This is a genomic window from Desulfovibrio gilichinskyi (assembly GCF_900177375.1).
GTDB classification, from domain to species: Bacteria; Desulfobacterota; Desulfovibrionia; order Desulfovibrionales; family Desulfovibrionaceae; genus Maridesulfovibrio; species Maridesulfovibrio gilichinskyi.
Genome location: NZ_FWZU01000003.1, coordinates 230,686 through 288,356, shown reverse-complemented (window position 1 = coordinate 288,356; position 57,671 = coordinate 230,686). Strand labels below are relative to the sequence as shown.

The window sequence follows — 57,671 nt, the reverse complement described above, 5'->3', positions numbered from 1 at the left end:
ACGGCATGGAATCGATTATGTTTGAAAGGTAATTACGTGTTTTTGCCAGTTCAGCTTTTGTTTTTTTGAGATCGTTGATAAAGCGGGCCTGCTGAATGTTCTTATATGCGATGTCCGAAAGTTGGGTGGCTAGAGTAAACAATACGTTGGAAACCTTGCTAAACTGCTCATGCGACATAGCTGAAGACTTTGCGAAAGCCGCAGCTACATCATCTTCATCCGCTCCGATATCACGCGCATAAGCTCGCATATTGACTTCGTCCTGCCCCGCATCACGCACCTGACCTATAAGCCAATTAGCCACATGGTGACCGCCGACAGAAATTCCTGCACCGGCGTCCCACAATCCACCGCTCATACATTTGCGAATTGTCGGTCCGTCACTCTTTAACAGCCCGAGCATTGCATCAGACCTATAACAGTTTGCCAGACCTTTTTTTGTCTTACGGATAATTTCACACAGTTTACAGAAATTGCTTGTCTGCGTTATCGGCGAACCGTCCGGACGGGTAATGAGTGATGCAACACCTGTTGCATCTGAAAACTCATTTTGAAGACGCTGAATATCTTTAAGGTCGAATAAATCTTCAAATACGATCCCGTCAGGTGAATCAAGGGGACTGGTTAAAGCGGTAATACGTTTTTCTAAAAGATCTTCGCCCTTTTTGCGATCAGTAATATCACGGGCAATTCCTAAAACTCCGATAAGATTTCCAGAGCTGCTTTTTATGGTACTCCTGATGATTTCTACGAATTTGCTTTTGCTTGTGCCAGCACTGGTAAGCCGTTCTTCAGTTACGCTGGGGCAGCCATCAGCCATTGCCATCTTATCCTGCATACGCGAAAAATCAGCCACCTCTTTAGCAGCAAAGTCATAATACGTTTTACCGACAATATCTTTCTTCGGTAATCCCCAAAAAGATTCAAATGCATCGTTGCAAGATAGATAAACTCCATCTGGATCTTTAATCCATACTAAACCGGGAATAGCATTCAGCAGACAACTAAATCCATCCTCAGACATACCACTGAAAGGATTATCCGAAGGTAACTCCGGCATACAATGGGACGCAATCCGCAGTGTATTAAACTCACTTAAAAGTTTACTTTTCTCATTGTCGTCATTTGACATATTGCCAGTCCCGATTTTGTATTCGTATACATTTGATTCAACTTTACGTGCATATTACTTCATGATTCACATCTTTTCAATTTATAACATACGAATAAAAGAACTGCATTATGATCACGAAATCACATTTTTAGAGCCTCTCAATTTTAGCAGCAGATTAATTCTTAAGCAAACTATGCTTGTTCACATTCCATACACATAGCACGGCATAAACAACACTGATAATATACAGCTAACTTCATTAAAAACAGAAAAATCCGAAATGCTAACCTGCTACAAAATAACGGCTCTATAATGCGTAATAATTAAAATAATGATCAAATTTTAATTATATATTTATTTACAAGTAAAAAGTTGACAAATTTGTAATTTTAAGACTACAGATATGAGACTTAAAGCATGAATGATTTTTTAAAATTTAGGGGGAAACTATGAATCAAATACTAGGTGTCTTAAAAAGAATTTCATCAGGCAGCCTTGTACTGCAAATTGTTATAGGTATTCTGGCGGGAGTTGCTATTGCTATTATAGCTCCTGAATCGGCCAAGTCCGTCGGTCTGTTCGGCAATCTGTTTGTAACAGCACTTAAAGCTGTGGCTCCAATCCTCGTATTTGTTCTCGTAGCCTCTTCTATCGCAAATCAAAAAAAAGGGACGCATACCAATATGCGCTCCATTATATCACTCTATCTGATAGGAACCTTTATGGCTGCTCTGGTCGCTGTAACTATGAGCTTCCTGCTTCCGACTACATTAACTTTATCAGCTACTGAAACAGCCATAGCTCCTCCCAGTGGAATAGGCGAAGTTCTCCACACCTTGCTCTTTAAGGTTGTAGATAACCCTGTTCATGCGCTAGCAACCGGAAACTTTATAGGCATCCTTGCTTGGGCTATCGCTCTTGGATTCTTTTTTCAACATGGCTCTGAAAGCACTAAAACTGTACTGCATGACGTTGCTCAAGGCGTATCCGGACTTGTTAAGCTGGTTATCCGCTTCGCACCACTCGGAATTTTCGGTTTAGTCTCCATGACTATTGCAACGACAGGCTTTGACGCATTAGCCGGATACAGCCACCTGATTATGGTACTGCTTACTTCAATGGGAATTATTGCATTGATAGTTAATCCGATCATTGTCTGGATGAAAACCAAACAGAATCCTTACCCTCTTGTTTTTACCTGTTTAAAATATAGCGGAATAACAGCATTCTTCACCCGCAGCTCTGCAGCCAATATTCCTGTAAATATGGATCTGTGTAAAAAGCTGAACCTCCACGAAGACACCTACTCTGTCTCTATTCCTCTCGGAGCCACCATTAACATGGGCGGAGCTGCCATCACTATCACAGTTATGACTCTGGCGGCTGTTCACACTTTAGGTATAAGTGTAGATGTGGCCACAGCTCTGCTACTGAGCTGTATAGCTGCAATTTCCGCTTGTGGAGCTTCTGGAGTCGCCGGCGGCTCACTGCTTCTCATCCCTCTTGCCTGTAGCCTCTTCGGCATACCTAATGAGATCTCCATGCAGGTCGTAGCGACCGGTTTCATTGTAGGAGTTATTCAGGACTCTGCTGAAACAGCTTTAAACAGCTCAACTGACGTGCTGTTTACTGCAGCAGCAGATATTGCAGGCATACGCACTGAAAGCGCAGCAGATGACGTTGAAGAACCTGAAGAAACTGCTGAATCTTTTTAAATCCTCATATCAGTCAGATCTGACTGATACTTAAAATTATCACTGCAAAGCCCCGCACAAAATTGTGCGGGGCTTTGTTATTTATGCATCCCACCTGCTAGGTTACGGTCCAAGAACTTTTCATTTTTAAAAATTAGCACCCATCTTAACTAATAAATATTCTTCATCAAACAGTAAAATTAAGCGTAGCGAGTACTAAGTAATAACTATTGGCATAGTACATGTATGATTATCCTTATATGGAAAATATTTCCTAATTCTGGAGGGATATATGCAAATTCAGTCAACAGGCTATACTCAAGCGGTCAATACTCAATATTCATCAAGCGCAAGGCAAAAAGAAGCTGCGCAAGCTGTCTCTTCAAGCTCCGGCGACAAGGTAAGCATTTCTCCAGAAGCAAAAGAAAAAGCTCAAAAAATGAATTCGGAGAAAACTCAGGAAGAACTGGGGCTAGAAGAGTATCAAATAGCACCATGGGCTGTCGGTTATGAAGCACCGTGCAATTTCATTGAAGTTAAGATTGGTGGTAAAATGGACATGCAAAAAGAAGCATTTAGGAGTCAGCATCAACAAGAACTGCTTGAATATGGAAACATAAAACAAGAAGCCTATAAAACAGTATGCAAAAAATATAATATTACAAAATATTCTGACTATAAAAATCAGTCCATCTCGGACATTGAAAATGACTTCCGTAGTATTCTTGCAGAAAATCCACGAGCTAAGGAATTAATGGAGATACTTGATGTGCCAAAGAAATTATAAAATAATATTCCAACAACACCAATCATTACTATAATACTATTCTGAAAAATAAATTACAGATCAATTATTCATTCTGCTATTTGTTGAGGCAATTACTTCCATTTTACGTATTGCGATAACTAAGTAGAACTCACAAATTGTGCCCAGCACCTCAAAAAAACCTTATCAAAATCGCTTATACACATAATTATATATTACAATAAATATCTAATTTAAATGGTATTATAAATATTTATTAACATCTATTTACCATAAAATATAATAAACAATATAAATATAGCAGATAATATTTCATTCTCCGACGCAATATAATTATTGGCACAATAAGTGCAAACTTATTCTTATACGGAAACAATTTCCTAATTCTGGAGGATATATGCAAATTCAATCAACAGGCTATGCTCAAGCGGTCAATACTCAATATTCATCAAGTGCAAAGCAGGAAAAATCAGTTTCTACAACATCTTCAAGTTCTGGAGACAAGATAAGCATTTCTCCAGAAGCAAAAGAAAAAGCGCAAAAAATGAACTCTGAGAAAACTCAGGAAGAAATGGGTCGTGATCTCATAGAAGCATGTGCGATACCGGATTGGGCTGTAGGTTATTTGGCTCCTAGTATGATCATTAACCCAACTCTAGATGGATCTATTACCAAATCAGAAGAGATATTTAGAACCCAGCATCGAAGTCAAACAAGTGAATATTCAGGTATGATGTTTGAAGCTTACACAGATTTACGCGAAAAATATAATATTGAGAAATCTTCAGATTTTGCGAAGTACTCAGCCACCGACATGGAAAACGATTTCCGTACTCTTCTTGCAGAAAATCCTCGTTCGAAGGAATTGATGGAAATTCTTGATGTGCCTAAAAAATTATAAATAGAAGTGCCCCTAAATGCATTTTCAGCACTGAGGGGCACTATACTATATACATAGGCTAGGTTGTTTTAAGCTACCAGCTGAATGTGGTCATTGGCCGATTCCAGTTGGATACTCTAAACGCCCATTGTGAGGGTTGTCCAAGTGCATACATCGCTTGCAAATGATACTCGACCATATTCGCATTTGCAGCACTCCATGAATTAGGATCGCTCTTAGTATCTCTCTTCCAAACATCGCCAGCTACGGCAATAATCTGACCATTGTAGTCAAAACCTGCTAGACCTGGAGTAAAGCCTGAGCCAACATAATTATATGAATGATAGTCGTCGTAACTACCCCAACCAAGATAAGTCACATGATGTTCTCTAATCCCGCTAAGAGTTGAAGGCATGGATTGTCCAGTAATAAGAGAAGTACCACGCACTTCATTCAAAGCGGCATTATCCATTTTTTCCGCGTTAACACCTTGACTTTGGAGGGAATCCAAAATCGGATTACCTGCCATTGCAACAGCTGAGATACTCAGAAGTGCAATAGTCAAGACAAGTAAGAATACTTTCTTCATAAGCTTAATCTCCTTAAATAAGTTAATGTTTCAGCCTAGCCTAAATATTTTAACGCATGCATTAATTCACTCGAATAGTCTGCAATGCACGTGTTGTTCTTTCTTCCGGAGCCACATTTCGTCCTTTAGGAGTAGACAGTTTATGCTTTTGCGGCAGCCCGAAACCATCACGTCCAACAATCAATGTTTCACCGGACCATTCATCAAACAGGTCGTATAGCGGAACTCTTAAATTCCCACGCGTAGGATCAGCAATAAAAGCTCTGCCTTGCGAAGCTCCTTTGAGTACAACGAAGTGATTTGTTTTTACTCTGCGCAAAAGGATTATAACGGGACCTTTTAAAGCAGTAATACTTTCATGCGGCAGCATCACTCCATCAGCTGTGTATCCAAGACCTTCTGCTGTCTTCTTTAAATCAAGCATTGAAAATCCTTCGACAATTCGCTCTTTAATTTCCTCGTCGGAAAGATGAAATACAATATTATCTAATACCGTTATTTCATCGATCTCGTCTTCGAAATAATCTGTAAGAAGAATAGAAAGAGCCGCGGCACCACATGAGTAGTCTAAAGTTTGCTTCTTTATATTTTCCATCTTTATCTCTTGCATTGATTTAAGAGAAAAATACGGCTTTTGAGCATAAACTCGCAGAGGGGAAAACAGCCCTAGGCAAATGATGAACAAACATATGAGCTTGCTCTTTATCATTAGAAACTCCTAGTTAGTCTTAACGAAAGATTCGCTGCTCCTGCATCATCGTTCAGCCCGAAGGTAACTTCAGGAGTAACTACCCAATCTTCAAAGGCGCGGTATGAGGCAGAAAATGATAGGTCTATAGGTTCAGAATCAGAACCGGCAATCTTTACGTTATCGACTTCCATTTCGGAGTAATATCCGTAGCTAACGCGACTACCGACTGATAACTTTTCATTAAGAGCAAAGCCGAGCCCTAAATAGCCTGAAACTCCAAATCCCGGAGTAACTTCATACCCATTTATTTTATCAGTTAGTGAATACTGACAGGCGATTCCTCCGAAAAGCATCGCTGGATCAAGTGTACGCACAAAACTTAGACCGGGTGAAAAAGCCCAATGTCCATTCCCGTTATTAAGTGCATCTTTCCAGACACTTGATATTGCATAGTAAGTTTTTTGACCTGTGGGAGCCGTTATCCCGAGAGTGGCAGAAATAGCAGGAAGGTTGTCCGTTTCTTTAAAGAGCAGATACTGACCGCCGAATGAAATATCACCTAGGTCAAAAGAATTTGTGTTTCTGACAAATTCATTTGTCGAAACATCTTCAATCGTAGCATATGTCCCCGGAACAGTGACCCAACCCTCAAGTCTATCCATTATCCCGGCTCTAAATGTTAGGCTGGCTTCAAACATTCTGGCTGTGTAAGCTGCGCGGTCAAAATATCCGACATTCATCATTGAATATGCTGTTCTGCTCTGTTTGTAGCGCAACCCCAACTCAAGCTCCATTTGCCCGGGGTTTAAAAGGACTGTAGATCCTGTCAAAAAATCAAGCGGTGGAGCCTTTTCTTTTTCTTTACCAAAGGTCTCTTTTTTGTCTTGTGCAGCAACTTCCGGGTCAACAACTTTCTTTAGAGAAATTATTGAATTGCAATTTACCGGAACTTTTCCAAACTGTTCACTCTCTATAAAACTTTTGTTGCTGCCACCTAATGTCAGTTTACCAATGATCCTCTCACCACTTTCCAAAACTATTTCGTACTTATTGTCTGTTTCAACATTTAAAATATCTTTAGACATAAGCTTTATATTAGCCCCGTACTTAGTTTTAAATACGCATATCCCGTCATAAAACGTTATTATTTCACCTGAAATCTTATCACTATTACTCATTACAATAGTATCAGCTATTGAATAACATGGCAGCGATAACAGATATAAACTAGCTATAAATAATAATTTTAATAAGACTTTAAACACTTTAACACCTCATTTTACAATATAATAGGATAACTTGTTTTTAGGTACGTATGATTATATTATTATAGTGTCAACAAGTGTTAATATTTTATATACAATATATCATGACCTATAGGTTTATTTAATACATCATTATAAAACTTAAGACTTGTATTTAAGAAACAACCATGGGGAAATATATCCAATTAAAAAAAGGGGAGTTATTTAGCTCTGACGAAATTTGCGGGACTACTTAAAAGAAGAGTTTTAAAAGAAGCAGGAATGTAGGAGAAAACTATCGGTGATAACGTTATTACGAATAGTAATAAGATTCTTCAAACAGACCTATAATTATCAGCTATGACAATTTACAAATACTGCATGATAAGCATTAAGATCAAAAAATAACCCCGACCTCTCATAACGAGAAGCCGGGGCATATTGGGAACGGAATAGTTTTAACTAATCAGCTTATTTGAAAGCCATAGTTGCTTTAACAGCTTTCTGCCAGCCTTCGTACAGCTTATCGGATTCAACCTTTCCAAGTTTAGGACCAAACTCACGGTCAACACCGAAGTTTTTAACGATGTCGCTCTTATCTGCCCAGAATCCTACAGCAAGACCTGCAAGATATGCAGCGCCAAGAGCGGTAGTTTCAATGCACAGCGGACGTTCTACAGGAACGCCGAGCACATCAGCCTGAACTTGTAAGATAAGATCGTTAGCTACAGCACCACCGTCAACACGAAGTTTTGCCAGTTTGATACCGGAGTCAGCTTCCATGGCGGAGAGAACGTCTTTGGTCTGGTAACACAAAGAGTCCAGAGTAGCGCGAATGAAGTGCTCTTTAGTTGTAGCACGGGTCAGGCCGAAAACAGCACCGCGAACTTCAGAATCCCAGTAAGGAGCACCAAGACCGACGAAAGCCGGAACCATGTAAACACCATCGGAATTAGGTACGCGGGTTGCGTAAAGTTCACTGTCTCTTGCTTCTCTGAACATGCGCAGACCGTCACGCAGCCACTGAACAGCTGAACCGGCTACGAAGATGGAACCTTCAAGAGCATATTCAACTTTACCGTCAACACCCCATGCAATTGTGGTGAGCAGGCCGTTCTTAGATGGAACAGCTTTTTCGCCGGTATTCATCAGCATGAAACAACCGGTTCCGTATGTGTTTTTCGCCATACCTTCGCTGAAGCAAGCCTGTCCGAAAAGTGCTGCCTGCTGGTCGCCTGCCATACCGGAGATAGGAACTTCAAGTCCCTGGAATTTTTCTTTAAGAGTATATCCGTAAACTTCTGAAGAAGGTTTTACTTCTGGAAGCATACAAGCTGGAACGGTGAGATGTTTCAGCAACTCTTCGTCCCATTTAAGTTCATGAATATTGTACATAAGAGTTCTGGAAGCGTTAGTGTAATCAGTTACATGAACTTTACCACCTGTCAGTTTCCAGAGAAGCCATGTGTCGATGGTTCCGAAAAGGAGGTCGCCCTTTTCAGCTTTTGCACGAGCTCCTGCTACGTTATCCAGAATCCATTTAACTTTGGTGCCGGAGAAATATGCATCTATAAGTAATCCGGTCTTTTCCCTGAACATGGGATCAAGACCTTTTTCTTTAAGCTCATTACATATATCCATAGTCTGGCGAGACTGCCACACAATAGCGTTATAAACAGGTTTACCGGTTGTTTTGTCCCAAACAACAGTGGTTTCACGCTGGTTAGTGATACCGATAGTTGCAATCTCAGAGCCGGAAATATCAGGATGGGCTAAAGCTTCTGCTACTACAGACTGAACCGAGGACCAGATTTCCATTGCATCATGTTCAACCCAACCTGATTTAGGAAAAATCTGGGTGAACTCTTTCTGAGTTACATTAACAATGTCGCCCTTCTTGTTGAAGATAATGGCGCGAGAACTGGTGGTACCCTGATCAATCGAAAGAACGTACTTCTTACTCATATTCTAATTTCCCCTTGGTAATTAGGGTGAAGAAATCTTCACCCCCAGTTACTAATATTGCCTTCTGTTAAGCAAATTCTGTAAATTAACCGACAAGAACTTTGTAGAGCATAGCCCCGGCAACACCACCGCAAATTGGTGCTACTACAGGAATCCAAGCGTATCCCCAATCGCAGCCGCCTTTGCCAGATATAGGCAATATCATGTGTGCAATTCTAGGTGCAAGGTCACGAGCAGGGTTAATAGCATAACCGGTAGGTCCACCCAAAGAGAGACCTATAGCCATGATGAAGAAACCGACGATAAGAGGGTTAAGACCTTCTGCAAAATTATTTGCGCCGATTCCCAAGAGAATGAACAGTAAGCAGGCAGTTCCTATAAATTCGCAAATGAAGTTATTAACTGCGTTACGGATAGCAGGTCCGGTTGAGAAAACAGCTAATTTGAGATCTGGATCTTCAGTAGCTTCCCAGTGTCCACGATAAGCGAAATAACACAAAACAGCTCCGATGAAACCACCTGTCATCTGTCCTGCAATGTAAACAGGGACATTAGCCCAAGGAAACGCTCCGATGGAAGCAAGTCCGATAGTAACCGCAGGGTTGATATGAGCTCCTGAATGCTTGCCTGCAACATAAACCGCAAATGCTACAGCAAATCCCCAACCCATGGAAATGACAATCCAGCCGCCGTTCTGTCCTTTTGATTTTGACAAAACGACGTTCGCAACAACCCCACACCCGAAAAGTGTCAAAATCAAGGTTCCGACCATTTCACTTAAAAAGAAATTCATAATCCACTCCCACATTCCTTAAAACAAGTTAAGTCCAAAGCGCTTCCTTTCGGAAACGAATGCCTCTACAAGCACTATTCACTTTTGACGTTAGTCACCCTCCCTTCTTTGTTATTTTGTGAAAAGAAAAAAATCAACAACAAAATGTTCGAAATTGAAAGAAAATTACATTAATCGTTTTCGGTTTAGCAAAAATATACATTTTCAAGCCTGCTCAACCATATTCATAAATTCAAAAAACCTAAGTTTTAAAATAATTTTATAAAGCCCAGCTAAACAGCTTAAACTGACAAGCAACAAAAAAGCCGCTGATCAAGATGACCAGCGGCATAAACAAATATAAAACATACAGCAACCATTTCAAAAATTGAAAGATTACCATCATTTAAGCTATAATGAAAACGATAGACAAGGTTCATATCTTTTTTGACCTTATTCCGCATTCAAGGTTTATTAAGACATTTAGCTCACAATATAATTTTTCGAATACTCTCTGAATGATTCTGTCTGTTCTTTAATCCACGCATCATCTTTACCAAGCTCTTTAGCGATAATTTCAGCTGCCTTAGGAGCAACCTCTGCAGCCGCTTTAGCGTCCAGAATCAAAGCTCTGGTCCTGCGGGCAAGGGCATCGGCAACAGTCTGAACCCACTCATGACGAGCTGCCCATACAACTTCAAGCCAGGAGTAAGGAAGATCAGGATGCATACGAGTATCAAGTTCAGGAAATTCAGAAGCAAGAGCTTTAATTTCGGCAGCTTCGCTTCCGTAAACATGCATATGATCGGTATGATCAAATTCTTCAGTGTAACCATGCAGTTTCAAATGCTTAGTAGGGGAAGGACGGAAAGCATGTCCGCCCATCGTGATAGCATTATCAATACAATCTTCAGCCATGTGTCTGTAAGTAGTCCACTTACCGCCTGCAATGGTCAGCAGCTTATTCGGAGAAACCGTCAGGTAATGATCTCTGGATAATGCTGAAGTTTTAGCAGAATCTCCTGCGGCGACCAAAGGTCTGATACCGACAAATACACTACGGACATCTGAACGTTTCAGAGGCTTAGCAAGATATCTGGCTGAGTGATCAACTAAAAAGTCGATTTCTTCTTCAAGTGGTTTAGGGTCCATGGAAACAGAAGAAAGCGGTGTGTCAGTTGTTCCGACAACCACTTTGCCATGCCATGGAACAAAGAAAATAACGCGGCCGTCATCAGTTTTAGGCACCATAATACCGGTATCGCCGCCGAGAAATTCGCGGTCAATAACGATATGGATACCCTGACTCGGGGCGATAAGTTTTTTATGATTGGAGTTGTCCATATTCATAATGTCGTCAGTGAATATACCGGTGGCGTTTATAACTGCCTTACCTTTTAATTCATATGACTTACCGCTGATCTTATCTTGTGCCTGAACACCGCATACATATCCGCTGGCATTTTTAACCAGTCCGGTAACGCGGGTATAGTTCATGGGACAACCGCCCATATCTGCCATTGTACGGGCAAGAGTCAGGGCAAGACGGGCATCGTCAAATTGTCCGTCGTGATAGGTCACGCCGCCTTTAAGCTTACGGGTCAGAACACCGGGGATCTCTTTAATAGTTTTAGACTTGGAAAAAATCTGGGAAGGACCGAAACTGTATTTCCGGGCAAGCATGTCGTAAGCTTTCAGACCGATTCCGTAGTAAGGGAGTCCCCACCATTTGTAATCAGGCACTAAAAATTTCTGATTGTAGCACATATGCGGGGCGTTCTGTTGCAGAATTCCACGTTCCTTCAAGGCACCCATAACTAAAGGAATGTTACCCTGCGCAAGATACCTTACGCCGCCATGCACCATTTTAGTACTACGGCTGGAAGTAGCTTCAGCGAAATCACCCTGTTCAAGAACGAGAACAGAATATCCTCTGGCTGCGGCGTCCAAACCGGAACCAAGGCCGGTGGCCCCACCCCCGATAATAATGAAATCCCATACCTTGGAACTGTCTTCCATCTGTTGAATAAAATCTGAACGTTTCATACAACACCCATTTTTTTGGTCCGGACAATCGTCTCCGGATAAAAGTTTAATATTTTTACTCTGAATTCGAATCAAAGAGAATCACGCTGACACAGACTCGAACTCTCTCCACTTCAGTAGACAAAGCTTTTGCAACAAATTGGAAACGGTTAATGTTCATTTCTGAACAAAATGTGACATATTGAAAACAAATATACAAGAAAATGTTTATATTTTATAAATTTTTATAAAAAACAAATAATCCGAACTGTTATCTGACATAAATATTAAAGAGGATTATATTATAAACCAAAAAGTCATTTAAAGAAACCTAAATCATCACAAACAACCACTGCCGGAGAAAATATCATGCTTCAGCCGACCAGAAATGAATAAATACGCGTTATATAGCCGTCAAAAATTAAAATTTACCTTGCCTGAAAACAAATCTATTGCTAATAATCATGGAAATTTTATATATTTTATGTAATAATAATGTTCTAAAAACATCACTTTTCTTACGCATTATAAACGCTATGTTCATTCTTGACAAAGAAGAGGATTGTGATCTTGACTGACAAACTTAAAACCAAAAAGCGTAACAACTTGAAATTAAATTTAAGCTCACTATCAAAAAGACAGCGTGAAATATTAGATATTGTTAATGACAAAGGGTTCGCACCCATTGAATCGTTGGCTCAACAATTTGAAGTAACGCCTCAGACTATCCGGCGTGATATAAACAAACTTTGCGACCTCCAGCTCCTGCAGCGTTTTCATGGCGGAGCAGGACGGTCATCAAGTGTTGAAAACGTTGATTATAACGATAGAAGAAATATCTTATATCAAGAAAAAAGACTCATCGCGGAAATGGTAGCCACACACATTCCTGACCGCGCCTCCCTCTTCATAAACATAGGGACAACCACTGAAGAAGTAGCCAAAGCTCTTTCAAGCCACAAAGGTCTCAGAGTTATTACCAACAACCTCAATGTTGCCCTGATAATGAGCAATACTGACTGTGAAGTCATTGTTGCCGGAGGAATGGTACGACAGCGGGACAAAGGGATTACTGGCGAAGCAACAGTCGAATTCATCAAGCAGTTTAAGGTGGACTACGGTATAATCGGAGTTTCCGGCATTGATGAAGACGGGACCCTGCTCGACTATGACTACCATGAAGTAAGTGTTGCCCGTGAAATTATCAACAATGCCAGAAATACTTTTCTTGTCACAGACCACACTAAATTCAACAGGAATGCCATGGTCCGCATCGCTGATTTATCCGAAATTGATGCCATTTTTACAGACAAAAAGCCCTCAGTAGCTTTTAGAGATCTGATGAAAAGCAAAGAAGTTGAACTATATGTGACAGCTCCGGGACAAAAAAGCGAATAAGACGGCAAAGGATAAATATTTCAGATTTCACATTTCCATCGATTAAAACATCTATTCCAGCTCACCTCTCAGGAGTATGCTTATATACTATAAGAAATTTGCATAGCCATAGAACCGCAACTATGCGATAATATGATTATGCACTGTGCAGATTATGGCATCTTTAACGGACCAACACCGGAAGAGACATGATTACAAAAAGCAAGAAACGTATATCAGCAGAGCCGCGGATCAATAATCTTTGGCTTCCTATTCTTATAGGTTCTCTCCTTTTTTCTTTAGTTTTAATTTTCTGGTGGTCCCTTAGACAAGAAGACCGAGCTGACCATCGAGATTTGGTTATAGAACACGCAAAAAAACTCTCAGAAGATATTCAAGCGGACATGCGCTCCAGAATTCCTGCGCTCAAACGTATTGTCAGCCGCTGGGAATTTGACGATGGGACCACAGAATCAAGCTTTAAAAATGATGCTGGGCATTACGTTATTGATCTCCCCGGCTTTCAAGCCATTACATGGATAGACAAAGCTTTGCATGTCAAATGGATTGTTCCATTAGCTGGAAATGAAAAGGCTGTGAACCTTAATCTAGGATTCGAAGAAAATAGAAGGGTTTCTCTTGAGCAGGCAAAAAACACAAAAATGCCGATCATGTCTAAACCAATTGATTTAGTACAAGGCGGCAAAGGCTTTATAATTTATTTTCCTATCTACACTAAGCAAGGTTACGACGGATTAATTTCAGCAGTTTTTCGTATTAAACCATGGCTTAACCATGTTTTCCGTACTGATGATATTCCCAATGACATTGACGAATTCAAAATATCCGTAACCTTAGACGGAATTCCCGTATATACGCAGACTGGCTGGGAACTGCTACAACAAAGCTCTTTTGATGCAAACGCGGCAGCAATAATCATGGGGCATAAGATCATAATTTCTTGCCGCCCGACAAAATTTTTCTTCGCCCACCATCAAAATAATCATGCATCAATAGCTTTATTGATCGGCTCTATTTTAACAATCTTGATTGCGTTCATTGTCCATCTTTTTCAAAAGACGTCCGCGGAAGCATGGCGTACCTACTCCACACAAAATACACTCGAATTCGAAATTGAAAATCATGATAAAACTACAAAAGACCTTAAACAAACATCAGCCCAACTTATGCTTGCTGCAAAAGCCGGAAAAATTGGAATTTGGAGCTTGGAAATAGCAACAAATTTATTGAAGTGGAATGAAAGAATGTTTGAGCTATACGATGTGCCGTCAGATATTAACCCCAATTATGAAACATGGGCCACCGCTCTGCATCCTGAAGACGCAGAAGACGCCAAGGGTAAACTTTCTGCTGCGGTTGAAGGAAAAGGTACATTTGATACTGAATTCAGAATCATTACTGCAAGCGGTGAAATAAAATACATTCATGCCGCAGCTAAAGTCGAGCGAGACGTAAAAAATAATCCCCTCCGCATGACCGGAGTAAACTGGGATGTAACAGAGCAGAAAAACATCGAAGAACAGATCCGCCACATGGCAACACATGATACGCTTACAGGTCTGCCGACTCTCAAACTTGCCAAGGACCGCGTGAGACTTGCCTTTGCTATAGCTACCCGCAAAGAACTGATGACAGCTGTAATGTTCGTAGACTTGGACGGCTTTAAAAATGTAAACGATACACTCGGCCATGATGCAGGTGATATTGTTTTAAAAGAGACAGCGAAAAGATTACTTTCCTGCGTAAGAAAAGTAGATACGGTTGCGAGAATCGGCGGCGATGAATTTTTAATTGTTTTAAATGAGATAAACTCAAAAGAAGACTTAAACAAAATTGCAGCTAATATAGTTAAATCAATCGCAATTCCATTTATTCATGAAAACAATCAGGTCACTGTCGGGGCAAGCGTAGGTATCGCGGTTTGCACTGCTTCCTGTGCCCAGCATGATGTTGAAAGACTCATTAAAGAAGCTGATGACGCTATGTACTCAATTAAAAAAACGGGCAAAAACGGTTATGCCTTCGCAGAAAATGATTTTGCAAAAAACAACTTTTAACAATTAACTGAATCTTTCAGTCACCTTTAAGCAGCGGAAAAACTTCGATAAGTTCACGCTTTCCTTTTGCCTGAATAAATCTGCTTTGCTCCGCTTTAAACCAGCTGTTTAAACCACTTTGCAATGAGGCAAGCACTTCCCTAGAAACAAGTATTTCACCTGGTTCTGCATGGTCACACAATCTTTTAGCAGTATTTACGGTATCACCGATTACATCATAAGCCTTAACCTTAGAGCTGCCCAAAGCCCCTTCCATAAGCGGTCCGTAATGAACACCTATACCGACGGACAGATATATTTCTGAAAGCAGCTTTCCCACCACGGCTGTAAACACAAGAGCAGCTTTAATAGCCTGCTCACCATCAGAAAACACCGCCATAACTTCATCACCTGTGTATTTGGCTTTTACCGCTTGGAAACGTTGCCAGACATCTTCGGATAACGAGAAATACCTGTTCAGCATACCTACGACAACTTCAGGGGAATGAAGCTCGCTCCAAGCAGTGAATCCGCGTATGTCCATAAAAAGTACATACCTTTCCCGCCGTCGTAACCCTAGAGAAGTTTCAGGATCAGATAAAGCGCGGCTGAGCAGCTCTCGGCCAAGTAACCATTCTGAATATTCGCCCAGACGGTCGGTCAGTTCAACCACCTTTTCCATATGCATCATGGAATTAACCCGTTCCAAGCCAATAATGATGCCGAGCATCACTACTACTGAGGCAAAAAAAACGTGACTTCCGTCTGTAAAGAAGACCGAAGGTGAAATATTAACCGGTTTGGAAAGAATTTCAAAAATCCAATACATCCCCAGCATTATTAAAGTGCGCACTAAATTTTCAAGGACTATAAATAACTCCCCGGTCTTGCCGTCAAACTTTGTTCCGAGGAATGAAAATAATCCGATCAAAATTGAAAATCCCCAATAGGCCCAGTGATTAAAACCTTCGAAAAACGCCATTCCGTCAAACATAAATTCAATAACAGTATACACAGCAGGACCGATGAGATTGCCTATAAATTTACGATTCTTCCCTTTAAATTCCCATAAACCTAAAAACCATGCCTGAATCAGACTTCCACACAATAAAGCGTATAGATCCGGTTCAAAAAGAATTTCCTGCCCATGCAGCAAAGCTTCAAGCAAAATATTCGCCAGCGGAAAATGCGCGCTGTTGGAAAAAAATTCATGCGCAACATGATGAAGAAGAGAGCCTCTGAATGCGACAGAGGAGGTCTGAGGGACTAAGGTCAGTGATGAGGTTTTATCAATTGAAGATTCTGTCATGCTTATTCATACCCTATCATTGGATATTTTTACAAACATTTATATTTAAATCACATGTAAAAAAAATGCGGTACGCCAGAAATTCTGGCAAACCGCATTTTGTAGTATAACTAACTACAAATTATACTGTTATCTCCTTCAAAGATTATGCAAAGCCACCGTTAACACGTAGCACCTGCGCATTGACCCATTTGCCATCAGGTCCAGCCAAAAACGAAACCGCAGCTGCTATTTCTTCCGGTGTGCCAAGACGTGGTTCCAGCGGAGCCATACTACCGATTTTAGCAATCTGTTCCTCGGTTTTACCTGCATAGAATAATTCCGTTCCAATAGGTCCGGGGGCAATAGCATTAACAGAAATACCCTGACCGCGAAGTTCATTAGCCAGCACTCGCACTAAACCTTCAACCCCAGCTTTGGCTGCGATATATGGTCCGTACCCAGGGAAAGCCGGCCCGATAACGCTTGATGACAAGGCAATTATTCTCCCGCCACTTTGCAGATATTCCGCAGCTTGCCCTAAAACGATGAAAGCCCCTCGAAGATTCGCATTTATTACTTTGTCGAAGATATCCATATCCGCACCCTTAATGTGCATAAGCGGCATTATCCCGGCACTATTCACCACAACATCAACACTACCAAAAGTCTCCATTGCCGTAACAAACATTCTAGAGACATCTTCAACTCGTCCAACATCACCCTTTATAGCTTTTGCTTTCCCGCCATTATTGATTATATCTGAAACGGTTCTTTCTGCTTCTTTTTCATTGCCAAGATAATTGACAACAACAGAAAAACCATCTTCAGCTAAACGCATAGAAATCGCTCTGCCAATACCGCGCGAACCGCCAGTAACAATAGCTGTTTTGCTTAACTCGCTCATTACATTCCTCCTTTTTCAGCAGCATACCCTTGATTTTAAGAGTAGCTTATTACAAATTACATTTATATCTCACCAGCAGCAACTAAACTTTCATCTCCGCTTTTTTAAAAAAACAAAGTGTATCACACCCCACGCACGCCCAAGCTTGTTAATCAACATCAAAAATTATAGTACAGCAATCTAAACTCTAAGACTTAAAATGATAACTATCCAAGGAAAAACGCTGTGCTCGAATATATTTATTCTTTACCTGTTGAACCGTTTCTGTTTTTAGCCGGATTAATTGTCGGCATCATCGGTGCTTTAGTCTTCCATTTTAACAGAATGACTCTGGCGAATCTGAACGCGCGAAACCGGCTAACGCAGTTAGAAGAGCGCCTTACACGTATCCCAGAACTGAGTCAGGAATTAGCACACGCTCAAGATGAAGTATCTGCCCTCAACCATGATCTTGCCGACCTGCGTGAAAAAAACGGTTCAAGTGAATCCACAATCAATTCACAATCGGAGCAACTTAATAAGGCCGATGAATTAATTAAAACACTTCAAAAAGAGCAAAGCGGATTTTTAGAAACCCAACAAAAGCTAGTGAGAAGCAGAGCAAGATTACAGACAGAACTCGAGAATGAACGCCAACAAAGCATTGAAAAAATTGCTCTGCTGAGCAGTGCAAGGGAAGAACTTTCCAACCAGTTTAAAGCCCTTGCAAATGATATTCTCGAAGAAAAAACAAAAAAATTTACTGAACAGAATCAAACAAATTTAAATCAGCTTCTCACACCATTGAAAGCAAAAATCGGTGATTTTCAGGGAAAAGTTGAAGAAGTTTATTTGCAGGAGAGTAAAGATCGAAGTGCTCTTTCTGAACAGGTTAAACAATTAATGGAGCTTAATCAGCAGCTTTCAGCGGATGCTCATAATTTAACTAAGGCTCTCAAAGGACAGACTAAAACTCAGGGTAACTGGGGTGAACTTATTTTAGAACGGGTTCTCGAAATGTCCGGCCTGCGCAAAGGGCAGGAATATGATGTTCAGGAAAACCATACCAGAAATGACGGATCACGCGCAATGCCTGACGTAGTTGTACATCTGCCGGACAGCAGGCATCTGATTGTCGACGCAAAAGTATCACTCAACGGTTATAATGATTACGTTAACGCAGAAGATGACAACAGCCGGAACAATGCACTTAAACGCCATCTTGATTCAATGCGGACACACATCAAAGGACTGTCAGGAAAGAATTATCAGTTGCTGTACGGTTTGGAATCGCTGGACTTCGTAATCATGTTTGTACCTATTGAATCAGCTTTCATACTCGGCAGTACCCAAGATGCTACCATGTGGCAGGACGCGTGGAATAAAAATGTATTGATTGTAAGTCCAAGCACTCTGCTCTTCGTTATCCGCACAGTTGCACACTTATGGAGGCAGGAACAGCAAAGCCGGAACGCACAGGAAATAGCCCACAGGGGCGCTGAATTATATAATAAATTTGTGGGATTTGTCGAAGATCTCACAAGGGTGGGAGAACGTCTGGGCCAAGCGCAAAGCGCATACGATAACGCCTATGGCAAGCTGACATCCGGTAAAGGGAACATTGTTAGACAGACAGAACTTTTGAAAGAGCTGGGAGTAAAACCTAAAAAAACTTTATCAGCAGATATAGTCAGCCTCAGTTTAGAAAATCCAAACTATAATGAAGCTGATGAACTTATTTAAAATTATTCTCTGCTGCAAAAAAAAGTGACCGAAATTGCTTTCGGTCACTTTTCAATAAGTATTTAGAATCAGCCTACTTCTCGGCCTTCATATCTGCAATGATTGTGATCAGTTCATCAGCCTGTCTGGACATATCTTCAGCGGCTGAACTGGCTTCTGCCGCGGCTTCTGCGGTCTGCATTGCGATTTGATTAATTTCATCAATCGAACGGTTAATTTCTTCAGAGGTAGCTGACTGCTCTTCTGCGGCAGTAGCAATGCTTCGAATCCTTTCAGATGAAAGTTCAACGCCCTGAACAATCTGATCAAAGACGCTACCTGAATTTCGGGAAAGCTCTGTAGCTGTCGAGATGTTATCTACAACGGAATCCATATTCTTAATATTCGCCTGCGCTACCTTCTGTATGCCTCCGATAGAATCACCGACTTCCTTAGTCGCTCCCATCGTTTTTTCAGCGAGCTTTCTAACTTCATCAGCTACAACTGCAAATCCTCTTCCGGCTTCGCCGGCACGGGCTGCTTCAATAGCGGCGTTCAGAGCAAGCAGATTGGTCTGGTCTGCAATATCTTCAATTACATTCATAATGGTTCCGATGTCATGCGCCTGCTGTCCCAGTTTCCCCATATCCACTTTCAGATTTTCTGCCTGTTTCTGGATTGCGTCCATCGATCTGACTGTTTCGGTGATTACTTTTGAACCTTCAAGTGCACTGTTCTTAGATTGATTAACCTGCTCGGCAGTATCTCCGGCATTTCTGGCAACTTCGAGAACTGTTGCATTCATTTCTTCCATAGCGGTAGCTGTTGAATGAATTCTTTCACGTTGCAGTTGGCTGCCGTTCTCAATTTCCTGCGACTGAGAAAGCATATCTTTTGACCCGGCTGAATTGCGCTCAGCAATACTTTCAAGCCTGTCAGCAGCCATATGCATTCCTTCAACTTTTGCACATTCAGCTCTTGCCTGTGCTTCAGTCGCCTGCGCAACAGCTTTTTCAGCTATCAGAGTTTTTTCCTCGGCCATGGCCTGCTTTTCCTTGATTTCAGTAATGCCCTGTTCAAGTTTTTCAGTCATGCCGTTAACCGAACCCTGCATTCTCCCGATCTCATCGGTAGATTTTGCAGGAAGGCGAACAGTAAAGTCACCGTCAGCTATCGCTTCAAGCGCACCAACCGTCGCATGCAGCGGTTTCGTAATTGAATTAGAAATCAAAAATATCGCGATTATCACTAAAATTATCCCGGCAAGCCCCAAGCCAAGCATCATATTGCTTAAATCTTTGGCCTCAGCGAGGACATGATTCATCGGGATACTTAATCCCAAAATCAGTGGGCTATGAGACCTCCCTAAAATAATCGGAACGAATACATAATAAGTAGCCCCGTTGTCCGATGTTTCGTACTGTGCATAAACCTTTCCTTTGAGGACCTGATCTTTTACCTCTGCTCTGATAGATGCACTTATATTTTCATCTGTGAAGAAATTCTTTTCCCCTTCAACATATTCTTTGCTTTGGGGATGAGCCATATACCGTCCGCTGTTGGACAGCAAAAAGGCATATCCTGTCCCGAAAACGTCAAGACTGTTTATAAATTTATCAATGGTATTCATCGGGAAATCAACCCCGGCAACACCTATGAATTTACCGTCAAGATTTATGGGAGAAATCATGTCGACCATTAACACATTTTTGTCGCCGATTGCATATGCGTAAGGTTCCATGACAATCTCACCATCATTCTTTTTAGGTAGAAAGTACCATGCACCATCGGCATTATCCTTATCATAACCTACGCTGGGTATTACTTTGAGCTGACCGGAATCACGGTATACCCATGGAACGAATCTTCCGTCAGGATTATGAAATTCAGCTCCTTTAAAATCATCATCTCTTCCGTCGAGAGCATTCGGCTCTAAAGCAATATAGGTACCAAGAAATTCTTCATGGTCCTTAAGAAAATTTTTGACTGATCCCAGTAAAACTTCTCTGGAATCGTGACCTTTCTTCGCGGCCATTCCTTCAACTATGAGGGCAATAGTACGCGCGGAGGTCATAGCTCCAGTCATATCAGTATCTATCTTATTCGCATAACTTTGCGCCATTTCAATGCCTTGTTTTTCGGCACCGTCACGCATTTTATTAATAAAGATATTTTCCTGAATCAATGTAAGACCTATAATTACAGGTACAACGATTGCCAGAATTATCATTATTTTCCAACGAAGATTTAAATTTCTCAAAGTAATTCCTCCAAATAAATTAAATACAATAAAATCTAAGGCGGTTATTCATAATAATAATACACTAACTAATTATAATAACAATCTATGTCCTTTAAAAAGAGCCAAATAGACACTCTCTTGTAACAACTAAAATAATATTAAAAAAGGTAAAAATTGCGGTCATAAGTAAAACCCTAAAAATAACGGTGATCAATTACTTACATATCAAAATAGATAAAAAAGTTGACTTATAAAAAACAATTCAATATCAAACCCCTCCGAGTCGGGATGTAGCGCAGCCTGGTAGCGCACTTGAATGGGGTTCAAGGGGCCGGAGGTTCAAATCCTCTCATCCCGACCAAAAAGGCTCGATATAAAGGCTGGTTAACATAATGTTAACCAGCCTTTTTTTATGGAATTTGACAAAAAAATTACGCAATTACGACTATAAGTTGAGTCTCCCAAATGCGGATTTTGTTACTCAACTCGATAGCTTGATAAGACTTTTTTCTGCCATTCGTCTCTTAAACTAAAACTGCAAAACACTCTTATACACTCTCCAATAATATAAAAATTACTATTTTATAATTATTGACACGATATATTAATACAAATAAACAGATATTTTTGTACGAAATAAACTTATAATTTATTGAGGTAAAATTGTTATGAAGTTAAAAGCTATATTTTTATTATTGTTATTAGGAATGTCATTAAGCGTTAGCGGATGTTCAGTTTATATGGCGGCTAATCAGCCGGACGGCAAAGAAATGTCTATGATCATTGAGGGGCAACCCAGATCAGTAATGCTCGGAGAATTCGGACAGCCTGTCAGCACAGTTAAGCGAGCTGACGGCTCAGTAGAATATGATGTTTTTTCATTTGTTGACGGCTACTCAGGCGGAGCGAAAGCAGGACGAGCCTTATTTCATGGCGTTGCTGATGTTTTTACATGCGGTTTATGGGAAGTGGTAGGAACTCCCGTAGAATCAGTCGCTGACGGAAATAAAATGTCTTACAAAATTTTATATAATGAACATGAAGAAGTACAAACGATTATACCTCTTTCGAAAGATGCTCAGAAATATGAAAAAAAGCGAAATAATGGTTTAGCCGGCATTTCAAACACTTCACAAAGCTCAATCCAAAAAACTGCTGAGTCAAAATATAGATCACCAAAATAGACTTCAACTTCCGGACGAAATGCCTTATTTAATATTACTCACTCCTATCGAAATTTTACGATCCTGTGATTCCTTTCACAGGATCTTTTTTTTATGTTTAAATTTTTTTTCAGACATCAATTCTTCTAAATCACATCTAATTATTTAATCAATATATTAAATAGTTATTCAATAGAAACTTGCATTGCACCAAAGAAAAGACTCCTAAAATCGCATAAAATAACTGTCCGCATGTTTATTTTTAAAAAGGCTTAAAAACCCTATTGTTACAGCAAATACTTTTTTTAACTGTAACTTGAAATCAGACGGTTTAAGTCGGTTATTTACAAGAAAAGAGAAGCGTTTTTTATCACGCCCCCCCTTGACGAGACTATAAATATTAACATACCTATCGAGCAGGTAAAAATACCTATCTAAAGAGGAGGTATTAATACCTCCTGCATTGATAGGGAATGAGGCGCGTCGAATCGGTGTGTCCGGATTTTTTTATATCGGCTGCTCCCTATGAGGGATTATGAGTCGGAAAATCCGGAAATTCACGAGGAGAGGCAACAAAGGACGCTAAGTATAAAGCTGCAACGTCCAATGCTTTGAGAGAGGGGATCGATATCATGGCAAACGGAAAAAAATTATTGCGATTGTCCAGTCTTCTGATCATCCTTGTCGGGGTGCTCGGCTTCCATTTGGAAGCGATGAGTATGGTAGGAACCCCGCAAGATGAAAGCAATGAGCGTCCGGATCTAATTATGATCGACACTATTGCTGCTCAGCAGAAACTGGAATTGCCTGCGGTTGTGTTTCTACATGATGCACACACAAAGGCATTAGCAGAACAGGGTAAGGACTGTACTGCTTGTCACCAGAAAAAGAAGGACGGCAAAACCTCGCTCAAATTTATGAGAGTCGAGAACGGCAATCCTGACCAGCTTAAGGAAATTTACCACAACGGCTGTATCAGCTGTCATACCAAAGAAGCAGCAGCAGGCAAAAAAACCGGACCTCAGGTCGGTGAATGTCGCAGTTGCCATCAGGTTGACCCCGAAGTTAAAGCGGAACACGCAGCAGCACGCATGGATAACACCTTGCATTTCCGCCACTGGGACTCAAAAATCATTAAAAATGATAAGGGCCAGGACACTAACTGCGGAAGCTGTCACCACGAATACGATAAAGCAACACAGAAGCTCGTATACGTAAAAGGACAGGAAGAAGGGTGCGTGACCTGTCATACTGCCAAACCTGAAGGTGATGTAAAAACAAACACTTCAGAAGCTTTCCATGAGCAGTGTATAACCTGCCACAAAGACCTTGCAGCAGCCAAAGCCCAAAAATACGGCCCTGTTCAGTGTGCCGGATGTCATGGTCTTGCTGAAGCCGCAGACATTAAAGCTGACGACGCCAAGTTGCTGAAAAAAATGGGCGGAACATTACCGCGTCTCCCGAGAAAGCAGCCTGACGCAGTACTTCTGACTGCTCCGGCTCCAAAAGGAACCGTCGGCAACGAAGCTGCCAAAGGCGAAATGATTCCTGTTGCTTTCAACCACAAAGCTCATGAAAACGTTACAGATTCATGTGCATCATGCCACCACAAAACTTTAAAGAAATCATGTTCGGAATGTCACACCGACCGCGGTTCCAAAGAAGGTGGATTCGTTTCTCTGGATCAGGCTATGCACAATCCTGACAGCGCACGCAGCTGCGTAGGTTGTCATGCCATCAAGCAGAAAGATCCCAATTGTGCAGGTTGCCATGAGTTGATGCCTAAAGCAGCTCTAAAATCCAAAGAATCCTGCGTTGTCTGCCACAACGGTCCTAAAGGTGATACAAATCCGGCAACTCTTGACGCCTCCGCCAAGGCTGAGCTTGCTGCAGACCTCATCTCCGAAAGACCTACTTCTCCGACAATGCTCGATACTGCTGATATCCCTGAATTCGTTACCATCAACGCTCTGGAAAACGAATATAAGGCAAGCAAACTTCCCCACCGTAAGATAATTCTCACTTTGGTGAAGAACATAAAAAGCAGTCCACTAGCGAACTCGTTCCACAACTCTCCTCTGACTGTCTGTGCAAGCTGTCATCACAACAGCCCTGCATCCAAGACACCTCCGAGTTGTGCAAGCTGTCATGCTAATGCGTCAGTTAAAGAAATAGACGGACGTCCGGCTCTCAAGGCAGCCTATCATGGCCAGTGTATGACCTGTCACAAAAGCATGAAACTCACGAAGCCTGCTTCTACCGACTGTTCATCCTGTCACGAACCGAAAAAGAACGGCTAGCCCGAAGGAGAACGGATAAATGTTACGCAGAACATTCCTCGGAATGCTTGGCACAGCCTGTGTGGGAGCCTCAATTCCAAGTGTAGCGTCAGCTAGCAAAGAATTCAAAGGCTACCCCGGCAGCAAGGGCGTCCTTTTCGACGCAACCCGCTGCATAGGTTGTCGCAAATGTGAATCAGCATGTAACAAAGTCAATAATTTGCCCGCTCCGGACAAAAAATTTGATGATCTGTCAGTGCTGGACACAAAACGCAGAACCGACGCAAAGACTCTTACTGTTGTTAATAAATATGAGAGCGGCAAAGGCCCTCTTTTCCGCAAGTCACAGTGTAACCACTGTATGGAGCCGGCCTGTGCTTCAGCTTGCTTTGTAAAAGCATTTAAAAAACTGCCTAACGGAGCTGTCGTCTATGACGAATCAGTGTGCGTAGGCTGTCGCTACTGCATGGTAGCATGCCCTTTCGAAATTCCGACTTATGAATATGACGAACCTCTGCACCCGAGAGTTATGAAGTGTACTATGTGCGCTCCTAGGCAAGCTGAAGGCAAATTGCCCGGCTGCGTAGAAGAATGCCCTAAAGAAGCTTTGGTTTTCGGCGAAAGAGATGAACTCATCAAAATCGCACGCGATCGCATTAAGCGCAATCCGGACCGTTACATAGATCACATTTACGGTGAAACTGAAATGGGCGGAACAAGCTGGCTCTACCTCTCCGGAGTTCCTTTCTCCGAACTGGGAATGCGTGAAGATTTAGGAACAAAATCTGCTCCTGAACTTACTGCAGGCGCGCTTGCATCCGTACCGATGGTAGCTGGTCTCTGGCCGGCACTTCTCGGCGGCATTTATGCAATAAGCAAACGCAAAGATAAAGTTGCTGAAGAAGAAAAGAAAGAAGCCGTTGAAAATGCTATCGCCAAAGCCAGCGCGCAAGCCGAAAAGACTCTTTCTGAAGCACTCACAAAAGCAGATGTCGCTAACAAGCGTCAGATCGAAGTTGAAGTCAAGAAAGCTGTAGAAGAAGCCCTTGCTCCTAAAGATGAGCAGGAAGAAAACAGCGAGGAGGAATCCTAATGTCCAATCCCGGCAACGCAGGATCAAAATCTGCAATCACTCCGTTTAATGTGATTGCAGGTGCCATCATTGTTATGGGGCTGGTCATAACTGTTCTCAGATTCACCAAAGGGCTGGGTGCTGTCACCAATCTTGACGACAACAACCCTTGGGGAATTTGGATCGGATTTGACCTTCTCTGCGGCGTAGCACTTGCGGCCGGTGGATATACCACCTCTGCAGCATGTTACATCTTCGGACTTAAACGGTTTCACTCCGCAGTACGTCCGGCAATTCTAACAGCATTCCTCGGATACGCTCTGGTGGTTTTTGCACTGATGTACGACCTCGGTCGTCCTTGGAGACTGCCGTTCCCTATATTCTATCAGCAAGGAACAACCTCCCTGCTTTTCGAAGTAGGTCTGTGCGTTATGATATATCTGACAGTACTGTTTATAGAATTCACTCCTGCCGTTTTCGAATGGCTGGGCATGAAGAAACTCAGAAACGTCGTAGTCAAACTGACTCTGGCTCTGACTATATTCGGAGTAGTACTTTCAACACTTCATCAGTCCTCTCTCGGAGCACTGTATACAATTGCACCGTCTAAGCTGCACCCACTGTGGTACTCGCCTTATCTGCCGGTGTTCTTCTTTGTATCCAGTATCGCAGCAGGGCTCTCAATGGTAATTTTCGAAGGAACCCTTTCCCATAAAAAACTGCACCGCATGATGGATGAGGAATACCTCAAACACCATGACGGCGTAGTTCTCGGATTCGGTAAGGCAGCATCTCTGGTGCTCTTCGCATACTTCGCCATCAAGATGATCGGACTGGCATACGGCAACAACTGGCATTACCTGACAACAGGCTACGGTGTGTGGTTCATGGTTGAAATGATCGGTTTTGTTGCACTGCCTTGTTTCCTCTACGCTCTCGGTGTCCGTGAAAAGAATCTGTCAATTATCAGGAATGCAGCGATTATCACTGTTCTCGGTATCATTCTCAATAGATTCAACATTTCACTGATAGCGTTTAACTACCACCTGCCTTCGTCAGAAAGGTACTTCCCCACTATGATGGAGATAGGAATTTCCATCTTCGTGGTCACCTTAGGTGTGGTTATATTCCGTTTCATTACCACTCGGATGCCGATTTTCTTCGAACATCCGGACTACAAAGGCAAACACTAGTCGCCTAGGAGAAATCAAATGGAACTACACAACCTGCAAGAGTACTACACTTTCACCAAAGGTATCGTGTACTTGATCATGGGCGGAGCTCTTATCGGAGTAACTCTGTTCTGGCAGTACCTGATGGGTGGAAACAACAACGACGATTAAATCTACAATGATTTAACCGATACTTGAGGAGATAAAAAATGTACGATTTTCTAACAGGGCCTATGCTCTGGCTGACATTCATAGTCAGCTTCGGTGGCCTGTTGGTGCGCGTCGTGCTCTACATAAAGGGCCTCAGCCAGCAGCTTGACCGAGTAGCTTACCGCGCTCACATGTCCTATGGACTTAAAGGTGCGTTCAATTCAATCATCAGCTTCCTGAACCCCGTAGGCGCCCGTCTCTGGAGAATTCGTCCAGGGTTCACGCTTATGTTCTTTGCATTTCATATTGGGATAGTGATCACTCCTATTTTCCTGATCGCTCACAATGTAATGCTACAGGAAAACCTTGGAATCAGCCTTCCGGCTCTTCCAAGCGGCGTAGCTGATTTTATGACATGGATGGCAATTGTTGCAGGTCTGTTATTAGCTCTGCGCCGCGTTGCTTTCCCTGAAGTAAGAATTGTTACCACAGCATATGATTATCTGATGATAGTGATAACCTTAGCTCCTTTTGTTACCGGGCTTATCTCCAGATATGCAATCGGTGACAATCAGTTCTGGCTTATCGCCCACATCATCACGGGTGAAATCTGGTTGTTGAGCCTGCCCTTCACAAAGCTCAGCCACGTTGTTCTGTTCTTCATGTCCCGTGCACAGCTCGGAATGGATTACGGCATCAAACGCGGCGGCATGAAGGGTTCCTCCATGTCCTGGTAACAGGAACCGATTCATTCAGACTCATAGAGGAGAAGCACAATGCCTGAAGGAAAGTTATGTAATAGAAACCCGATTAAGACAGATGAACAGCTTAAGCTGACTCTGTCCGACAGTCGCGGTAAGCAATACTACGAAGAAATGAAAGAACTGGACGTCGATTCTGACGCCCTCTGGGGAGCAATCCAAAAGACACTGAAATCCAGAACCAAAACATGGCTGGAAATCTGTGCTCATTGCGGACTCTGCGCCGAAAGTTGCTTTCTATATCAAGTTAACGGTCGCGTACCTACTCAGGTACCGTCTTATAAGATTCAGTCCACACTTGGACAGATTATAAAAAAGAAAGGTAAAGTAACCAACGAATTCATGCGTCACTGCATGGATGTCGCATGGTCACAATGCACATGCTGTAACCGTTGCGGAATGTACTGTCCCCACGGCATAGACATGGGTGTTATGTTCTCTTACCTCAGAGGCCTTCTTTACTCTCAGGGATTCGTTCCGTGGGAGCTTAAAATCGGTTCCGGCATGCATCGCGTTTACCGCGCCCAGATGGACGTAACCACCGAAGACTGGGTTGAAACCTGCGAATGGATGGCTGAAGAAACCGCTGAAGAATGGCCGGGTCTTGAAATCCCCGTGGACAAGCAGGATGCAGACATCATGTATACCTGCAACGCACGTGAACCTAAGCATTATCCTGAAGATGTAGCTGAAGCAGCAATTCTATTCCACGTAGCCGGTGAAAACTGGACCGTACCTTCAGAAGGGTGGGAACAGACTTCCCTCTCCATGTTTGCAGGGGACTGGGAATGCTGTAAAGACAACGTCCTTAATGTATACAGTGCCATTGAACGTTTGAACCCTAAACGTGCAATCGGAACCGAATGCGGACACGCTCATCGCGCAACAGTTATTGAAGGACCATACTGGGCCGGCCGGCCTGACGGTTTACCTCCTCGTCCTTACATCCACTACGTAGAATGGCTGGCTGAAGCATTACGCACCGGCAAGCTTAAAATTGATCCTGCAAAAAGAATCAAAGAGCCTGTCACCCTGCAGGATTCCTGCAACTACGTTCGTAATCAGGGCCTTAAAGATATCACCAGAGAAATCATCAGCTATATAGTTGAACCTGGATACTTTGTTGAGATGTCTCCTAACAAAGAGCACAACTACTGCTGCGGCGGTGGTGGTGGATTCAACGGAATAGGCATGTACCGTGAGCAGCGTAACGTTGCTCTGCGCAAGAAAATGGATCAGATCCTCGCTACCGGCTGCAAGCTGGTTATCGCTCCATGCCATAACTGCTGGGATGCTATCCGGGACCTTGAGGAAGAGTATAAAATCGGCATCCGCTGGTCATTCCTCAAGCCGCTGATTATCGGTATGCTGGATGTGCCCGAACATCTGTTGCCACAAGACGAAGAGTAACTACGACCTTTATCGGCAAGAGAGTAGCATCAACAGTCCGCAACGAACGAGGTGTCACATGTTTAAAAAAATTCTTTTGGCCACCACCGGATCTCCGGCAAGCTTCGGAGCTGCCCGCGTAGCCTTCGATATGGCCAAACGCTACGGCTCGGAAGTAACAATCTTCCATGTTCTGGGAGTGCCTACCAAGGCTTTCTCTAATTTTGTTAATGATGTTCGTACCGGCGAAGAAGTTGAAGTGGATGAAGAGTATATCTCATGGGTTGAAGAAGAACTTAAGACCACTTACGCAAAACAATTCGCAGGTGCCGAGAATGCCAGAATCGTGATTACTACCGGTGCTCCACACCGGGAAATTCTACGCGAAGCACGTGCGCAGGATGCTGACCTTATCGTTATGGGCGCAAGCTCAGGCGATAACGCCATATACCGTAAAGGTTATCCCGGCAGCACATTGCAAAAGGTAGCTAAAGCAGCCCGCTGTCCAGTGCTGACTGTGCATCGTGAATCCGCATCATACTGGGGCGGTTTCTCAAGCATCTTATTTGGAACAGACTTCTCCAAACAGGCTGTAAGCGCATTTAAATTTGCTCTTAACACAGCCCGTGAGCTTGATTGTACTCTGACCATCTTCCACGCGCTGGACATCAGCGGCAAGGTTCTGGATCAGACTCAGATTGAAGATGACCTTATCGTCGCCCGCAAGCGCATCCGTGAAACATACGTTCCGCTGATGGGTGACTTTAAGAACTTTGATATCGAAGTGTGGGAAGGAGCTCCTTACGTGGAGATAGTTAAACTTGCCCGTGAAAAACAGGTGGACCTTATTGTTATGGCTCACCACACTCACGAGCTTGACGCAGAAAAGGCAAAGATCGGTTCCACTGTGGAACAGGTCATTATCCGGGCAAACTGCCCGGTTGTCAGTGTCAGCAAGCCGGATAAAGTTTAACTGCCTACAAATGGCCGCAGCCGATCAATCTCGGTCGGCTGCGGGTTTTAAAATTTGCCGGTTAATTCTAGCTTCATCAGGAGGATTGTTATGTCTAAGAAAATTTTAATCGTAGATGATGATCAAGAGATTCGTTCTTACTTAACCGAACTGTTCGGTGACAACGGCTATGAAACAGTGACCGCCGAAGACGGAAAGGCCGCTATAGAAGTTGCTGAGAAAGAAATCCCTGATCTGATCACACTTGATCTGGAAATGCCTAATGAATGGGGTCCACGCTTTTATCGTAAGCTGACCCAGAACGAGGATCTTAAACGAATCCCTGTCATCGTAATCAGCGGTCTTAATGCTAACCAGTATGCAATTACTAAAGCAGTTGCCACACTGACCAAGCCTTTCGATGCGGATCAGTTAATCGGAATCGTTAAAGCGACAATCGGCTAAGTGCTTATAAAATCTGATACGGCCGATCTGCAACCTGGTTACAGATCGGCCTAATTTACATTGGCAGGGCAGACTGGTATGGTGCCGCTTTTCTCCATAGCGGGAATTATTTCCCGTCAAATAACACCATAGGTGATAAGCATGCCCAAAAAGATAATGGTTGTTGATGATGATCCGGATATTGTTGAATATCTGGTCAACGTGTTTGAAGACCACGGTTACCTGACCTGCCGGGCCTTTGATGGAATCACAGCTTTCGATGTTGCCTTGGAAGAAAAGCCGGATTTAATAACACTTGATCTTGAAATGCCGCATGAATGGGGCCCGCGTTTTTACCGCAGGCTAACTCAGGAAGACCAATTTTCAGATATACCTGTTATCGTAATCAGCGGTTTATCGGGCATTCATCTTGCCATCAAACGTGCAGTCGCAACAATAAAAAAGCCTTTTGACCCTACGGATGTAATAGAAATCGTCAGAAAAGCTCTCAGTGATACTGAGGACTAGCTTTCTGACAAGATAGCTGTAAATTGCGCCGCAACTTTTACAGCAACAACATATTCCCGGGAAAAAAGCCGGAACAGTTTTATGTTTTTGGAGGAACGGGATGAGCAATGAAAAGTTAATGCTTGTAGATGACGAGGAAGGCATAAGACGCTTTCTCGGGCTCACTCTTGTAGATCTTGGATATACTGTCCAGACTGCTGAAAACGGTCAAGCAGCACTGGAATTGCTTAAATCCTTTCGGCCTTCCATCATTCTTACAGATATTAAAATGCCTCAGATGGACGGCATTGAACTGCTTAAAACTGTAAAGCGGGAATTTCCTGAAATTGAAGTCATCATGCTGACAGGGCATGGCGATTTAGATCTTGCAATTGAATCACTTAAATTTGACGCTGCGGACTTTATCACAAAACCTATAAATGATGAAGTTCTTGAAATTTCTCTGGTCCGGATTCTGGAAAAAATCCAGATGAAAAACAAACTCCGTGAATACACCGAGAATCTGGAACGTTTAGTCGATGAAAAAACTCAAAGAATAATCGATCTTGAACGTCAAACTGCGGCCTGTCAGGTAATTGAGGGACTCAGTACGGCCCTATCAAATGCATCTAATGAGATGGAAGACGACTCCGGACTTTTCAATGAACTGCCCTGCCTTGTTTCAATACACACCAGATATCTGGAAATAGTTGCCGCCAATAAGCTCCTTAAAGAACGCCTTGGGGATGTTATAGGTAAAAACAGTTTCGACATTTATTCAGACCGGACATCCGGGGCAAATGCCTGTCCTGTTCAAAAAACATTTTCCACTGGTAAAGGGCAACGCAGCAAAGAAACATTCCTTGGAAAGGACGGAGAAGAAATTCCTGTCACAGTATACACCGCCCCCATTGCGAATAAAGAAGGCGAAATAGAACTCGTTCTCGATATTTCAGTGGATATGACTGAACTGAAACGCCTCAAAGACGAACTCCTGACTACTCAGCATAAATTCGAGCGATTATTCGATGAAGCTCCCTGCTATATTTCTGTACAAAATAAAGATTTCAGTATTGCCGAAGTTAATCGCCGTTTTAAAGAAGATTTCCATGACGCCCCCGGTTCACTGTGTTTTAGAACCTACAAGCAGAGTCTTGAGCCATGCGCGGAATGCCCTGTTCAGCTAACATTTCAAGATGGCGAATCCCATCAAATGGAAACAGTTGTAACAACTAAAAAAGGTGAGCAGAAAAATATGCTGGTATGGTCTGCTCCGATTCGTGATCTTTATGGAGAAATTACGCAGGTAATGGAAATGTCCACCGACATTACAGAAATACGGCGACTGCAAGACCATTTAACCTCACTGGGATTTATGCTCGGCTCCATGTCGCATGGAGTTAAGGGAATGCTTACCGCACTGGACGGCGGGATTTACAGACTTGAATCAGGACTGCGCAAAAATGATCAGGAACGGATAGATGCGGCTACGGCGGTACTTAAAAACACTGTCGGGCGGGTTAAAAAAATGGTTCTGGATATTCTCTATTACGCAAAATCACGCGAGCTTGAGCTTGAATCCGTAGAAGCTTCAACCTTCCTTAACGAAACAGTGATGCTGGTAGAGCCAAAAGCCAAGAACGCCGGACTTGAAATTAATATAAACATACCGGAAAAACTCGGCACAATTAAAATCGATTCGAGTGCTATGTCTGCAACTCTTGTAAATTTTCTCGAAAATGCAGTAGATGCCTGTGATAAACCGATTGAAGGCAGAAAACACTCCATAGGGTTCTCTGCATCTTTAAAAGAAAAGAACCTGATAATTGTAATATCCGACACCGGGATTGGTATGGATCAAGACACCAAAAATAAAATTTTCACTCTTTTCTTTTCATCTAAAGGTAAGAAAGGAACCGGAATCGGTCTTTTCATTTCCAACCAAACGATTGAACAGCACGGCGGAAAAATAGAGGTGGAATCCGAACTTGGCAATGGAACGGTTTTCACAATTACCCTGCCATGCACAGTTTAAACGACACCTTTAAACAAGCCGCAAGGGATTCTGGATTCTTAACTCTACTCTGTTTAAAGCCGTTTTTAGCCTCTTTCAAAATTCTCTCCATCCTGTTATCTACTCAATGTAAACAACGCTCTTTGCGTTAATCTAAATAACAGAGCAGAGATATATTCTATGAAATTAACCACCCGAAGCAGATACGGAGCACGCTTGCTGCTCGATATAGCTCTCCACTCCCAAAATGGTCCTGTCCCGAGCAAAGACTCAGCCAGGCGGGAAGGTATTTCTCTTAAATACCTTGAAAAAATATTAAAAATGCTAAAACAGGGCGGATATATCAAAGGTAAACGCGGCCCGAACGGCGGAAACGTACTTCTCCACGCTCCAGAAGACATCTCCATCGGAGCTATTGCCCAGATTTTAGACGGTCAGGAAAAAATTCTGGACTGTGTCGGAGATGAAACCTCCTGCCCACGCTCTGCCGTCTGTTTGCGTCGTTCTATATGGGAAGATGCAAATCAGGCCATGTATAAAATGCTCGACTCATATTCTTTGGCGGACCTGATGAAAGACTCTTATCTCTGCCCTGCGGAAAGGCTTAAATAACTTACAATCGACCTTGTATTTAATGCCTGATGGAGCAAATTCCGTGTTCAAACGATTACGCGAAAGTTTAATCATGAAAATGATTCTGTCAGGCGGCATCACTCTTTTGCTAAGTGTTCTGCTCTGGACAAGCTTCAACGTTCTATTTTTCAAAAAAAATATCACTGAAAATGTTATGTCGGACATCGCAATGCTGTCCGACACCATTTTGCAGAGCCTCCATTACGCCATGATGCTCGACTCCAAAGAAGACATCAAAGAAGTAATCCACAACATCAGTAAGCAACGCGAAATCAAAAGCATCCGCATCTATAACAAAAAAGGGCGGATTGTCTTTTCCAATAAACCATCCGAAATCAACATGGTCATTGATCTGAAAACTGTATCCTGTTGGACCTGCCATCAATACGATCCTGTCCCGGCGACCATGACCCTGACAGAACGCAGCCGCATGCAAACAGTCAACGGCGAAAAGACCATAAGTATTATGACTCCCATTGCCAACTCGCAAGGGTGCGCCCCCGGTCCATGCCATGTTCACGCAACTGAAGAGCGTCTTCTGGGACTGTTGGATATGGAAGTCTCAATGGAAAAGAAAAGTTCCATGATTGCGACATTTGAACGCGCAAATATAACAATTGCCTTGATTGTTTTTATGGCGACATTTGCCGCTCTTTTTGTCTATGCCTATAATTTTATTTTCAAGCCTATTCGACAGTTGATTACTGCTACTAAAAATATTGGTTCGGACAAAGAATTTGTCGGAATAGAACTTGATCAGGCAGATGAAATAGGCGCGCTGTCCGACGCCTTTAATATGATGGGCCGGCAGGTTATGGAAAAGCACAGGGAGCTTACTGAACAGAAAGAAGAATATCGGGAACTGTTCCATAACGTGCCTTGTCTTGTAAGTGTTGTAGACCTCAACTTCCGAGTTATACGCCACAACAAGGTTTATGAAGAACATTTCGGAAAGCCGGACGGAAGACATTGTTACCAGATCAATAAGGACCGTGACAAAAAATGCGTCGAGTGTCCGGTTGAAAGGACTTTTTTTGATCTGTCCCCGCACATGAGTGAAGAATCCGGTCTTTCCAAAACAGGCAAGCCCATCCATTGGATTGTATACACGTCTCCTATCAGAGATCATTCCGGTAAAGTTGTTGCCGCAATGGAAATGATGATCGACATCACTCCGCGTAAAGAACTCGAAGAACGGCTGGCAGCTTCCGAACAACGGTACCACGCTATTTTTGATTCTATCCCCGGAGCAGTCTTTGTCGTCGATGCTGAAACTTTGGTCATTCTTAACTGCAACGAGCCTGTCAGCACCATTTACGGATATTCTGCTGAAGAAATACTGGGCAAAAATTTCACGGAATTATTCAGGGAAGACGAACGTCCTGATTATGGGCATCTGGTTAAAATCAAAAAAGAAATCGGTCCTTGCACCCAGGTCACCAAGTACAACAAGAACATTTACGCAATCATGCGCATGTCTCCTGCAAGATTTCGTAGCAATAAGGCTCTGATTATCACCTGTAGCGATGTGACTAAAAAGCTTGAGGCCGAGCAGCAACTCATTCAGGCAAGCAAAATGACCACTCTCGGCGAAATGGCTTCAGGTGTCGCGCATGAGCTTAACCAACCACTGGCAATTTTAAAAACAATCAGCAATCTGCTTATGCGCAAAGTTTCCCGCGGGCAAGTTATCGACCCTGAAATTCTGCGCGAAATGGCAGAAGGAGTTGATACTCATGTGGACCGTGCAAGCAAAATTATTGAACACATGCGCGAGTTCGGGCGCAAAGGTGATCTCAAAACCATGCCCGTGCAGGTTAACGATGTACTAAAACGCGGCTTTGAATTTTTCAGCCAGCAGTTGCGGGTGCGCAATATAGACGTAGTATGGGAACTTGATGAAAATCTTCCTTTCATAATGGCTGATTCAAACCGTCTGGAACAGGTCGTTATCAACCTGCTGATCAATGCCAGAGATGCGATTGAAGAACGCTGGGCCGAAAGTTGCCCGCTTTCAGAGGACAAAAAAGTTTTCATCAGTACGTACTTTACCAATACCAGAGTAATCATGGAAATTTGCGACACAGGACACGGCATCCCCGAAGCAATCCAAGACAGGCTGTTCGAACCGTTCTTCACCACCAAAGATGTAGGGAAGGGAACGGGGCTCGGGCTTTCAATATCCTACGGAATCGTACAAGATTACAAAGGAGCAATACAGTCCTCCACCCGCGAAGGCAGAGGAGCCTGCTTCACCATTGCATTCCCGCGCATGGAGGTTGGAGGTTGATGGAAATATGATTTCTGAGTAGGTTCCCCACTCAAACGCCAAGCGCGATTTATACTCAGGAGTTTTTACATGCTTGACTTAGCAATGATACCGATAAATTTCGTTTTAGCTTTCATTAATTCTATGGGCGTCGGTGAGCAGATATCCATTGCCTCCGGACTTATTTATATTGTGCTGAGCGTTCGGCAGAATGCTTTATGCTGGCCTTTCGGGATTGTGAGTGTTGCCATTTGGATGGTAGTTGTCTTTAAGGGTAAGCTTTACTCTGATGCATTCCTGCAATTCATATACGTAGTGCTGGGTTTTTACGGCTGGTATCAATGGCTCCGCGGCGGCGCAGATAACGCCCCCCTTCAAATACAGAAAGTTGATCGCAAATTAGCCCTGCGCCTTACGGCAATCGGGCTTATCACATTTTTGCCGCTCGGCTATGTCACAGAAAACTACCTCGGCGCATCTTTTCCGTGGTGGGACGCCCTCACAACAGTCCTAAGCCTTATTGCCCAGTATCTGCTGGCTAAAAAATACCTCGAGAACTGGATTCTGTGGATTACAGCCGACGCGATGTATATCGTCATTTATTACCTTAAAGGCTGGACCGGATACAGCGGACTGATGACCGTTTATACGATTATGGCTATTATCGGATTTATCGGATGGCTCAAATCTTACAAGGCTGACCATGAACAGCAATGCCAATGCGCATAGTTATTCTCGGCTCCGAATGTACGGGCAAAACCACACTTGCCGCAAAGCTTGCTGAATATTTTAAAGTAGATTTCGTGCCGGAATATCTTCGGGAATACTTTGAAAGGAAAAACGGAATCCTCGCAATAGAGGATGCTATTCCCATTGCAAAGGGACAACTGGCAAAAGAACAAGACCTTGAAAACAATGGCAACGTTCCGCTCATCTGCGACACCGATATAATCGCCTCAATCGTCTACTCCAAATATTACTTCGGAAAATGTCCTGAATGGATAGAAAAACAGGCACAAAAGAGGAAAAACATCCATTACCTGTTATGCGACATAGATGTTCCGTGGGTTGCAGATGGACAGCGTGACAGGCCGGAAGAACGGGAATACATGCAGAACCTTTTTCTGACCGAACTACGCACCAGAAATCTTCCGTTCAACATAATCTCCGGCAACGTGCAAAGCAGATTTGAAAAATCTGTCGCAATCATTAATAAGCTATCAAAATAAAAAAAGGGAACCTTACAACAGGTTCCCTTTTCCAGTTCTAGCCGTTTTTTACTATCTGAATTCAACTTTTACAGGATTCACAAGTTTAAGAACGGAATCCTGTTTGAACTTATTCTACAAGAATAATCCTAAAAACTAACTTACAAATATTTCAGGTTCTTTGCGCTCTTTGCAAGTATCAGCCAGAAATTGTGATACTTTTAAAATCCGCGGAGCTTCCATCTTGCGAGCTCCGGGAGTACAAACTTTAACGCAAGCACAGCACAGTATACATTTTTCAGCATCGGTTGTGATGTGCGATCCAACAGTTATGGCTTCAGTAGGACAAACACGCGCACAGGCTCCGCACAGTTCACAATTTTCCTGTGAAAACGGCGACATGGGTTCACCGGCCACACGCTCTTTATATGGTGTGTTGCCCGGGACTCTAAGTTTTGAAGATGTATCAAAAGATTTCGCTGCGAGCTTTTCAGCCAACTTTATGCCGAAACTTTTCGCTTTATCAATATCGGCAAAATCAGGTCTACCGACTGAAAGCGGAATTTCCGAAGTGGAAAAAGAATGTTCTCCGATGAACGCCGCTCCAGCTACTGTTTTAAAACCTGCTGCTTCGGCAAAATCTGTCAGCTCAAGCAAAGCATCTTCGTATGCTCTGTTGCCATAGACAACAACTGACACAACAGGCACGCCGTTTCCTTTTAAAGATGCAATTCTTTCCAGCATAACGGACGGCAGACGCCCGGAATAAACAGGCGATCCGATTATGACCAGATCATCCTTAGAACAGTCGAAATCATCAGGGATCCCTTCCTGTCTGGTCACATCAAAAACAGTAAGTTCATCTGCCTGAAGACCTTCCGCAATAGCGTACAAAACCTGCTTTGTCGTTCTGGTAGGTGAAAAACAAATCAATTTAAGCTTAGAACAGGACATAACCACTCCATAAGATTACAAAATTTAATTTTTTAATGTTTACTTGGTTAAACGGTCCCAGTCGGCCTTAAATGTAGCAAGGCCTTGATCAGTAAGAGGATGTTTGACAAAATCACTTATAATTTTAAACGGAATAGTTGCCACGTCTGCGCCTATCAACGCAGAGTCAAGAACATGCAAAGGGGTGCGGACACTTGCCACAAGAATTTTAGTCGGGAATTCATAATTATCAAAAATTGTCCGTATCTGAGAAATAAGTTCCATCCCATCGTGAGAAATACCGTCAAGCCGTCCCACAAAAGGGCTTACGTAAGTTGCTCCTGCCTTTGCGGCCAAAAGAGCCTGAAGCGGAGAAAACACGAGAGTCACATTTGTTTTCATTCCCTTTTTATGAAGAGCTTTAGTGGCAATCAACCCTTCGGTTGTCATAGGTATCTTAATAACAACATTTTTTCCGAAATTAGAAAGATCTTCCGCTTCATTTATCATTTCTTCGGCGGTTTCGCCCATAACTTCTAGGCTGACAGGCCCTTCGACTTCATTGCAAATTATCTGCGCCTGCTTACGCCAGTCCCCGCCTTCGCGGGCTAAAAGCGTAGGATTTGTGGTGACTCCGTCAAGAAGCCCTTGGCTCTGCGCTTTCCTTATTTCATCAATGTTGGCTGTATCTAAAAAAAATTCCATTAAAATATCTCCTTAATCTTGATCATGTATATTATGACTGGAATATTTAATTGAGCTCTGTTTCAAGCCCACTACATGTGCTGTTTTCATATCGCAAATAAATCGCGAGCAAAAGCACTATCTTTTAATATTTACAGAAGTTTAATTTATCATCAGCTAACTATATTTACATTTAAAATTGAGACCTTAAACATCCTTTATATTAGATAGAATAAAAATTTAACACTATATTGACAACTTTTGCGTTGGCGGGTAATTACCAATCATTATGAACATTTCTTCATCTAACTTTACCCTTTGTAATTGGTGGTGGCGCATGTAATGCGTCGCGGGTTAGGTTACGTTCATTAGAAAGTGACTGGCAAATAAAGAATTATAAAACCGCGACAGTGAAAACTGGTCGCGGTTTTTTATTATCAGCGGCCCACTGTCTAAAATGAGATTCAGGAGAGAAAAAATGGCTGACAATTCAACAATTACTGCAGACGGTTTTTTCGGTGAATACGGTGGACAATTCGTTCCGGAACAACTCATCCCTATCCTTAACGAACTTGCCGACACTTACAATAAGTATAAAGACGATGAAGAATTCAAACGGGAATTGGAATATTATCTATCCAAGTATTCCGGCCGCCCTACTCCTCTTTACCTCTGTTCCAACCTGACAAATGAACTGGGCGGAGCAAAAATATATCTGAAACGCGAAGATTTAAACCACCTCGGCGCGCACAAAGTTAACAACACCATCGGTCAGATCCTGCTTGCAAAACGCATGGGCAAAAAGAAAATCATCGCCGAGACAGGTGCCGGACAGCACGGGGTTGCCACAGCTGCAACCGCGGCTCTCATGGGAATGGAATGCACTGTATACATGGGCGCAGTTGACGTTGAAAGACAAAAACTTAATGTTTTCCGTATGCAGATGATGGGCGCAAAAGTTGTCTCTGCGCAGTCCGGGCAGCGCACCCTTAAAGAAGCCGTTGACGAAGCTCTCGGTGCATGGATTAAGGACGCAGACGACTCTTTTTACCTGCTGGGATCAGCAGTAGGACCGCATCCATATCCGTCTATGGTCCGCGACTTTCAGTCAGTTATCGGTAAGGAAGCACGGGAACAATGCCTTGAAGATGAAGGACGCTTGCCTGACTATTGCATTGCCTGCGTAGGCGGCGGCTCAAATGCTATCGGCCTTTTCTCTGATTTTGTAAAAGACGAAACAGTAAAACTTGTCGGCGTAGAACCGGCCGGTCGCAGCCTGAATCCCGGCGACCACGCAGCGACACTCTGCCTCGGTAAGCCCGGCATAATGCACGGATTCAATTCCTATATGCTTAAAGATGAAAAAGGCGAACCCGCTCCGGTTTATTCAATATCTGCCGGACTCGACTACCCAAGCGTCGGTCCTGAACATTCACACCTTAAAGATTTAGGCAGAGCAACGTACGTACACGCTTCCGACAAAGAAGCGGTTGATGCTTTCTTCACACTTTCTCAAAAAGAGGGAATCATTCCAGCACTGGAATCATCACACGCGCTGGCCCATGCCATAAGGCTTGCTCCGACACTTCACAAAGATAATATCATCATCGTCAACTTATCCGGTCGCGGTGATAAAGACGTAGCTGAAATCGAAAGTCTGATCAGCAAAGGTGAATTTTGCATGCCGTAAATCAAGCAAATTCCGCTTTTCGTGTGATATAAAAGTAAAAATCCTGTCAGCTTTATTTATAAAGCTGACAGGATTTTTGTTATCTGTCCATTTGCCCCGGCAAAGTTTCCCCTGCAAGCCATCTGGCGTATGTGCCTTCGTAGTCCAATAAAATTTGCTGCATCAAAGGCAATAATGATGCGATATGCCCGTTAATTCCTAAATTTGCCAGATAAGTATGCTGACCGGCAAAGATCAGATCTTTTTGAATCATGATCATGGCATTTTGAGGAACGGCGATGCTGTTCTCTGATTTAAAACTTGCACTGCAAGCTTTCAGGTCATGCGATATCCAGTTGCGGCAGGCAATAGGACGCACTTCATATATTAAACATTTATTATCTTTCAAAAACGGACACTTGCCAAAATATTTTTTTGAAAATTCCTGCAATCCTGCGCAATGGAAATTTTCTGATTCTTTCGCGCATGCTGCAACAATTTCCTCAAGCACGCCAGCATCAAAATTCTCGGCTAAATGTAATGCAATACTGAAAGCTTCCTGCGGTGACACTGTTATGTGCGAATAACAACAATATGAACAACCGCTAACGCATGCTATCTTAAACGAAGGGTCAAGCTTACTGATCTGACTTGTAATAACATCAAAATTTCCTTCAAAACAATGTCTTCCTTTATCAGCAAGTATACGTGCAAAAAGGTTGTGATCCGGAGTAATGCCCTTTAAATCCGCGCACACAGCAAGGGCCATATCATTAAACCACTTCTGCATTTCAGCATGTCCTTCAAACATTGCGTAAACATGAGCAAGTTCCTTGCTTATCACCGCGTCAGAGCTAAAATTCATCCTTTCCTCCATCTTACGAATGAATTTATTTACCCTGCACTCAAAAAACATGCAAACGCTGACAGCTCTAATCTATGGCTTAGAGTCATCCATAACCCAAACATCAATAGGAAGTTTGGCATATGTGATTGCTTCGTTTAAGCGGCGTAAAAAACGAATGTCTTTTTCCTTATTCATGATAAGAACAACACCGGCCCGTTTTCCGGTACATGAAGCGTAATATAAAGACTGCCCTATGGCTTCGGCCCATTTTTTCCCGAAATCCATTTCAACAGCATGAGTTTTAGTCAAGCAGTCCACGCGCGTAGCATCAGGAAGTACATATTCCATTTGCCCGTGGTTCTGAGTGCACCATAACTCTTGATAATCTCTTTCTGCACCAACGGCAGCAGGCGGCAAGAGGAAAATCAGGGAAAATAAAATTAACGCTTTCATAAAAGGACTATGCCACTCATCCTTTTCCGTATCAACGTTTATTCTATATTTAAATAATAAAACACGTTTTTAAATATGTAAATAGATACTAAACGCCGACGATAGAGAATATTCCAAGTAAAATTTTATATATTCACTACCTCTTGAAAAGAGACATAAACATGTGTGATAAGAGTCCGTGCCGGTCACAGGGCTCCCTAGCTTAAACTTTAAACTATACATGTCATATATTTCATAGGATCTAACAAATAATGACCATCCGAAATTCCTACAAAGACCATCTACCACTCATAGGGTTAATAATTTTTGCGTTCCTATTCGCTTGTATGGGCGAGTGGCGGCCATTTTTCTTTGATATAGATGAACCCAAATATATAACCGCAGCCCTTGAGATGTTCAGATCAGGCGACTGGCTCCATCCAATGTTCAACGGCTTACCGCGCATGGAAAAACCGCCCTTGCCATACTGGATGGCAGTTCCTGCGTTAAAAATGTTCGGAGCATCCTTCAGTAACGGAACACTCTTATTTATTACCCGTATTCCGGCAATTTTAAGCTCAGTTTTAACGGTTACAGCCACTTACCTGATAGGGAAAAGGCTGTATTCTGCAAAAGTAGGATTACTGGCAGCTTTATTACTGTTAATTGCGCCTACTTTTAAAATTGAAGGGATGATGCTCAAAGCGGACATCATTTACACAGCCGCGGTAACATGGGCGACATATTTCTACCTCCGCAGATTTCAAGGAAACAGAGGTATTGCGAATCTACTGGGAGCAACAATAGCCTTATCTTTTGGAGTATTAACGAAAGGCCCGTTCGCACTCCCTCCGTTGGCAGGATATCTCATGGCAGAACTGCTTAGAGACAGACCATGCAAGAGCTATGTTAATACCTTTATAAAATCTGCGGTCCCTACTTTACGCAAAGAATCTTTAACCATCACTCTAGGAATTATTCTTGGATGCGGTCCGTTTTTGTTATGGATATGGTCTGCCAGCTCTCCGGGTATGAACTATCTATCAGGAATGCTCGGTGACGCTGCTGAAAATACAGCGCATAAGGGCAGCCTTATTTTCTTCTATTTGGGGAGCCTTGGATTTTACAGCTATGAAGCAATCATTTTATTTTTCCCATTAGGATCTTTTTCTTTAGGAGCAATCCATAACCTTCTTAAATATGGACCTGATAAATTTAAAGAAAAAAATATTATTGTATGGACTTCCATCTTCTATCTGCTGCTGAGCATCTTTGTGTACAGACTGAGGGCGCACCGCTACTTTCTGCCGATTTTGCCGTTATTGTCAGTTGTCACTGTAAACTGGTTGCTGACAGCAACGCGTGACAAAATGTTTAAGAGGCTGTTTGTACTCGGAAACGTAATCATAGCCGGAACAGCTATTTTCATTGGCACCGCAGTTCTGGCGACTGGAGAAATCTCTGTAAATCTATGGAAAAATGTTCCTGTAACAAACTTCAGCTCAGAGCTTCTGCCTTTCGCCATTTCCACCTTTGCTGTGGCGGCACTGATGATATTTTCTGCAATCAGAAATTACCGAAAACCTATGGCATTCCTTTCCATAGCCTTCCTTGCCCTGCTTGCAATATACCCTTTATATTTTAATGCCGCTCCGAGAATAAATTCAGAAAATAAATTTCAGCCAACCCCTTTGATTGCTGTAAATCTGGCAGAAATGATCAAAAAAGATCTTTCCGCTGATTGCCTCTTTATAATTTCAGAACATACAATGCATACCAATCCGGGCCTCAGCTTCTTTTTGCGTAATGCTATCAACAGCTCAAATGGGAAATATTTGGCAACTCTTCCTTTTGACGTTCAAAAATTCAACGACATGATTATGGCGCCGGTTGTTTCACGGCAGATTCTGAAAAACAAATATCCGCATGCGGAACATACTCCGCTGTATAAATTTATAGACAAGTCTAAATTCCGCAAATCAGTTCTGATCCTAAGCGGCGCTGAGCTGACTCAGCTATACCGCAATTCAATTTATCTGAATAAAATATTCGGTTCTCCGGCTGCATCAATTCCCATACAGGGAGCAAATGTTTCATGGGATTACGAACTCTTCTATGTAGTATTTATGAAAGGTTTTTAATACGTCACTATTCTGCTTAAATAATAAAGCCGACTGGAAGTTATTCCAGTCGGCTTTATTATTAACAAGCTTAGAAAAATGAAAATACAAGACTTAACTAATCAACTTAGCAAGTCCCTGCTCTAAATCTTTTTTCAAATCATCTACGTCTTCCAGCCCGATATTAAGTCTGAAAATAGTTTTTCCTTCGTATGCAAAGAAATTATTTCTTTTCAATTTCCCACCTGTAATAAGGCTTTTATACCCACCCCAGCTGTAACCGATACCGAAGAGCTCAAGGCTGTCTACAAAGGCGGAATGATCCATATTTTCGCATTCATCACAAAGAGTAAATGCGAAAAGTCCGCTCGAGCCTTTAAAATCGCGCTTCCAAAGTTCGTGCTCAGGATGACTTTCAAGCGCAGGATGTATGACTTTATCTACAGCTTTATGAGCTGTCAGCCAGTGTGCAACATCAAGCGCGGATTGTTCATGGTGTTTAAGGCGTACATGAAGAGTTCTAAGACCACGCAAAGCCTGATAGCAGTCTTCCTGCGAAGCAAAACTTTCAAAAAGATGACAACATGTTTTGAACTCCGCCCATCTTTCTTCAGTAGTTGAGACTGTTCCAAGCAGAATATCTGAATGGCCTGTAATGTACTTTGTGGCAGACTGTATGGAAACATCCACACCAAGCTCAAAGGGGTTGAGATACAGCGGAGTCGCCCATGTGTTATCAATAACACTGACAACTCCCTTCTCACGGCAAACCTTAGCAATGGCCGGAACATCCTGAATTTCAAAAGTATTTGATCCTGGTGATTCCATGAACACCAGGCGGGTTTCATCCTTTAAAAACCTGCTGATATCCGGGCCGATATTTGACGGTAGAAAATCTGCTGTAACTCCGTACTTTGATAAAAATCCGGTGCAGAAATGACGTGTCGGACCGTAAACATTATCGCAAATGAGAACATGATCGCCCTGTTTAGTATAGGCCATCAGAACCATAGCAATAGCATTGATACCGGACTGGAAAGCTTTGCAGCGATATGCACCTTCAAGCTCTGCCATAGCCGCTTCAAAAGCATTCTGCGCGGCAAGCCCGCTGGTTCCATATGCAATTCCTTCAAATTTACCCTGCATATCCAGCTGCATATCTGCGTAACAGTCAAACAGCACTGTTGAAGCACGGTGCAAAGGAGGATTGATCGTATTTATATTTTGAAGGGCTTCTTTTTTGCCCCCGGTAACTAACTTTGTTGCGATATTTTTCACTTCTTAACGCTCCTGTTTGCGCAGACAATTAATTATTTCAATAAATAAAAAAGAGAAGCCCGCCGCCTTCAAATATTTTAAATATAAATAATAAAATATTTAAAGGCAGGGACTCCCCGTTTAAACCTGAATGAAAACTTATCAGAATCAGTACATTTCGTTAAGCTCAGCCTCGATAATTTCAAGCGGGAAATCATCGCTGATGACCGCATGCCCGACCTTATCAAGAGCAACCATCACAACTGATCCATCTTTTACTTTCTTGTCCCGCTTCATGAGTTCCATGATATCGGCAGGACGAATATTTAAGCCGCCAGTTGCAAGAGAGAGTCTGTCCATCACGTTCTGGTGCAGCTTTAGATCTGAATCAGAAAGCATTCCTGCCCGGTTGCAGGCGCGGGCGACAATTCTCATGCCGTGTGCTACGCACTCTCCGTGTGACAGTTTATATCCGGAAAAAGTCTCAATAGCATGCCCTACGGTATGACCGTAATTGAGTATACGCCTAAGTCCTCCTTCCTTTTCATCTCTGGAAACCACGTCTGCTTTTATTTCACAGCAACGGGCAACCACGGCTGACATAACTTCCTTATCAAGCGACAGTATTTTGTCAGCATTATCCAGCAGATATTCCGCAAACTTCCTATCTGCGATAAAACCGTATTTTACAACTTCACCAAGCCCGCTCAGAATTTCCCGTTCCGGTAACGTACTCAGTGCAGATATGTCTGAATAAACCCGCTTAGGCTGATAAAACATTCCGCAATAATTTTTACCGCCGGAAATATTTACAGCCACCTTTCCGCCTACAGCAGAATCAACCTGTGAGAGAAGCGTGGTCGGCACCTGAATAAAGTTTATTCCGCGCATATAACTTCCGGCAACATAACCGGAAAGATCGCCAACGACTCCGCCGCCAAGGGCAACAACAACATCCTGACGAGTTATTCCTGCTTCGAGCATAGCTTCAAGCAGGGACCCGAAAACATCCAGACTTTTGCTTTTCTCACCGGCGGGGACAGTAAGCAGGAGCGGATCAATATTTTCAAGAGCAAGCTTCTCAATTAATGAAAGACCGAAAAGTTCACGGGTATTTTCATCACATATAACAACGGGGGTACGACCGAATTTCCGCGAACAGAGATCCGGGATGAGATTATCCATCACCCCGTCTTCAACTAAAATCTCATAAGAGTTATCAAACTCTCCTTTCAGCGCAACATCGACCCTCGGCATTATTTATCTCCGGCAAAAGTTGATTCCTGCTGGCGCAATGATTCTTCATGAATGTACTGGAAAACACGAAGCATGAAATGTTCGTCCATACCGCGGGCAACACCTGCACGGGTACGTTTTTCAACAGTTTTTTTCCACTGTGCAGGCTGCAGAAGAGCAATTCCTTTTTCTCTTTTGAGAGTACCGATTGTACGGCCTATTGCCATACGTTCAGCAAGAAGTTCAACGATAGTTTCGTCTATTTCATCAAGTCTGATACGTTTTCCTTCAATTGCATGAATAAATTCTTCGTCTTCAATAGCGGGATAACGAACCTTGAGTCCGGCAATAACTTTTCCCAGATCTTCAGGGGTGAACTGCTGTTTGCTGTCACTTAAAGCTTTATCGGGATCAATATGAGATTCAATCATCAAACCGTCAAAAAGCAGATCGAGTGCTTTCTGTGCAACAGCGGGGATAAGTTCTCTTTTTCCACACAAATGGCTTGGATCACAGATGATAGGCAAACCTTCACAACGACGGCGAAGTTCAATAAAAATTTTCCAGTTAGGATCATTACGAAACTCGGAAGCTTTTGCAGAAGAAAATCCGCGATGAATAGCACCGAGTTTTTTAACTCCGGCAGCATTTAGACGCTCGAGAGCTCCAATCCAAAGTTCAACATCAGGGTTGATAGGATTTTTTACAAGCACCGGAATATCTGTGCCCTTAAGGGAATCGGCAAGAGCCTGAACAGCAAATGGGTTAACAGTGGTTCTTGCGCCCACCCAGATAAGGTCAACATTATACTTAAGGCAGAGTTCTACATGTTCAGGAGTTGCAGTTTCAGTGGAGATAGGGAGTCCAGTTTCTTCACGTGCTTCAACCAGCCATTTAAGACCTTCTTCGCCCATACCTTCAAAACAATTGGGACGGGTACGAGGTTTCCAGATACCGGCCCGCAGCATATGTGCTCCGGTCTTAGCCACGCCGCGAGAAGTTTCAAGCACCTGTTCACGGGTTTCAGCACTGCAAGGACCTGCAATAATAAAAGGACCTTCGTGTTTAAATCCCCAAGAATCAATACCTTTAATATCAAGTTTAACACTCATAGTTAAGACCTCCGAAATTTGTTGATAGGTTTTCAAGAATGGACCAAGTCGGAATTCTTAACTAAGAATCAAGCAGCAGAAGGAACCGACCGGGCAAAAGAAATATGTAAGACAGGGGGATCAAAAGATCTCCGCGAGTAATTTAGGCTTCGGAGTCTCCGTTAAGGGCTCTTTTGAGGGATACTTCAAGCATCATTTTTTGCAAACGGATACTCTTTGAATCACTCTCACGAATATCCCCTGCAAGACCGCGCAGTTTATCCACAGCTTCAAGGCAGGCTGTTATCATAAGTTCAGTAGGTACAAGATCCGTTGAGCGTATCAATTCTAAAACATTCTCAAGAGTATGAGAAAGTTCTTCAATATTATGAAGCTTTAATAAATTGGAACCGGCTTTAACGGAATGGGCATCTCGGAAAATAGAATTTATAAGTTCATGAGAACCATTCTCAGTATTTTTTTCTAAAACAAGTAGCCCGGATTCCAAGCTGTCGAGACGTTCCAAGGTCTCTTCTTGGAATATATCTAGTAATCTGTCGCCTGTACTCATTTAATGTAATGCCTTTATTTTATTAATTCTGCTTCGCTCGCTAACTACGGGTGATTTTTTTGCAAGTATTTAATTTTAAGTATACAGCCTATCTGCCCTACTGTATTAATTTCGTCAATCTCCGACTCCATAAATTTATGGGCCACTGTAAACCCTTCCCTTTTCTCCTGCAACCATCTACAATACCGCCCTCGTGCAGATTAATCCTTTTTACAAACTTTCTCAAATTTCATAACATATAATTTTTCCCAGAGCATAATGCGGAGCTTAAAAATATGGCCTTAATGAGTGTTAATAATGTTTCAATGTCGTTTGGCGGACCACTGCTTTTAGATAAAGCTTCGTTTCAAGTTCAGGCAGGACAGCGTATATGTATAGTAGGCAGAAACGGTGAAGGCAAATCTACACTGCTTAGGCTTATGAGCGGTGACTTGACTCCTGACAGCGGAATTATTTCAACCCAGAAAGGAGTCACTGTAGCCAGACTTTCACAGAAAGTGCCGGAAGTTCTTAACGGTACTGTCTTTGATGTAGTCGCAGAAGGACTTGGAGAACTGGGTAATGCACTGGCAAAATATCATCGCGTCAGCACAGAAGTTGCTAACGGCGGCGATGTTTCCAGACTTTCTGAAATTGAAGACATTATGGAACAGCATGGCGGCTGGAATGCCATGACCACGATTGAAATGGTCATATCCCGCCTCTCGCTTGACCCTGAAACACGCTTTGAAAACCTTTCCGGAGGACTGAAAAGGCGCGTACTCCTCGCTCGCGCACTAGCCAGCACCCCGGACATATTACTTCTTGACGAACCTACCAACCATCTGGATATCGACTCCATTGCATGGCTTGAAGAATTTATTTTAAAACATATCAAAACTCTAATTTTCATCACCCATGACCGGATGTTCCTGCGCCGGATTGCTACCCGCATTATTGAACTGGACCGCGGCAAACTTGCTGACTGGACCTGCGATTATGACACATTCTTAAAACGCAAAGAAGAACTGCTGGACGCCGAAGAAAAAACATGGTCCGAGTTCGATAAAAAACTTGCCAGAGAAGAAGTATGGATCAGGCAGGGAATTAAAGCCCGAAGGACCAGAAACGAAGGAAGAGTTCGTGAACTGGAAAAGTTACGCAGCGAGAGAGGTAAACGCCGCGACCGGACCGGAACCGCAGCGATTCAGATTCAGGAAGCGTCCCGTTCAGGTAAAATTGTGGCTGAAACGGAACATGCATATTTTTCATGGGGCACAAATCCTGTTTTCGATGATCTTAATATCACCATCCTGCGCGGGGACAGAATAGGAATTATCGGACCTAACGGAACCGGTAAAACAACACTTATTCAAACCCTGCTCGGTAACCTTAAACTCAAATCCGGTAAAATAAATTTAGGTACCAAACTTGAGATTTCATACTTTGACCAGCACAGGGAACAGCTTAACCCGGATGCGACAGTTCGCGACAGCGTTGCAGACGGCAATGATGTTGTTACAATGGGCGAACGCACTAAGCATGTTATGGGCTATCTTAAGGATTTCCTATTTCCGGCCGAACGCGCCAACAGCAAAGTAAGAGATCTTTCCGGCGGAGAAAGAAACCGTCTTCTGCTGGCCAGACTGTTCACACGTCCATCCAACCTGCTTATAATGGATGAACCGACAAACGACCTTGATGCTGAAACTCTGGAACTTCTTGAAGACAAATTGATGGAATACCCGGGAACTGTTATTATAGTCAGCCATGACCGTGCATTTTTGAATAACGTAGTGACAAGCACAATCGTTTTTGAAGGCAATGCCACGGTAAAAGAATATGTCGGCGGCTATGACGACTGGCTGAGACAAAAACCTAAAGAAGAAAAAGAGAATAAACCTAAAACGCTGAAATCTGTTAAGGTTGAGCAGCCGTCTCTTGCGAGTCGCCCAAAAAAACTCAGTTATAAAGAACAGCGTGAGCTGGAACTTCTTGAAGAAGAAATGAAAATTCTTCCGGCTCAGATCGAGAAGCTTGAAAAAGAGATCAAGGCAATACAGGAATTAATGCTCGATTCAGACTTTTATAGAAAATCGGCACAGGAAATGGCTAAAACCACATCCAAGCTGCAAGAACTCGAAAGCGAACATGAAAAGACTTTTGAACGCTGGGAAGAAGTTGAAGCCAAACTTGCCGAGTATAATTCTTAATACCAACCTGCCGGATATAAATACCTTTTAATTTGAAACAAGTCTTAAGTGGAGGATAAAGGCAAGACTATTGCCATATCCTCCGCTCGAGCGTAAATTCAGCCGATGAAATCAAAAGCATCTTCTCCTTTCTGGGTGCCCATTTATGCATTCATGATCACAATTATTTCCGGTGGCTTGCTGCTTAAACTGGATATTTGCCATCCTGACAAAACACTTTCACTGATTGATGCAATATTCACAGCAACATCAGCCGTTTGTGTAACAGGCCTTGCTGTAGTTGATACAGGCTCATTTTTCAGCCGTACAGGTCAAAGCGTAATTCTGGCTCTGATACAGCTCGGCGGATTAGGAATCATGACCTACGCAAGTCTTGTAATATACCTTCTGGGCAAAAAGGTAAGTGCCTCAGACCGTATCGCTGTAAGTCAGACTCTTATTCACGACCCCTCTTTTAATATTGGAAGATTTATTGTCGGAGTGGTAGCCGCAGTTCTTTCCATTGAACTTATAGGAGCATTTCTCCTGAACAGAATGGACCCGCATGGATTTGCGCCCTACTCGGCAATATTCCACTCTGTCTCAGCTTTTTGTAATGCGGGATTCTCATTGTACTCAGACAGCCTTTCCTCATGGAAAGACAATGTAGGTATCAACGCTGTTTTCATGGCTCTCATTGTCTTGGGAGGTCTCGGATTTTATGTATTGATAGAGCTGTGGCAAAAGTTATGCGACTTTATACTTAAAAAGAAACGACCTATAGCAGCGCACCCTATTTCCTGGCAGACGCATGTGGTACTTGAAACTACCCTGATTTTGATCATTGCCGGAGCGGTGGCTATCTGGCTGGCGGAAAGCTTAAGAGTTCACGTAATACCAAATTTTGAAAGTAATGAACTGAGTGCCTTGTTCCAGTCTGTCACCTGCCGTACTGCAGGGTTCAACACGCTGGACATTTCCAACATGACTAATGTTTCACTTATTTTCATGATATTTCTAATGGTCATCGGAGGCTCCCCTGGATCTTGCGCCGGCGGGTTAAAAACAACGACCTTCCGTGCGTTATTCGCATTTGTGGTTGCCAAGATCAGGGGGAGAAGTCAGGTTCGCGTCGGCTGGTACGCTCTGACAGAAGACAGTATAAATAAATCCCTGACACTGATGGCACTTGCAGGAGTTATCCTCGGGATAGCAGTTATTCTGCTCAGCATAACTGAGGGCGGAAATATCCCGCATACTCAAGCCAGAGGACATTTTATTGAAATATTTTTTGAAACAGTCTCAGCATTTGCAACCGTGGGCCTTTCTACAGGGATCACCCCGAAGCTGACTTTTTCCGGTAAAATAATTATCATTTCACTGATGTTCGTTGGAAGACTCGGACCTGTATGGCTGCTTACGGCCATTAACAGCTGGCAGAAAGAACCGCGCTACAAATTACCGGAAGACGACCTTTCATTAGGTTAATTTTCTATAATTAATTGTATACAGACTTGGAGAATTAAATGGCAGGCAGAATAGAAGTAGGAGTTATCGGACTTGGAAAATTCGGACTTGAATTAGCCCGCAACTTACGTGAAATGGGACACGGAGTAACCGGAATTGATTCCAGTACGGAAAAAGTAAAAATTGCAAAACCCTACCTGACCCATGTTTTTCAGGCTGACGGTACAGACCAGCAGACTCTTGAACAACTCAGCTTTCAGGATTTTAATTATGTTGTAGTTTCCACCGGTGATTCCATGGAAGCAAGCATTCTGGTTGTTCTGAACCTACAGGAAATTGGCGTTAAGAAAATATGGGTCAAGGCAATGAGCGACGCTCATAAGAAAGTTCTGAACAAACTCGGCGTGGATTTCGTTGTTTTCCCCGAACATTTCGCAGCTAAACAGCTGGCCTACAAGCTTGCAACTCCAGGGATGCTTGATTATCTTTCCATGGGACAAGATGTACTTATAAAAGAGAAAAAAGTCGGCGACTGGAAAGGAAAAACTTTGATAGATTTGAATTTAACGAACAATTTTCAAGTACAGGTCATTGCTATCCGGAAAGGCGGCACTGACGAACTTAACTTTGTACCTAAGGCTACAGAGCCTTTAGAAGAACACGACATGCTTGTCCTGATAGGCTATCACGAGAATCTCGTCAAAATGCCTTAAAATTCGTCAGATCATCCATTATTTTCATCTAAATTATAAAGATCTTTCTCAATTTCGCGAGTGTGCCTTTCCTCCTCTTCAATTACGAGCATACGGTCCCGTATCTGATGCGTCTTTTCAATTGCGTCATCAAGATCGACTCCGGCAGCAATCTGCATTTTCCGCAGCAAAGACAGGATGTCACTGCGGAGTTTAGTCCCTATCTCGGACGAACCGAATTCGCGGAGCATATCATCATCAGTTGTGCTTTTTTCTATAATATAGAAGCAGAACTTGCGGGCTTCCTCTACGCCTCTGTTTTTCTCAAGACACATGGTCAGATATCTAAAACAATTTTCCCAGTCGCCAGATTCAAAATGAGTTCTGGCTATGTTAAAATATAGATTTTCATCCTCACTGTCTAAAGTTAAGCCTCGTTTATAAAACTGCAACGCCTCTTTATACATGCCCATTTTACGCATAGAAATGCCGAAGTCATTGAACATATGTTTATGTTCCACCTCAAAAGCAGATTCGAGCTGCACAACTTTAGAAAATATTTCCTGAGCTTTTTCGATATCTCCCTTTGCAAGATAAGTAAGGCCGAGTCCAAAAGTTGCCCTGACATTATCCTCGTCAACTTCAAGCGCACCGGAATATTCCATTTCTGCGCTATAGAGTTCTCCCCGCGATCTATGGTTCTCACCTCTCTGCACGGTCTTTTCTAAATTTTCCATAGAAGGACGAACTTCTTTTTGCCAATAATCGAGCTCCAGAGAATAATCAGAAGAAAATTCTTCGCTGGAAACTAATTTAGCAGGACCTGTCGGAATATTTTTTAAATTAATCTCTTGCAGTTTAAACATCTCTGACGGAGTTTCACGCACGAGCCAATACTTTTTATTTTGACTCTTTGCGCCGCTGTCCGACTTACGAGAAACAACAGTTACTAATTCCGGAGCCTTTTTATTCTCTTCCTGTACGGGAGGAGTGTATTTAAAAAAATTACTTTTTGATCCCATTTAATTCACCTCTGAAGAGGTATTTTTAAATTTTATTAAGTTTACCCTGCACCGCTCCTTAAAAATAAAAAACGGCTTGTCATATATGGAACTTCTTACAAAAATCAGCTAGGTTTCCGAGCAATGCGCAAATACTATATAATTATCCATCTGGCAGCCCTTTTGATGATCTTGCCCGTTTTTGCGGCAAAAGGCTACGCTGGAAATAATCCACATAAAGCCCCCACAATAACGTGTGAAATTATAAGATCATTACCGCACGATGAGTCAGCATATACTCAAGGCTTTTTATATCATGACTACTATTTCTATGAAAGCACCGGCAAGCTCGGTCACTCTGCCATACGTAAAATTGAACCGGAAAGCGGGACTGTCCGCACAGAGTATAAAATTGACAACGCCCTTTTCGGAGAAGGAATATGTCTTTGGAATAACGAAATATTTCAACTTACATGGAAATCGGAAAAGTGCTTTGTGTACGATTTACATTCCATTACGCGCTTAGCCGTATTTAAATACCAAGGCCAAGGATGGGGGCTGACCTCTGATGGAGATTTTCTGATTCAAAGTGATGGATCTGAATGTTTGACCCTGCGTGACCCGCATGATTTCAAGAAAATAAACAAGATTTGCATTACTGACGGTATTAAAAAAATTTACCGCTTAAATGAACTGGAATATGCAGACGGAGTCATCCTTTGTAACGTATGGCACAAAGATATAATCGGAGCTATCGACCCGGCTAACGGTAAAATAATATTTTGGATCGATATTTCAACCCTTCGCCCCCTTGCCGGAAAAAATGCGGAAGTTGCCAATGGCATTGCGTGGGACAAAAAAAATAAACGCCTTTTCGTTACCGGAAAATTCTGGAACAAAGTTTTTGAAATTAAATTTCCCCCAATTAAACAAATTACATCTGACTCATAAAATATGTATAAATCACTAGGCATCTGCGCCGGAGCCTCTACCATCGGCATGGTTTTACTTTCTTCAGAAGATGGAAACTTTACTATACTTAAAACCGCTTCTGTTTCCCACGAAGGAAATCCCGCTGCGACAATACTTTCCCTTTTAAAAAAATTCGGCAACCTGGATAACGTTAAAATTGCAACTACCGGCAGAAAATTCAGACATCTTTTAAACCTGCCTTCCATATCTGAGCCGCAAGCCCTTGAATCAGCTTTGTCTTTCATAGATCTTGCCCGAAAAGGATACCGCACACTTCTAAGCGCAGGCGGTGAAACCTTTATGGCATATCTTTTAAGCGCGGACGGTAAAGTTGAAACAGTTCACACAGGGAATAAATGCGCTTCCGGCACAGGAGAATTTCTGGTTCAGCAACTTGGACGCATGGGCCTTAATCTTGAATCAATGGCTGACATGGACGAAAATCTGCCACCATATAAAGTTTCCGGCAGATGTTCTGTATTCTGTAAAAGTGACTGCACCCACGCACTGAACAAGGGAATAGCAAAGGATGCCGTTGTAGCAGGTCTGGCAGGCATGATGGCCGGCAAATGTTTAGAACTGCTTAGAAAACTTCCTTCTGACAAAGTAGCCCTTATCGGAAGCTGCACCATGAACAAGTTCATGGTCAGGGAACTGAAAAAAGAATTACCGGACCTGTTAATTCCAGAGCATGCCCATTGCATGGAAGCCATCGGAGCGGCTTTGTGGGGATCTGAAAACGGAAAAATCAATTCTGGAGATTTCAGTAATTTAATCAGTCATGGGAACACCAGTTTTACCTTTTTGCCACCTCTCAAAGAGTATATCGATTCCGTAGAATTTCATGAGGAAGAACAGGCAGAATTCACTGAAGGCAACAAACTGGCTTTAGGTCTTGATGTCGGATCAACTACCACTAAAGGAGTTCTGGTTGATCTTAAGCTCCTGAAAATAATCGCATCCTGCTACCTGCGTACTGACGGAGACCCCGTCGGAGCGGCGCGCAAGGTTTATGCCGAGCTGGCAAAACAAGTTCCTGCCGGAACCGTTGCCACAATTATGGGTGTTACAGGATCAGGGCGCAATATAGCAGGGCTTCACGCCGGAACAAGCGGTATAATCAACGAAATTACCGCGCACGCAGCGGCGGCTGTTCATTATAATCCTGAAGTTGATACCATTTTTGAAATTGGCGGTCAGGATGCCAAGTATACATGGCTGAAAAATTCCGTTCCCTGCGATTATGCCATGAACGAAGCATGCAGCGCAGGCACAGGATCATTTCTTGAAGAAAGTGCCAAAGAAACACTTGGAATTGAAGTAACAGAGATTGCGGAAATTGCTTTCAAAGGACAAAATCCTCCTAATTTCAACGATCAATGTGCAGCCTTTATCGGATCTGATTTAAAGCTGGCAAGTCAGGAAGGAGTCCCGCTTGATGATATGATAGCAGGGCTGGTCTACTCTGTTTGCATCAACTACTCAAACAGAGTCAAAGGCAACCGCACACTTGGAAATAAAATTTTTATGCAGGGCGGCGTCTGCTACAACAAAGCCGTTCCCGTTGCCATGGCAGCACTGACTGGCAGAAAAATAATCGTACCTCCTCATCCGGGTCTGACCGGAGCATTCGGAGTTGCACTTGAAGCCGCAAAAAGGACGCAACAGGGAATATTATCCGAAGGATTCTTTGATCCGCACCTGCTGTCGAAACGGGAAGTACGGTATAAATCCTCTTTTATCTGCAACGGAGCCGGACGTGACTGCGACCTTGGATGTTCCATTGCCCGCATTGAGGTGAATAATAAAATTTTCCCTTTCGGCGGAATCTGCAACAGGTTTGATAATTCCAAAGTATCATCGCGACAAGCCGAAGGTGAAGACCTTGTCACATGGCGTGAAAAAAGAGTTTACCGCGATCTCGCGGAACCTGAAAAAGGTCAGCCTACTATCGGCATGAACCGTTCATTACTCATGAACACATGGTTCCCGTTCTATAATTCTTTTTTCCGTTCACTTGGGTTCGGAGTAGTTCTCCCTGCCGGAGTGGATCAGGAAAGCATTGAACAAAAAGGTGCACCCTTCTGCCATCCGGTTGAACTGGCTCACGGCAGTATGGGCGAACTGTTAAAGCTGAGTACAGATCATATTTTTCTGCCTCATGTACGGTCACTTCCGCTTATAAACGGTAATCGGTCCTCAGCCTGCGTACTTGTACAGGGCGAGCCGTACTATTTACGCTCAGCTTTTCCAGAACTTGCAAACAGGTCGATACTGACGCCTGTTCTTCATATGCAGCAAGGGATGGATCAAGTTTGCAAGGTTCTTCTTAAGACAGCAAAGGATCTCGGTATAAGTTCACACAAGGCTGAACATGCTTTTAAAGAAGCTGTTGCAGCGCAGGATCTTTTTTTTGCAGATCTTCGCAAAAAGGGTGAACAGTTTATAGCAGACATTGAGAATTCACCGGAAAAATCCGGGGTCGCACTCTTCGGCAGACCTTACAATGCGTTCAATTCGTGGGCGAACAAATCAATCCCGGCCAAATTTTCCACCCGCTCTATCGATATTATTCCTTGCGATATGCTACCGCGCACAGATAAAAACGAAGCAGAAAAACGCAGTAAAGAACGCAACATGTACTGGGCAACAGGTGAACAGATTTTAGATTCAGCTGATTACGTTGCAAAACATCCTCAGCTTTTCGGAACTTTTATCACTAATTTTTCATGCGGCCCTGACTCTTTTTTATTAAGCCATTTCAGACGCGCCATGGGTAGAAAACCGTCACTCACGCTTGAGCTGGACAGCCATACCGCCGATGCAGGTATAGAAACCCGTATTGAAGCATTTCTTGATATTGTTAACGGTTTCAAACGGCAGAACATCACATCTGAAGTGTACAAAAAAGAATTTATTAAGGCGCGCAGTGAAACTCGTAATAAAATCTCAGGAATAATCGACTCCAAAGGGAAATGGCGTCCGATCAATGATCCCGAGGTAATTCTGCTTATTCCAAGCCTTGGAGAAATAAGCACTGATTTTCTGGCAGCTTCAATGAGCAGAGACAATATCCGTTACAAAGTTCTGCCTCACGCTGACGAAAAAGCACTCAAGCTCGGGCGAAATAATTCATCTTGCAAGGAATGCCTGCCGCTCCAGCTTACTGCCGGAGCTCTGCTTACCCATCTTGAAGAAAGGAA

47 protein-coding genes and 1 tRNA gene (2 of these 48 only partly in view) are annotated in these 57,671 nt (G+C 42.8%); 29 read left to right on the top strand and 19 right to left on the bottom strand.

Annotation, left to right across the window (positions count from 1 at the left end):
* Positions 1–1,132, bottom strand: partial view of a PocR ligand-binding domain-containing protein gene (locus B9N78_RS09770; protein ID WP_085101711.1) — the 5' portion only. The gene continues 1,100 nt to the left of window position 1, outside the view; 1,132 of the gene's 2,232 nt are visible here — the first part of the coding sequence; its start codon is at positions 1,130–1,132; the stop codon falls past the left edge of the window.
* 431 nt (positions 1,133–1,563) lie between these two features.
* Here B9N78_RS09770 and sstT point away from each other — a divergent pair, with 431 nt between their 5' ends.
* The 3 genes from sstT to B9N78_RS09755 all read left to right on the top strand — a co-directional run bounded on the left by sstT (position 1,564) and on the right by B9N78_RS09755 (position 4,475).
* Positions 1,564–2,829 (top strand): serine/threonine transporter SstT, encoded by a 1,266-nt coding sequence (sstT, locus tag B9N78_RS09765; protein WP_085101709.1) that lies wholly within the window; start codon positions 1,564–1,566, stop codon positions 2,827–2,829.
* A 271-nt stretch (positions 2,830–3,100) separates the two neighbouring features.
* The gene (locus tag B9N78_RS09760) at positions 3,101–3,595 is read left to right on the top strand and encodes a hypothetical protein (protein WP_085101708.1); all 495 of its coding nucleotides are present in this window, start codon (positions 3,101–3,103) and stop codon (positions 3,593–3,595) included.
* A 376-nt stretch (positions 3,596–3,971) separates the two neighbouring features.
* The gene (locus tag B9N78_RS09755) at positions 3,972–4,475 is read left to right on the top strand and encodes a hypothetical protein (protein WP_085101707.1); all 504 of its coding nucleotides are present in this window, start codon (positions 3,972–3,974) and stop codon (positions 4,473–4,475) included.
* A 73-nt stretch (positions 4,476–4,548) separates the two neighbouring features.
* Here B9N78_RS09755 and B9N78_RS09750 read toward each other — a convergent pair whose 3' ends face one another.
* The 6 genes from B9N78_RS09750 to B9N78_RS09725 all read right to left on the bottom strand — a co-directional run bounded on the left by B9N78_RS09750 (position 4,549) and on the right by B9N78_RS09725 (position 11,761).
* Positions 4,549–5,043, bottom strand: coding sequence for a YdbL family probable chaperone protein (locus B9N78_RS09750; protein WP_085101706.1), 495 nt, complete (start codon positions 5,041–5,043; stop codon positions 4,549–4,551).
* A 61-nt stretch (positions 5,044–5,104) separates the two neighbouring features.
* Positions 5,105–5,638, bottom strand: coding sequence for a C39 family peptidase (locus tag B9N78_RS09745; RefSeq protein WP_212637020.1), 534 nt, complete (start codon positions 5,636–5,638; stop codon positions 5,105–5,107).
* A gap of 113 nt (positions 5,639–5,751) precedes the next feature.
* Positions 5,752–6,912, bottom strand: coding sequence for a transporter (locus B9N78_RS09740; protein WP_085101704.1), 1,161 nt, complete (start codon positions 6,910–6,912; stop codon positions 5,752–5,754).
* 537 nt (positions 6,913–7,449) lie between these two features.
* Entirely contained in the window at positions 7,450–8,943 is a 1,494-nt protein-coding gene (gene glpK / locus B9N78_RS09735; protein ID WP_085101703.1) for a glycerol kinase GlpK, read from the bottom strand.
* Between the two features lie 85 nt (positions 8,944–9,028).
* The gene (locus B9N78_RS09730) at positions 9,029–9,736 is read right to left on the bottom strand and encodes an MIP/aquaporin family protein (protein ID WP_085101702.1); all 708 of its coding nucleotides are present in this window, start codon (positions 9,734–9,736) and stop codon (positions 9,029–9,031) included.
* A 462-nt stretch (positions 9,737–10,198) separates the two neighbouring features.
* Positions 10,199–11,761 carry a glycerol-3-phosphate dehydrogenase/oxidase gene (locus B9N78_RS09725; protein ID WP_085101701.1) on the bottom strand — a complete coding sequence of 521 codons (1,563 nt, stop codon included), beginning with the start codon at positions 11,759–11,761 and terminating at the stop codon, positions 10,199–10,201.
* 549 nt (positions 11,762–12,310) lie between these two features.
* Between B9N78_RS09725 and B9N78_RS09720 the strand changes: the two genes are divergently transcribed.
* Positions 12,311–13,138, top strand: coding sequence for a DeoR/GlpR family DNA-binding transcription regulator (locus tag B9N78_RS09720; RefSeq protein WP_085101700.1), 828 nt, complete (start codon positions 12,311–12,313; stop codon positions 13,136–13,138).
* Positions 13,139–13,326: 188 nt separating this feature from the next.
* The gene (locus tag B9N78_RS09715; protein ID WP_085101699.1) at positions 13,327–15,195 is read left to right on the top strand and encodes a sensor domain-containing diguanylate cyclase; all 1,869 of its coding nucleotides are present in this window, start codon (positions 13,327–13,329) and stop codon (positions 15,193–15,195) included.
* A 16-nt stretch (positions 15,196–15,211) separates the two neighbouring features.
* Here the strand turns inward: B9N78_RS09715 and B9N78_RS09710 are convergent, their stop codons facing one another.
* Positions 15,212–16,483 (bottom strand): adenylate/guanylate cyclase domain-containing protein, encoded by a 1,272-nt coding sequence (locus B9N78_RS09710; protein ID WP_085101698.1) that lies wholly within the window; start codon positions 16,481–16,483, stop codon positions 15,212–15,214.
* 145 nt (positions 16,484–16,628) lie between these two features.
* Positions 16,629–17,369, bottom strand: a complete 741-nt coding sequence (locus B9N78_RS09705; RefSeq protein WP_085101697.1) for an SDR family oxidoreductase — start codon at positions 17,367–17,369, stop codon at positions 16,629–16,631.
* 225 nt (positions 17,370–17,594) lie between these two features.
* Between B9N78_RS09705 and B9N78_RS09700 the strand changes: the two genes are divergently transcribed.
* Positions 17,595–19,091 carry a DNA recombination protein RmuC gene (locus tag B9N78_RS09700; protein WP_245805517.1) on the top strand — a complete coding sequence of 499 codons (1,497 nt, stop codon included), beginning with the start codon at positions 17,595–17,597 and terminating at the stop codon, positions 19,089–19,091.
* Between the two features lie 73 nt (positions 19,092–19,164).
* On the opposite strand, the gene B9N78_RS09695 is transcribed toward B9N78_RS09700, so the two are convergent.
* Positions 19,165–21,330 (bottom strand): methyl-accepting chemotaxis protein, encoded by a 2,166-nt coding sequence (locus tag B9N78_RS09695; protein ID WP_245805516.1) that lies wholly within the window; start codon positions 21,328–21,330, stop codon positions 19,165–19,167.
* Between the two features lie 266 nt (positions 21,331–21,596).
* On the opposite strand from B9N78_RS09695, the gene B9N78_RS09690 reads away from it, so the two are divergent.
* From B9N78_RS09690 to B9N78_RS09615, 16 genes are all read left to right on the top strand, one after another.
* Positions 21,597–21,673: transfer RNA gene (locus B9N78_RS09690), tRNA-Pro, on the top strand.
* Positions 21,674–22,052: 379 nt separating this feature from the next.
* Positions 22,053–22,496, top strand: a complete 444-nt coding sequence (locus tag B9N78_RS09685; protein ID WP_212637019.1) for a hypothetical protein — start codon at positions 22,053–22,055, stop codon at positions 22,494–22,496.
* Between the two features lie 611 nt (positions 22,497–23,107).
* Complete coding sequence (gene hmcA, locus B9N78_RS09680) at positions 23,108–24,775, top strand: sulfate respiration complex hexadecaheme cytochrome HmcA (protein ID WP_085101695.1); 1,668 nt, start codon at positions 23,108–23,110, stop codon at positions 24,773–24,775.
* A gap of 19 nt (positions 24,776–24,794) precedes the next feature.
* Positions 24,795–25,847: a sulfate respiration complex iron-sulfur protein HmcB gene (gene hmcB / locus B9N78_RS09675; RefSeq protein WP_085101694.1), complete on the top strand. Its 1,053-nt coding sequence runs from the start codon at positions 24,795–24,797 to the stop codon at positions 25,845–25,847.
* The gene (gene hmcC, locus B9N78_RS09670; protein WP_085101692.1) at positions 25,847–27,019 is read left to right on the top strand and encodes a sulfate respiration complex protein HmcC; all 1,173 of its coding nucleotides are present in this window, start codon (positions 25,847–25,849) and stop codon (positions 27,017–27,019) included. Before hmcB ends, hmcC begins: the two co-directional genes overlap by 1 nt.
* A gap of 18 nt (positions 27,020–27,037) precedes the next feature.
* Complete coding sequence (hmcD, locus tag B9N78_RS09665) at positions 27,038–27,169, top strand: sulfate respiration complex protein HmcD (protein ID WP_085101690.1); 132 nt, start codon at positions 27,038–27,040, stop codon at positions 27,167–27,169.
* 38 nt (positions 27,170–27,207) lie between these two features.
* Positions 27,208–27,885, top strand: coding sequence for a sulfate respiration complex protein HmcE (gene hmcE, locus B9N78_RS09660; RefSeq protein ID WP_085101688.1), 678 nt, complete (start codon positions 27,208–27,210; stop codon positions 27,883–27,885).
* Between the two features lie 39 nt (positions 27,886–27,924).
* On the top strand, positions 27,925–29,319 hold the full coding sequence (gene hmcF / locus B9N78_RS09655) for a sulfate respiration complex iron-sulfur protein HmcF (RefSeq protein ID WP_085101687.1): 1,395 nt from the start codon (positions 27,925–27,927) through the stop codon (positions 29,317–29,319).
* A 58-nt stretch (positions 29,320–29,377) separates the two neighbouring features.
* On the top strand, positions 29,378–30,271 hold the full coding sequence (locus B9N78_RS09650; protein ID WP_085101685.1) for a universal stress protein: 894 nt from the start codon (positions 29,378–29,380) through the stop codon (positions 30,269–30,271).
* A 90-nt stretch (positions 30,272–30,361) separates the two neighbouring features.
* The gene (gene divK, locus B9N78_RS09645) at positions 30,362–30,715 is read left to right on the top strand and encodes a DVU0259 family response regulator domain-containing protein (RefSeq protein WP_085101683.1); all 354 of its coding nucleotides are present in this window, start codon (positions 30,362–30,364) and stop codon (positions 30,713–30,715) included.
* A gap of 141 nt (positions 30,716–30,856) precedes the next feature.
* Entirely contained in the window at positions 30,857–31,222 is a 366-nt protein-coding gene (divK, locus tag B9N78_RS09640) for a DVU0259 family response regulator domain-containing protein (protein WP_085101681.1), read from the top strand.
* Between the two features lie 100 nt (positions 31,223–31,322).
* Positions 31,323–33,236, top strand: a complete 1,914-nt coding sequence (locus B9N78_RS09635; protein ID WP_085101679.1) for a response regulator — start codon at positions 31,323–31,325, stop codon at positions 33,234–33,236.
* 159 nt (positions 33,237–33,395) lie between these two features.
* Entirely contained in the window at positions 33,396–33,827 is a 432-nt protein-coding gene (locus tag B9N78_RS09630; protein WP_085101677.1) for an RrF2 family transcriptional regulator, read from the top strand.
* Positions 33,828–33,870: 43 nt separating this feature from the next.
* A complete protein-coding gene (locus B9N78_RS09625) occupies positions 33,871–36,138 on the top strand; it encodes a PAS domain S-box protein (RefSeq protein ID WP_085101675.1) in 2,268 nt (755 codons plus the stop codon).
* 69 nt (positions 36,139–36,207) lie between these two features.
* Positions 36,208–36,846: a nicotinamide riboside transporter PnuC gene (pnuC, locus tag B9N78_RS09620; RefSeq protein ID WP_245805515.1), complete on the top strand. Its 639-nt coding sequence runs from the start codon at positions 36,208–36,210 to the stop codon at positions 36,844–36,846.
* On the top strand, positions 36,837–37,346 hold the full coding sequence (locus tag B9N78_RS09615; protein WP_245805514.1) for an AAA family ATPase: 510 nt from the start codon (positions 36,837–36,839) through the stop codon (positions 37,344–37,346). The genes pnuC and B9N78_RS09615 overlap by 10 nt, the downstream gene beginning before the upstream one ends.
* 135 nt (positions 37,347–37,481) lie before the next feature.
* Here the strand turns inward: B9N78_RS09615 and B9N78_RS09610 are convergent, their stop codons facing one another.
* Positions 37,482–38,279, bottom strand: coding sequence for a 4Fe-4S binding protein (locus B9N78_RS09610; protein WP_085101671.1), 798 nt, complete (start codon positions 38,277–38,279; stop codon positions 37,482–37,484).
* 39 nt (positions 38,280–38,318) lie between these two features.
* Positions 38,319–38,963: a fructose-6-phosphate aldolase gene (gene fsa / locus B9N78_RS09605; protein WP_085101664.1), complete on the bottom strand. Its 645-nt coding sequence runs from the start codon at positions 38,961–38,963 to the stop codon at positions 38,319–38,321.
* Positions 38,964–39,420: 457 nt separating this feature from the next.
* Here fsa and trpB point away from each other — a divergent pair, with 457 nt between their 5' ends.
* Positions 39,421–40,632, top strand: a complete 1,212-nt coding sequence (gene trpB / locus B9N78_RS09600; protein WP_085101663.1) for a tryptophan synthase subunit beta — start codon at positions 39,421–39,423, stop codon at positions 40,630–40,632.
* Positions 40,633–40,711: 79 nt separating this feature from the next.
* On the opposite strand, the gene B9N78_RS09595 is transcribed toward trpB, so the two are convergent.
* Complete coding sequence (locus B9N78_RS09595; RefSeq protein ID WP_245805513.1) at positions 40,712–41,476, bottom strand: YkgJ family cysteine cluster protein; 765 nt, start codon at positions 41,474–41,476, stop codon at positions 40,712–40,714.
* A gap of 72 nt (positions 41,477–41,548) precedes the next feature.
* Positions 41,549–41,911, bottom strand: coding sequence for a hypothetical protein (locus B9N78_RS09590; RefSeq protein WP_085101661.1), 363 nt, complete (start codon positions 41,909–41,911; stop codon positions 41,549–41,551).
* A 251-nt stretch (positions 41,912–42,162) separates the two neighbouring features.
* Here B9N78_RS09590 and B9N78_RS09585 point away from each other — a divergent pair, with 251 nt between their 5' ends.
* Positions 42,163–44,031, top strand: coding sequence for a glycosyltransferase family 39 protein (locus tag B9N78_RS09585; protein ID WP_085101660.1), 1,869 nt, complete (start codon positions 42,163–42,165; stop codon positions 44,029–44,031).
* Between the two features lie 93 nt (positions 44,032–44,124).
* Here B9N78_RS09585 and metC read toward each other — a convergent pair whose 3' ends face one another.
* The 4 genes from metC to B9N78_RS09565 form a co-directional block, all read right to left on the bottom strand.
* Positions 44,125–45,288, bottom strand: coding sequence for a cystathionine beta-lyase (gene metC / locus B9N78_RS09580; RefSeq protein ID WP_085101659.1), 1,164 nt, complete (start codon positions 45,286–45,288; stop codon positions 44,125–44,127).
* A gap of 147 nt (positions 45,289–45,435) precedes the next feature.
* Complete coding sequence (gene aroB, locus B9N78_RS09575; RefSeq protein WP_085101658.1) at positions 45,436–46,524, bottom strand: 3-dehydroquinate synthase; 1,089 nt, start codon at positions 46,522–46,524, stop codon at positions 45,436–45,438.
* Positions 46,524–47,615, bottom strand: coding sequence for a bifunctional 3-deoxy-7-phosphoheptulonate synthase/chorismate mutase type II (locus B9N78_RS09570; protein WP_085101657.1), 1,092 nt, complete (start codon positions 47,613–47,615; stop codon positions 46,524–46,526). The genes aroB and B9N78_RS09570 overlap by 1 nt, the downstream gene beginning before the upstream one ends.
* A gap of 142 nt (positions 47,616–47,757) precedes the next feature.
* Entirely contained in the window at positions 47,758–48,165 is a 408-nt protein-coding gene (locus tag B9N78_RS09565) for an Hpt domain-containing protein (RefSeq protein WP_085101656.1), read from the bottom strand.
* A gap of 275 nt (positions 48,166–48,440) precedes the next feature.
* Here B9N78_RS09565 and B9N78_RS09560 point away from each other — a divergent pair, with 275 nt between their 5' ends.
* The 3 genes from B9N78_RS09560 (at position 48,441) to B9N78_RS09550 (ending at position 52,516) form a co-directional block, all read left to right on the top strand.
* Positions 48,441–50,357 (top strand): ATP-binding cassette domain-containing protein, encoded by a 1,917-nt coding sequence (locus tag B9N78_RS09560; RefSeq protein WP_085101654.1) that lies wholly within the window; start codon positions 48,441–48,443, stop codon positions 50,355–50,357.
* 105 nt (positions 50,358–50,462) lie between these two features.
* Positions 50,463–51,824 carry a TrkH family potassium uptake protein gene (locus tag B9N78_RS09555; protein WP_085101652.1) on the top strand — a complete coding sequence of 454 codons (1,362 nt, stop codon included), beginning with the start codon at positions 50,463–50,465 and terminating at the stop codon, positions 51,822–51,824.
* Positions 51,825–51,862: 38 nt separating this feature from the next.
* Positions 51,863–52,516 carry a potassium channel family protein gene (locus B9N78_RS09550; protein ID WP_085101651.1) on the top strand — a complete coding sequence of 218 codons (654 nt, stop codon included), beginning with the start codon at positions 51,863–51,865 and terminating at the stop codon, positions 52,514–52,516.
* An 11-nt stretch (positions 52,517–52,527) separates the two neighbouring features.
* Here B9N78_RS09550 and B9N78_RS09545 read toward each other — a convergent pair whose 3' ends face one another.
* Entirely contained in the window at positions 52,528–53,517 is a 990-nt protein-coding gene (locus B9N78_RS09545; protein WP_085101649.1) for a tetratricopeptide repeat protein, read from the bottom strand.
* Positions 53,518–53,640: 123 nt separating this feature from the next.
* Between B9N78_RS09545 and B9N78_RS09540 the strand changes: the two genes are divergently transcribed.
* Entirely contained in the window at positions 53,641–54,447 is an 807-nt protein-coding gene (locus tag B9N78_RS09540; RefSeq protein ID WP_085101647.1) for a glutaminyl-peptide cyclotransferase, read from the top strand.
* Positions 54,448–54,450: 3 nt separating this feature from the next.
* A protein-coding gene (locus tag B9N78_RS09535) for an acyl-CoA dehydratase activase (protein ID WP_085101645.1) crosses the window boundary here: on the top strand, positions 54,451–57,671 show its 5' portion. 1,042 nt of this gene lie beyond the right edge of the window; 3,221 of the gene's 4,263 nt are visible here — the first part of the coding sequence; it begins with the start codon at positions 54,451–54,453; its stop codon lies off the right edge, out of view.

Coding starts and splice junctions, on each gene's coding strand:
- sstT (WP_085101709.1), top strand. CDS start 1,564: ATGAATCAAATACTAGGTGTCTTAAAAAGAATTTCATCAGGCAGCCTT.
- B9N78_RS09760 (WP_085101708.1), top strand. CDS start 3,101: ATGCAAATTCAGTCAACAGGCTATACTCAAGCGGTCAATACTCAATAT.
- B9N78_RS09755 (WP_085101707.1), top strand. CDS start 3,972: ATGCAAATTCAATCAACAGGCTATGCTCAAGCGGTCAATACTCAATAT.
- B9N78_RS09750 (WP_085101706.1), bottom strand. CDS start 5,043: ATGAAGAAAGTATTCTTACTTGTCTTGACTATTGCACTTCTGAGTATC.
- B9N78_RS09745 (WP_212637020.1), bottom strand. CDS start 5,638: ATGGAAAATATAAAGAAGCAAACTTTAGACTACTCATGTGGTGCCGCG.
- B9N78_RS09740 (WP_085101704.1), bottom strand. CDS start 6,912: ATGAGTAATAGTGATAAGATTTCAGGTGAAATAATAACGTTTTATGAC.
- glpK (WP_085101703.1), bottom strand. CDS start 8,943: ATGAGTAAGAAGTACGTTCTTTCGATTGATCAGGGTACCACCAGTTCT.
- B9N78_RS09730 (WP_085101702.1), bottom strand. CDS start 9,736: ATGAATTTCTTTTTAAGTGAAATGGTCGGAACCTTGATTTTGACACTT.
- B9N78_RS09725 (WP_085101701.1), bottom strand. CDS start 11,761: ATGAAACGTTCAGATTTTATTCAACAGATGGAAGACAGTTCCAAGGTA.
- B9N78_RS09715 (WP_085101699.1), top strand. CDS start 13,327: ATGATTACAAAAAGCAAGAAACGTATATCAGCAGAGCCGCGGATCAAT.
- B9N78_RS09710 (WP_085101698.1), bottom strand. CDS start 16,483: ATGACAGAATCTTCAATTGATAAAACCTCATCACTGACCTTAGTCCCT.
- B9N78_RS09705 (WP_085101697.1), bottom strand. CDS start 17,369: ATGAGCGAGTTAAGCAAAACAGCTATTGTTACTGGCGGTTCGCGCGGT.
- B9N78_RS09685 (WP_212637019.1), top strand. CDS start 22,053: ATGGCGGCTAATCAGCCGGACGGCAAAGAAATGTCTATGATCATTGAG.
- hmcA (WP_085101695.1), top strand. CDS start 23,108: ATGGCAAACGGAAAAAAATTATTGCGATTGTCCAGTCTTCTGATCATC.
- hmcB (WP_085101694.1), top strand. CDS start 24,795: ATGTTACGCAGAACATTCCTCGGAATGCTTGGCACAGCCTGTGTGGGA.
- hmcC (WP_085101692.1), top strand. CDS start 25,847: ATGTCCAATCCCGGCAACGCAGGATCAAAATCTGCAATCACTCCGTTT.
- hmcD (WP_085101690.1), top strand. CDS start 27,038: ATGGAACTACACAACCTGCAAGAGTACTACACTTTCACCAAAGGTATC.
- hmcE (WP_085101688.1), top strand. CDS start 27,208: ATGTACGATTTTCTAACAGGGCCTATGCTCTGGCTGACATTCATAGTC.
- hmcF (WP_085101687.1), top strand. CDS start 27,925: ATGCCTGAAGGAAAGTTATGTAATAGAAACCCGATTAAGACAGATGAA.
- B9N78_RS09650 (WP_085101685.1), top strand. CDS start 29,378: ATGTTTAAAAAAATTCTTTTGGCCACCACCGGATCTCCGGCAAGCTTC.
- divK (WP_085101683.1), top strand. CDS start 30,362: ATGTCTAAGAAAATTTTAATCGTAGATGATGATCAAGAGATTCGTTCT.
- divK (WP_085101681.1), top strand. CDS start 30,857: ATGCCCAAAAAGATAATGGTTGTTGATGATGATCCGGATATTGTTGAA.
- B9N78_RS09635 (WP_085101679.1), top strand. CDS start 31,323: ATGAGCAATGAAAAGTTAATGCTTGTAGATGACGAGGAAGGCATAAGA.
- B9N78_RS09630 (WP_085101677.1), top strand. CDS start 33,396: ATGAAATTAACCACCCGAAGCAGATACGGAGCACGCTTGCTGCTCGAT.
- pnuC (WP_245805515.1), top strand. CDS start 36,208: ATGCTTGACTTAGCAATGATACCGATAAATTTCGTTTTAGCTTTCATT.
- B9N78_RS09615 (WP_245805514.1), top strand. CDS start 36,837: ATGCGCATAGTTATTCTCGGCTCCGAATGTACGGGCAAAACCACACTT.
- B9N78_RS09610 (WP_085101671.1), bottom strand. CDS start 38,279: ATGTCCTGTTCTAAGCTTAAATTGATTTGTTTTTCACCTACCAGAACG.
- fsa (WP_085101664.1), bottom strand. CDS start 38,963: ATGGAATTTTTTTTAGATACAGCCAACATTGATGAAATAAGGAAAGCG.
- trpB (WP_085101663.1), top strand. CDS start 39,421: ATGGCTGACAATTCAACAATTACTGCAGACGGTTTTTTCGGTGAATAC.
- B9N78_RS09595 (WP_245805513.1), bottom strand. CDS start 41,476: ATGAATTTTAGCTCTGACGCGGTGATAAGCAAGGAACTTGCTCATGTT.
- B9N78_RS09590 (WP_085101661.1), bottom strand. CDS start 41,911: ATGAAAGCGTTAATTTTATTTTCCCTGATTTTCCTCTTGCCGCCTGCT.
- B9N78_RS09585 (WP_085101660.1), top strand. CDS start 42,163: ATGACCATCCGAAATTCCTACAAAGACCATCTACCACTCATAGGGTTA.
- aroB (WP_085101658.1), bottom strand. CDS start 46,524: ATGCCGAGGGTCGATGTTGCGCTGAAAGGAGAGTTTGATAACTCTTAT.
- B9N78_RS09570 (WP_085101657.1), bottom strand. CDS start 47,615: ATGAGTGTTAAACTTGATATTAAAGGTATTGATTCTTGGGGATTTAAA.
- B9N78_RS09565 (WP_085101656.1), bottom strand. CDS start 48,165: ATGAGTACAGGCGACAGATTACTAGATATATTCCAAGAAGAGACCTTG.
- B9N78_RS09560 (WP_085101654.1), top strand. CDS start 48,441: ATGGCCTTAATGAGTGTTAATAATGTTTCAATGTCGTTTGGCGGACCA.
- B9N78_RS09555 (WP_085101652.1), top strand. CDS start 50,463: ATGAAATCAAAAGCATCTTCTCCTTTCTGGGTGCCCATTTATGCATTC.
- B9N78_RS09550 (WP_085101651.1), top strand. CDS start 51,863: ATGGCAGGCAGAATAGAAGTAGGAGTTATCGGACTTGGAAAATTCGGA.
- B9N78_RS09545 (WP_085101649.1), bottom strand. CDS start 53,517: ATGGGATCAAAAAGTAATTTTTTTAAATACACTCCTCCCGTACAGGAA.
- B9N78_RS09540 (WP_085101647.1), top strand. CDS start 53,641: ATGCGCAAATACTATATAATTATCCATCTGGCAGCCCTTTTGATGATC.